Raw genomic sequence first — 55,997 nt, forward strand, 5'->3', positions numbered from 1 at the left:
TAATGCGAATTCATACATCTCATAGGCCTCATCCCAGCTACTCACATCCACCAGAATGTCTGGTTTTACCTCCTCTATAAGTTCGGTGGGTGAGAAATCAAACACCTCATAGTCCCCAACCGCGTCGATCCTCCCCGCATTCTCTTTAACTTCCTTCACTTCGAGTAAGTCAAAATCTCCCCAAACCGTCCCGCTTCTGTCAGTTACCGAAACAACGTTTATTCTAATTCCAAAGTTCCTCTCTTTCTCTGCAATTATCTCTGCTAGTGCTCTCCCTACCGTTCCAAACCCGAATATGGAAACTTTGACCTCCTTCATGCATGGGAGAACACCCTCAGAATTAATAAAAGTTAATTCTACCCGCATAGTCATACTGCCAAATGCTTAACCGTTTTAACCATAGAGCTCCATTTATAATTTGGTGAGACGGCATGGAGGCCCTGATAGTTGTTGACATGCAGAGGGATTTCATGCCGGGAGGAGCACTACCTGTTCCCGATGGGGATAAAATTATTCCGAAAGTAAACGAATACATAAAGAAATTCAAAGAGAAAGGGGCTCTGATAGTTGCTACAAGGGATTGGCATCCTGAAAATCATATAAGCTTCAAAGAAAGGGGAGGCCCGTGGCCAAGGCACTGTGTTCAAAATACACAGGGAGCTGAGTTCGTTGTAGACCTGCCGGAAGATGCCATAATAATATCTAAGGCAACAGATCCGGATAAAGAGGCATATTCTGGCTTTGAAGGTACTAATTTGGCGGAGATACTAAAAGAGAAGGGGGTAAAGAGGGTATACATCTGTGGTGTCGCAACGGAGTACTGCGTTAGAGCCACTGCACTCGATGCATTAAAGTACGGCTTTGAGGTTTACCTTCTCAAAGATGCTGTTAAGGGGATAACACCAGAAGGAGAAGAAAAGGCCCTCAAAGAAATGGAGGAAAAAGGAGTTAAGATTGTTGAGAACTTGTAATCTTTTTCCACTCTTTTAGCATTTCCAAGGCAACGTTCAGGACTATGGGACCAATTATTAGCCCTTTCAATCCAAGACCCCAGGTTCCCCCTATCATCCCTATTAACACGATGGTCTCATCGAAGTTTGCCTCCCTCGCAACAAGTTTTGGTCTTATCGTGAAGTCAGGTAAGGGCGAGACCAGCGTAAACCCGTAAACAGCCAACCCGAGGGCCAAAAGCAGGTGGCCTTCTCTGAGTAGATAGAAGCTCCCGACTACCCATATCATCCAGCCTTCGAAGAGGGGAACGAAAGAGAAAAGGATAGTCAATAGCCCGGCCAAAATTGCCGTTGGTACATTTGAAACCCTAAAGATAAGAAACCCTACTGTCATTAATACTCCCTTAGCAATATTCAGAAGAAGCCAAGCCCTAATCAAAGCTTGGAGTGTTAAATTTCCCCGAGCAATGATTTTCATTAGCCTTTCATCTTCAAAAGTTAGGAGGTCCACGATAGCATCCCTCTTTAATAAGAAGAAGTAGACAAACGCAAGATATACTATCGTCTGGAGAACGTACCTTGGTACAGAAAAAGTCAAATTAATCAGGTATTCTTTTCCCTTCTCAATTGCTTGGGTTATCATGGATTCAACGGATCCCTCAAGTAAACCTTGAGGAATTGGAAGGCCCTTTATCCAGCTTTCTATGTCAGAAAGATACATGTATGCCTGTTTAACAACAGGGGTCAATGTATAAATTAAAATCATCGAAAATACAGAGGCCGTAATTATCACGGCCAGCGTAAGAAACAGGGCTGAATTTTTGGTTCCAACTCTTTTACTCAGCTTTTTATGGACTGGCTCTAATGCATATGCTGTGACAAACGCAAAGAACAGGGAGGAGAAGAATGGTAGTACAGTTAGTATTGCCAGATACACGATTGTTATCACAATGACTCCGAGTACAATTTTATTCAGATCCAATCTCATCAGCTACCACCTTGAGCCTCTCAACTTCCTCTTTGCTGAGCCTGTTTTTGATCCACCTCTCCCTGTTGGACAGGTTTTCATCTTCAATATCAAGGACAGCCTTCCTAACTCCTCCCCTTGGAAAGTTGCTGTCCCCAAAGTAGCGAGGGATTACGTGGACGTGAAGATGTTTAACGGTTTGGCCTGCGGCTTCTCCTATGTTTATTCCAACATTAAAACCATCCGGATTGAAGGCCTTTTTCAATATTCTCATTGCAAGCTCAACACCTTTCATCAACTCAAGCTTCTCCTCATCACTCAGCTTCCAGGGGGAGGTAACGTGTCTCTTTGGAACAACGAGAAGATGTCCCCTGCTCGCGGGATAGTTGTCAATTAGTATCCTTACCAGCTCCCCTTCGTATACTATGCTGTCTTTCCTAGGCTCGCAAAAGGGGCATTTCATGATTTTGAGTTTAAATTATCTGTATTTAAAGCCACCGACACGAAAAGTTTATAAACCACCCTCTTTTGAAATCACATTGGGGCTCACAGTAGGGTCCCGCGGTAGCCTAGCCTGGTAGTGGCGGCGGACTGTAGATCCGCAGGTCCCCGGTTCAAATCCGGGCCGCGGGACCACCAGAATTCTATTAACATGCTATCACTTCCCTTCTCTATTATGGTCTTATTAGAATGTGCAAATGAATGAGAATATATTGAACATAAACATACCTTTCAATTCTCCTATAGTCTTATTTGGAACATGAGGGCCGTCGAGAAGGCCGAGAGGGCCCTGAGCGCTTTCAATTCTTTTTTAGTCTTATTGGAACAAAAACTCGGAGTGGACATAAACACGGACAAGCTCGCCTTTCAATTCTTTTTTTAGTCTTATTGGAACTTTACGTCTCGGACATTGACTCAGTTATGATGCAGTATTCTTTCAATTCTTTTTTAGTCTTATTGGAACTAGCCGCTGAGGAGAAGTGGGCAAAGAGGATCATGCCTTTCAATTCTTTTTAGTCTTATTGGAACTACAAGCCGATAGAAGGAGACAGAACCCCAGCAACCCTCTTTCAATTCTTTTTTAGTCTTATTGGAACTAAGCTTAAATCCCTCTGGAGTTATGTCGTAAATGTACTTTCAATTCTTTTTTAGTCTTATTGGAACGTTGGTGCGTTGGGCTTGGTTGTTCTCGATTAGTGTGCTTTCAATTCTCTTATAGTCTTATTGGAACTTGATGCTCCTTCTAAGCCTGTTGAGATACATAAGAACTTTCAATTCTCTTATAGTCTTATTGGAACTCGAATGGGTCTCTAAAAATCAGGGGGATGTTGAAATAACTTTCAATTCTCTTATAGTCTTATTGGAACGCCGAGGCCCCACCCGGGGGCCGGGGGAACCCCCAAGCTTTCAATTCTCTTATAGTCTTATTGGAACAAGATCTACCTCCACAATGTCCCCATCCTTAATTCCCATTTCAATTCTCTTATAGTCTTATTGGAACCAAAAACATCCTTATACGGGTCGAACACTCCACCGACATTTCAATTCTCTTATAGTCTTATTGGAACGCGAGATCCTAAGGGACAAGTACGGCTTTGACTTTTCGGATTTCAATTCTCTTATAGTCTTATTGGAACCTTATGTCAGGTACTATTCTCCTGATTATCATACTGAATATTTCAATTCTCTTATAGTCTTATTGGAACAGGAGGCTTTTTTGGTGTTTTTTGTTTTCATACTGTTCTTCTGCCTTAATTTTTATAAGATTTTTGGTGGAGGGATTATTTCCGAGGGATTTGGAGTCTTCGATAAGCGATAATAAAAAAGCTGTGGGAGGAGAATGAGCCCCTAAAGATGCTTAAAAACTGTTGAAATTGAGTTCATGTGATTTGGTTCCAATGCTCTCAGAAGCCTGTATTCTAATGGAAAAACTCGAAAACTATTAAACCAGGAAAAAGGACAAGTTTACTCTTCAACACACGATATTTCAGTCATGTATTCATTCTTTCTCAGATTTCGAAAAAATTTCGTAACAATAAAATGACTTAAAAGCCACATAAAGTTATATAATAACAACCAATTACTAAAAGCCTCCAAAATGTTGATTTAGGAGTATGCATCTGAATAGCATCGTTGGAGGGTTTGTTTCCGAAAATTAGGAATATTATCCTGTTTCGAATATTTTTTGGTGTTTGTATATGTACATAGTCGTTGTTTATGATGTTGGTGTTGAGAGGGTTAACAAAGTTAAGAAATTCCTGAGGCAACATCTTAACTGGGTTCAGAACAGCGTTTTTGAGGGGGAGGTAACTTTGGCAGAATATGAAAGGATAAAGGCTGGGCTAAGAAAGCTGATAGACGAGAATTATGATGCCGTTGTCATATACAAATTAAGATCCATGCCTCCCAGGGAAACTCTCGGGATAGAAAAGAATCCTATAGAAGATATAATTTAGTTAAAGGCGGAGATCCCGCCCTCTTATTCCACCCCCACCCCTGATTTGACCTGTAACTTCTGGCCTGATTATAACTTTGTCACTTATTATAACATACTCGAAATCTACAAGATACTAAGTGCTTATAAAGTTTTCTGTATATTAGGCCTACCTAATTATTTTCGGAAGCTGTGAGAAGAATGTTCTCGCTTTTCTTGAAATAAAAAGAAGTTATGTATGTTAGATGCGTTTAAAACCATGCGACAAGTGGTTTATATTCTTCTACTCCCACAAGATGCTTTATAAGTTTGTAGCACTCAAGCCTTATCAGCCTCTGCTTTGTTACATTAGTTTTAAGCCTTGGATGCTTTACGGAAGAGGAGATCTCCCTATTGTATTCTTTGATAACCTTTTTCATGCTGTCTTCAGTCAAGAGCACTCCGTTCAAGTCTTCTCTAAAGTCGCTCTTCTTGATAATTCCCTGTTTAACAATCCTGTTGGCGATCCTGTCTGCTATGATTGGTTTGAAGATCTCACTTAGATCCAATGCCAGGGAAAATCTTCTCTCACTGGGTTCGTGAAGGTAGCTTATCGTTGGGGCTAGTTGTGTGTTGTAGATTTCGCTTATAATGGTGGCATACAATCTTGAGTTCAAGAAGCTTATAAGAGCGTTCATTTCGTTTTGGGGAGGTCTTCTTGTTCTTTTTTTCTATTTTGAATTCATTGGGTAGAGTTTCATCCCACTTGGCATAGTAGAGCTGTCTTATCCTTGCCTCAACATTCATAACGTCTGTTATCTTTCTAGCGTCACTGAGCTCCTCTAAAATGTTTGAAATATCTTTCGAATCCTTTCCTCCCCACCTCTTTAGGTTCCGCATCATATTTTTTGCACCGCCCCACACAAACTTCTTTGCCAATGCCAGCCTCTTTTCTTTCTTCAAGTAATGTTCGGCCTGCCTTATTATTAAATCGCCGGAAAGAAGAGTTTCTCTAGGATAAAAGCTTCCATCATAAAAGCCATAGTGGTTGAAGAAGTGCACAACTATTCCTTTTTGAGCGAGATAGTGAAGGGCCTGGGATGTTATTGTTACATGCCCGTATATGTAGATGTCATATATCCCCTCAATGGCCAGTGGCTTTCTCCCCTTTTCGTTCTCAAAGTACAGCGTGTTTTCTCTTCTGAGGAGGATCCCATCGGAGAGTATTGTTAAGGGTTTCTTTCTCATCCCCAACACAGCTCCTTATATGCGCATTTTGAGCATATGCTCTTCCTAATTGGTTTGGGTGGCCTTGGAGAGGATTTGATAACTTCAACTTGAACAATAGCATTCTCAACATCTTTTTCTCTCCCTTCGAGGGTTATCTCTACGGTCTCGTTCAGCTTTGGATAGTGGAGGATTGCCTTTGCTTTTATACCAAATCTCTTAAGGTAGTATAGATAGTAAAGAGCCTGCATCTCATGGGCTTTTTCCATAGTTTTTCCGAGCTTAACTTCATGAACTTCCAATATATCTCCTTTCCTTATGAAGTCTATCTTTATTGGCCCTATACCTACTTCCTTCTCTTCGTTTCCATATCGTTGCTCATGGAAAAACCTCCCGAGATCGACCCATTCACTTTCTTGTTCCATTGTTATGCCTCTGGTAAAGTACCAGAGCTTTGTAGGGCAGACAAAGAGGTAGTTTATCTCAATCCCCCTAATGAGCAACTCCTCAGCGGGGTATTCCTCTTCCAATTTTCATCCCCTCTCAGTTGTTTCCTAGCAACTGTTCAGAGTCTTATGTTTAACTTATATGTATATGTTTACTTTTGATGGATATACTGGTGCACTTGATCTCGGCTATTTCCCGTCAGTAATAGGGAAAGAAGCTTTCCTCGCTTTGGGGTTTGTTTTGGGTAAAATCAGACTGGGTGTTTGATTTTATCTCATGATATATTTTTCATATATTTTTCTAAAGACGCGAGCTTATTGGAGAGGTTGACGAGAACAGGCAGATACTAAAGAGAAATTGTTTCAATGAGGTTCACTGGAAGGTTTATACTGAAAAATAAGCTTAGAGAAGTATTTTCTTATGACAGGAATATAGTGATAGCGAGCTTAAAATATAATTATGAGTTGGCCCCTCTTTGATGGAGTTGAAGAGAGTTAGATTCTTTAACATAATTCATCCCCAGGTGAGACTTTAGGAGAATACTAAAATAAGTAAGAGGGAAGTTAAGATAGTAAGAATTGAATTATATTGTAGAATTCTCATGGTGGTGGAGATGCCAAGGTCATGTGTTATTGTAGCTAAAACAAACGCAAAGTTCGATGAGGTTGTTGAGGTTATTAAGAAAATTGAGGAGGCATCGTCGATTCATACTGAATACTTTGAAAGAGCTGTCGTGTTTATAGGTGAGAAATACTTCTTTAGATCTAATTCGTGGGCCTCAGCAATAACGATAGTTAAAGATCTTGGAAAGGAGGTAATTATAAGGATAATCACAACCGGTAGTGGGAGAGGCTTGCTAAATATAGACTACGGCGCGAACAAGTCGTATGCGCGGGACATAATTGATCAGATTAAGAGAAAATTAGCCGTTGAGATAATTAAGGAGATAGATAATTATAATATAAGCATGTTGCAGAGTGCATTCTTGCCGGAGGAATAGATTCTTTGTATTTGGGGAGAATATAGGAAACAAAACCTTGAGGCTCAAGAGACTTCGCTTTCTTCTGATTCGCTTCTTCCATAGAGGGCCTGGTGGTAGGCCTTAGTTTTTGCCTCACCCTGCATCCGTTTGTTGCTCTCAACTTTGACCATTCCGAAGCCTAGGGAATTCTTTTCGCCAAATCCTGCAACGTAGCCCACTCGAATTAGCTCGTCATCTCCATAAGCCTTAAAGACTAAATGCCAAGCCATTTGATATACCCCTGGCTTTATCCTAAACCTTTTGGGTTTTGCAACCAGTATTTCCATCTCAAAGTCATCAGGAGGTTTTTCTCCGTTTATCATGACGTATTTATCTTTCAGGTTCTCTTTTATTGAGGTGTAGAACTCCTCCTCAAGTGGGGAGAGATCATGGACTTTGCCGTCTTTCCTCGTTGTTACTGCAACTGGAGAGAGGGTTATGAAAGTTGAGCCGTTGAATTTTTTTGGCTCTTTTAATGCCTTCACTTCATCGATGTAGAACCTCTCCCCCCATAGCTCGATTTCAGGATCCTTAAACAATCCAGAAATAAATGCTTCAGCTATGTCTGGAATGCACGTTGAAAAGTAGAAGAAACCTCTCTTATATCCAAAGAAGTATGGGAGGTCTTTTGGATGGCTTCTTCTCTCGCTCATGAATAAGGAATATGTGAACAGCTTTGGTCCCTTCGTTTCGTGTAGAAATGTACTAAGCCTTGGGTTCGCTAATTTTATCCTCCCATATATTAAACCTTGTAGATAATACTGATGGTTGTAGGGAATTTTGAATGGTTCATTTTCGGGTCTTAACTTTATTAAGAACCTCATCTCTATCACCCAATTGAAACTTACCACTACTATTTAGCGTCAGAACTTATAAGTTTTATTTTAGTTAATTATAATAACCCGGTTAAACGATTTTAATTATATGATTCCTTCACCTTTTTAGTTCTATCGTGATTAGATAGGCTAATATAAGAGCGCCCCTTATTACCTCCACTTGTTTGAAACTTAGAATGAGTTTAAAATCTATATAGATTAAGAGCTAGATGATTCCTTATTCAAAAGCAAAAGCGAACTTAACTGCTTTTCCGAATGGTGTTTCAAAGAGCCATTTTGCGATTTCTGGTTCTAGGTCTTCGAAGGCGGAAGGGTCTTCGTGGACAAAACCCTCACAAGGGAGCTTTTGGCTGAGGATCTCGCGAGGGAGTTCGTCAGGGGGATACAGGAGATACGCAAGAGGCTTGACCTCGACGTAAACGATAGGATAGTGGTTACCATAGAGACTACCGACGAGAACCGTGAGCTCCTCAGCGAGAACCTCGACTACGTGAAGAAGGAGACCAGAGCTGTGGAAGTTCGCTTCGGGGAAGCCAGGGGTTACGTCGTTGAGTGGCCTGAGGTTCAGGCGAAGATAGGGATTGAGAAGGTGGAGTGAGGTTTTTCCTTCCACTTGTCTTCTTTTCCACTTGCAATTTTCTTACCAGAAGGTATAAGAATTTTTGAATATAACTCATATACAGGGGATAACTACTGACATTATCCTCGAATTCAACAGGAAATTAAACGGGAATTTGGATTTACCCTTCACAGGTACCAAGAGGCCGTCGCCACAGAGCTGATAGAACACCTCAAGCCAACTGGAAGGGGAAAAACGATTCTTGAGATGCTAACCGCAGAATACCTACTCAGTCGGGGATACCACAGGGTGCTCGTCCTTGAGCCGACACGATTTCTCTGCGACCAGATGTACCCGAAGTGGAAACGCCTAATGCCCACAGGTAAGGAATACGAGGGTAACTGTCTGAGTTTTTTAAGGGAATACTCAGTTGTTATCTCAACACCCCAGACAGCCCTAAAGTGCGTTCCGAACTTAAAGGATACGTTCGACGCGGTGATAATTGACGAGGTTCATCATGCAATCACTGGAAAGTACTACAATGAGCTGATTTCTGCACTCAAGCCAAAGGTCGTTATCGGGTTTACTGCATTACTGCCGAGTAAGAAGGCGTACAAAGCGAGTGTTAGTAAAATTGGAGAAGTTGTAGGCGAGTTAAGGTTGCTCCACTACGATTTTTTGGACCTTAGCAGAATCGACCCTGAATTTAGCCCGCCAAAGGCCTTTGTCGATATCTTCGATTCAGAGCTCAACGAGAGTGAAACTGCGATATACGATATGCTGTACTTTGGAACCTTCCCCGGAGATGCGAAGACTATACACTTCCTTGAAAGAACCCTTTCCAGATACGGCAGAAAAGCGTTCTGCGAGAGCTTTCACAGGGCGTTAGAAAAAGGAAGGATACCAAAATCGTCCCAAGCGAGCAAAGTTTTAGAGTTCTGCAGAAACGTTGATTATTCCCACAAAGCTCGCACGTTGCTTGACGTTTTAAGGGTGTACAACGTAAAAGAGAACCCAAAGTTGAGGCCAGTAATAGTTTTTACTTCTAGGAAGGCAACGGCGTACGAGTTCAGAGATGCAGTGATTAATAGGCTCAACATCCCACACCAAAGAGTTGAAGTACTAACAAGTGACCTCTCAAAGGAGATGAGAAAAGAGCTAATATCACGGGCCAAAAATGGAGAAGTACACATAATAATTTCGACCTTGGTCGGTGAAGAGGGCGTGGACATCCCGGAGGCGGGAGTTCTGATAATGACCGACGTTCCAAAGAGCCCACTGAGGTTTTATCAGCGACTCGGAAGACTAATCCGGATTTCAAGTCCAATGAGGACAAAAATCTTCATTCTTACAATGACTCCAAAAACCGAGGAATATGGTGATCTGGAAGAAGCAGTCTTGAACCTATACTATGAAGGAGCTGACGTAAGTTACATCCTGCTCAACCTTGAAGAGAAACTAACCACCCAGAAGCTCCTTGACTACATCAGGGAAACAATAGACATGCTGAACTCAAAATGGACATCGTACCTGCTACTAACGCAGAGGGACGAACTGGAGGACCCTGTGGAATACTATTTGAATGCCCTCAAGTCTAGCGAGAAGTTTAGAAAAGTACTAAAAGAAAGGCTCGGTGAGTTATCCGAAGAGGAACTCGAAAAATGGGCTTTCATGATCTCCACTACGTTTTTCCTAAGGGCGTGGAGCGACGAATTCAAGAACGCCATAAAAGACGTCGAGAAAATGTTAAACAGAGGAAAGGTAGTCAAAGACTTTGACAAACTAATACGAGCAGACAAACTGTTCTACTTCTATGATCCGGAGAGACTTTCAGACATGGTGTTCATGGAGCTTGAGAGGCTCAGGAAGTACTGCATAGCGAATCATAAATCATTCTGTGAAAATGTCTTTTTCAGGTTCGATAGAAAAGGCTTTTTGAGGTTGTTCATGAACGTCTTCCCAATAGAAAATCTCGAAGACGTAATTGAAGAAATGAAAAGACGTGTCCAAGAGAAGGAGAGAGTATCCGGCAGTATTTACATTGAATCCCGCTACAATCCCAGCAGCAAGGCAATAATAGCCAAGGCTCACTTTTCTGTGTCCGGCAAAAATGGAATTTATCTAAGGCTGGAACCCCAGTTTAACTACTACAACTTTACCAGGGAAAGCGAACTCAGGGAGAAGAAGCTTGAGCTAATTAGACTCAACGTTAAGGACATCTGCTACAGGGCCATAGAACAGTACCTCGAACGCTACGTAGAGAGATAAAGGCTAAACCCGTTTTCTAAGCTCTCTTTCAGGAGTCCACTCCCCTTGTTCTTTCAACCTCCCCAAGCTCCAGCTTTAGCTCTTCAAGTTCTTCAGGGGTTCTCGTCCCGAAGGCGATCAGGAGCACGTCGAGGTTGCCCTTCTTTTTCTTGCCTATTAGCTCCCTCAAAAGCTCCGAGAAGTTCTTGTTCTCCTTCATCCTGACCAGCTCGTAGTAAACGTCATCCGCTATGGTTATCGTTTTTCCCAACGTTCCCCACCTATAAATGCATGCTGCCAGCGCTGTCAGCTTTCCAGCCTTTCTCGGCCCGTAGAGGCCGGTGATGCCGAACAGAAAGTTTAGGCCCGAAAGCTCAAAGAGAGCAATCACCAACTCCGCGTTCCTTCCAAATACCACCATCTTCTCAATAAAATCATCACTCGCTGGATAGTTTGAATGAAGCGCTATGAGCCTGACCGCGACGAGGACTGCCGTGCAGAGGAGGTTCTGCTTTATGGGAACCCCAATCAAAAGCCCCTGTCCAGTTCCCTCCCGATGAAGAGCCGGTAGAGGGAATGGGGAAAGATAATAACCCAGATGATAATTGAGACCAAGAGAACGAAGAAGGCAATGATTTCAGCAAACATTGCAACTCCGCTTAGAAGTCCCGCATTGGGTCTCCCGTCGCCAGAAGGGCCCACGTAAAGATACCCTAGAAGACAAGGGTGTCACTTACGATATTGAACACCTCTTTCAGAAAGTAGAGCCTCCCGTGGGTTTTAATCTTCAAGACAGATGCCTCCATGGAGTTTTAGGTAAAGAACTCCTGCCCTTGTAAGTGTGTAGCCTAGTGGTCTATTCTTACCAGAGATTTCCTCTACAAGCGAGTATCTTTGGATATCCTTTAGCTCCCTGCTTATTGTGGCAGGTGAGACTCCCAGGTCCTCTGCTATTTTTCTTACGCTCTTCCCTGTTTTTAGTCCACACAGGATATTGATCCATCTAATATTTCTTGGAGCAAGAAATGGACCAAGTTCGAGAGAGATGAAACCAGAGAGGTTTTCGAAATCACTCTCTACTTTTACCCTTGTGTTGTCCACAGTTATAGTTGCAAGGAGAATCACGACGTTTAATGGTCTCATGCCGCCAGAAAGGATTGCAATTATTCTCTTATCCTCGGTAAGGTTATCTTCAATTGCATTTTTTATTTCAAGAACCATGTTTTCTCCATTTGTTGTTAGAAGTTCAATTACCTTAAAGTTTTCTTCACCAACAATGGGGACTGTTATGTCTCTAATCGCACGAAGTGCGTTTACCGCCTTTTCTTCTTTCTCATAACCTTTTGGAACAACAGCAAGTAACTTATCTCCTTTTTTTGTTTGATTTCTCATAAGAGCACGGATTATGAATTTCTCATCAAATCCTACTGGGAATATCGCAAGCAAGCTTTCACCTCCTCATGGGTAGAAATTACTTCCATAATCTCTCTTCCTAACATAGTTGGTTCTCCTTCTCTGTTCCTTATTGCTGAGTAGTTATCGGCAAGTGAGATTGGGAGTAGAAGGGCATAAACTGCGCGGATATTCGAGGCAAAAATGTCTGCCATCCAGTCTTTAAACTCGTTGGGGGCAATCCAAGGTACGTTCATTGGCACTTGTATCTCGGCAAGTTCTTTAATTATTTCTGCGCAGTCTGGATGTATTTTTAAGTTTTCAGGCTTTCTTGGGGGCTTTTCCCTAATCCAATCATGATGGTGAAGGAAGATGGCAACTGTAGCTATACTTCCAGCTTTTCCAAATTGCCTTAGTACTTCCTTTGCAATAAGTGCTGAATAAAATTCGTGGAACTGAAAGCCCTTTTTTGTTTTCTGAAATTCTTCAAGACACTTTCCAACATCATGAATTGCATAAGCCTTGCGAAGAAGGTCTTCTGCATTCTCCTTTTTCAATCCGAGAACTTGTGAAAGGAACTTTCCATAATTCCTTTTGATATATATTTTTTCTATAAATTTGAGCCCTTCTTTTATATGCGCTTCCATGCTTTCAATGCATCTCCCATTTTTAAAATATGCGCAACATATCATACTATTCCACGCTCCTTATCGTACTCTCCTGTAAACTTAATTGTTATAGGGTTTCCAAGAGCTATCATCTTAGCAACGTCATATGCATCTTTAAAGGAGCATAGAGAGACTTCTCTTTCCCTTGCAACGACTTTGACAAGTCCTTTCTTGGATAGTTCTAACAGCTTTTTCGGTGAAATCAATACAATCTCCCCTTCGACTTCAAGAGGAATCAAAAAGCCCCTAAGTAAAGGACCCTCATCTTTTGTTATAAGCTTTATTTCGTTGAGAACATCTTTTGAGCGTTTTGTTGGATTTTTGAGAAGGGTATGGAGTTTTCTCATTAGACTCCTATTCACACCTCGCATAACTTCAGGCTTTCTTTCTCCATGTACCTCATTTACGATCTTTTGATATGTCCACGGAACTCGGGGATTGAATCCGGGGGCTTCTTTTATAAGGGTGACTGTCTTTTCAATTTTCTCTTTGCTATAAGGACCGGTGGGAGCATCTTCCAAGATTATTATCTCGCCTTTTCTCTCCCTGTACCGAGCTACCCTGCCGAAGCGTTGGAGCAGGGAGTTTATTGGGGCCGCATCAGTAATCATGATATCAACTGAGAAATCAACGCCGGCTTCTATGGCCTGTGTGCCGATTAATAAAAAGCTCTTTTCATTATTTAATTTTCTCAGCCTTTCTATTAGCTCTGCCTTGTGGCTTGGCTTCATTCTTCCATGAATCAGGATTATTTTGTCTTCCTCGAAGCCAAGTTCTGGAGCATTTTCTTTTGCTTGGTCAAAAATCTCTACAGCTCTCGATACGGAGTTAGCTACTATTGCGACCCTCTTAGTATTATCAACGAAATCTAACGGATTCCCAGTTTGGAATTTTATTTCAAATTCCTTCCTTAACTCACGTCGGATAAAGGGATCCTCTTCATTAGGGGACAAAATTTCAAGGTTGTTTTTCTTTGTGCACTCTTCAAAAAGTTTTATATAACCTCTCGATAGTGTTGCTGTCATGATTACTATCGGCACATTATTCTCAGCTAGGAACTTAAGAACCGAGAAGAAGACAGTTTTCATTCTCGGATCCTCAAGTATGAAGTGGGCTTCATCAAAGATTATGAGTGATGTGAGAATTGATGCCTGTGTGAGGTAGTCATAGCCAAATTCTCGTCCCCTGTCTATCTGAGGTATTTTCTTTGTATTGAGCTTGAGCACATCCCACGTGAACGTATCCACGGTGGTAATGTTAAGGGGAAAAAGGTGTAGAAATTCCTCATTTGAGCTCATCATCTTTGTCCTTGAAAAACCAAACGCTTCCTTGGCAGTTCGGTCTATGTCCTCTATAATTGACCGCATTGGAAGAACGTGAATGACTCTGTCAAAGAGTGAAGCATCTTGTAGTGAGTAAAGAGCAAGGGAAAAACTTATGGAAGTCTTGCCATAGCCTGTTGGCGCTTGAACAACCAAAAAGGGAGTATCCGAGGAGAGTATTCTATCTAGTGCTTCCTCTATTAGAGGTCGTTTTTCTGGCTTAAATCCTTTAATTTGTGAAAGTCTTTGTGCAACCTGCTCGTAGGGATTCACATAAGCACCTCCAGATGTCCTTCCTGCATAAAAGCTCTGAGTACTTTTCTCAGCTCTCCACTAGCTTTTCCTGTCCCTTCAAGTAACCCTCTACCTTGTCTAAACAGTCTGAATATAGAGTCTTCTATTAATTCCCTCCGTCCAGTATTCACAGCTCGGTAAATGTCCTTAACGAGGATGTAGGCTAGCATCTCTCCATCCCCATTTACACCACTTCTCAGCTCTTTTTCAGCTATATCTACAAGGGCCCAAAGAGGGTACTTTTCTACCTCGATATTATCCTCTTTGAGCTTGACCTTTAGGTCTACTCCCATTGTCATATAGTTCTCAATTTTTTTGATGTATGTAGCGAGATAGTTTGATAATTCCCCAATGTCAAGTTGAAGAGTCTTCAACTCCGTATAGACTTGGCCCTCAAGGCTAATTAGATGTAGTGTTACTGGATAAGTTTTTTCTGGCACGTTTCTTCCTTCTTCAGCAAGTTTCATGGCTATTTTAAGCTCATACAACTCTTCTGCATCAAGTCTGGCTTTACTCTCAATCCCTGCATCCGTTAGGGCAAGTATGCCATCTAGAATTTCTTCAACATCTGGAAAGTAGACTTCAATGCTAGGCTTCGTCATTAAATAGTACTTTCCGCCAATAAATCCTGCAAATGCTGTAAGGAAACCTAGAGAGAGCAGAGAAAGCCAAAGAGGGTCGAGGTATATTTGAGCCTTTTGTCCAGCCGTTGGTTTTAGAAAGTCGCTTTGAAACTCGTAGTACTCTGGTTGCTTTACAACCGCTGGACTTATAGCATAATGGCCATTATAGGGCTGACCAAGGTATGTGCCCTTGTTATCCCACTTAATAGTTCCTAAAGATTTGGTCGGATCAATCTTTTTGGAGCGCAGAAGCTTGACAGCTTCTTTTATCGCAAGCTCAAAAAGTTCTATGTATGTGTCTGGAGCCTTGACGCCATACCATGCCGAAAGGACTTTATCATATGAGTTTTTGTCGTTTCTACCCATGCGTGATGAGTTCATCTTTGCTCGCTTTTTTAGCGTGTTTTCTATGGAGTTTTCAAAGATATCCGCAAAATCTTCAGCACTTGGTGAAAGTCCTGCCTCCATAACAATCCACGAAAATCCCAATGTTATTAGTTCTTTTGAGAGACCTTCAAAGGGTAACTTGGCAATAGCCTCAAGTATCATAGTACCACCTCCTCGCCGTCTAAGGTAACGACTTTGAGCTTTCCCCTGACAATAACTTCCTCCTCCGGGTAAAACATAACAATAAGTGGTACATCTGAATAGCTTCCAATTCCTTTTCTCCAGTCAAAAACGGCCCGAAGTGCTCCCTTACCTTCGACTTCCTTACCGCTAAAGGGGAATGCATAGGATGTTTTTGCTTCTTCCATTTCGTGAACCTCCGCCCTTCCACTTTCAACGTTTTCAACACTAACCACGGACTCTCGCGAGCCAAGTCTACTTATTCCCCAAGCAGCTCTTTTAAAGTCCTTGAGAGTGTAGGGACTGTTTGAGATTGCCTCTTCTTTGAGTAGATAAACAATTGATAGTGAATAGTTTATGTTCCCGTACATTACTGCAAAGGGAAATGATGTTACTGCACTCTCAACGTTACCTCTGTGAAGCCGGTTTATCTTTAATATTGAACCATATATTTTTGGTTTCCCAGTCATTTTCGTTGTGACCCAAAGAAATAAGTTTCTCAGCTTATCAGCAGCACTTTTTTGATTCTTTCCTTCTATTAGGGTCTCTCTACGCTCACCCATTAGGTGGAAAAGGGGGTATGCAATGGCCCCTATTAAGGTGCTTGGTGGAATATAATCAAGGGCATTGCGCATTTTGCTCTGAGGAAGAGCTCTGAGGGCGATGACTCCTGCAGGTTTTACTTCAACTTTTAAAAAGAAAATCAAGAGAATCACCTCAGATATAGCCCTTCTCGCGGATGTAATCGATGGCCTCCTTTAGCACCTCCTCAGGGAGCTTCTCTTCATCACTCTTCGCGTAGAAATAACTCTCGCCAAAGGATTCAAGAACTTTTAACCTGTTCTCGGTTTTTTCTGCATATCCTTCATATATTGGTGACGTAACTACGAAGGGATGGTCAGTAATTGAGATAATGAGTTCCGTGATTCCCCCAACAGGGAAGAACCTTGAGAGCTTTGCGCCGAACTGAGCCGATGAAAGCATTCTGAAAAGGGCTTTGAGTGCAACTTCGCGTCTCTCCTTTATCTCGTTCTCATCAAGTACTGGCTTTGATGTTATTGCACTTACTCCTATTGCATCGAGGTCGAGGTTAAATGTGAAACCATAGATGGCAGTACCAGTTTCTACGTAATATATCATCTGCTCAGGGGCATTGCCTTTCTTGCTTGATAAGTCAATCTGAGCATGTCTGGCATGGAGTTGGGGTTCAGAAGTCGCAAAGAGAGCTACTGACTTTATAGGAAGCGCATAGCTAACTTGGAAGACGGAACTTCTTCTAACGGGTGGTTTTTCTGCATAGAGAAAGCCACCAATGTCTTCAACAATGCATGACTTTAAGATTCCTTCCTCAATTTTTTTAGGGTCGTTTGGAATCGGGTCAATTTTCTTCTTAAGATGTACTTTGTTCATCGATTTATAGAACTCACCGCGCTGACAATCGTCACAAACTGGAAGTCCCATACCAAGGGCCTCTCTGACGAGATGCTCTTGGTATGCATGGGCAAGACTTTCTCCGCTAATCGCTGGGACATAAACCGTCTTTAGCTTTCCATTTTCTTCGACAAGATATGGAACGCGTCTGTGTTTGCTATAGTTTCCGGCAGTTTCCACCATGTTCAGAGCCTCAACGTTGGCTTCAAACCTTACGCCAACACTCAGAAACATTACTCCTCACCTCCACTCTTTTCTTTCTTTGAAGGATACGCGAGAGATATTGTTGCAATTCTCTTGGCTACACGAACGTCCTTTCTAACTGCATTGAGAAATTTCTCAACCTCCTCATCTGAGGGAATCCTTGGGAGGTAAATTTTCTCCCCATCCTTCTCGATATATCTTCCTCTCTCGTCGGTTTTAGCACCTTCCCATATGGAGCGGAATGCCCTCATGGCTTCAAGAAGGGCAACCTCCACCGGCTCTGGAGTGAGGGCATTCCCAATCCGATCTACATATCCGAAGTTCCTTGTTCTTACGAAGAACCTTAACATATTTACTATTCCCCAATACTCCTCCATGTTGGACACCTCATGATAGTAACATAAAAACTGCTATAAAAAGTTTGTGTTTTGCAATGTTTAATATAGGAGAGCAACTTGTTTAAAATAAATGAAACAGAAGTCCAAGCAGCTACTTCTAACACCGCTCTTTGAGAAACCATGGAGGCTTAATAAAACACCTGCCCATAATGTTCACCTCAGAACGACGCCACCAGCGACTCATACTCCTCGCCTCCAACGGGGTGCCTTATCAGCTTGTAAGCCTCGAGTCTTTGCTTCATCCCCGTTCTTCTTCAGCTTTGAATATCTCATGCTCTTGGCTATTCCCTATTGCATTCCTTGTATAACTGTCTCCTTGCCCTCGTCGCTTAGAAGAACGCCATTAAGTTCCTCCTTAAAGTGCTTCCTCTTTATTATGCCCTGCTTAACCACAAGCGATTTGTTATTCTATCCGCGATTATCGGCTTAAAGATCTCGCCTATCAACTCACTCGCTTTCTTGCTTCATGGTGGTACCATTAACAAAGTATCAGGGCTTTGTGGGACAGACAAGGAGGCAGTCAATTTTGATGCCGCAGATTAGGAGTTCATTCTCGATGTATTCATTTACCGCTGGTCACCCTCCTTATCCACGGCTCAAAGAGTGGATTCTCGATTATATAACGCCCGTTTTCGCGGATAAGCAACTCCTTCTCCAGTAGCGCCTTCAGTGCAGCCTGAACTGTTGATGGCTTTTCAAAGCCATATCTCATGAGAAAGTCCCTTGAGTAGAATTCAGACTTCCCCTCAGCCACCGCCTTGATAAAACGTCTCTGATTCACTGTTAGCGACCCCTATATCTCCTCAAAGAACTCTGAGGTTTCCGAGAGCACTTCCTCAACGGCCATTTTTAGGTCATCGCTATCGAGTTCTACTTTTCCTGCAAGTTTTGCGTTCAGCCAGAGGCGATAGCATAGCATTTGGGTGTAGTGAGGATGCCCCTTGGTTATTCCGAGTATCTCATCGACTAAATCTTCGGGCACTTTAATTCCACTTTCCTCGAACTTTCTGAGAATAAAGGGCTTGAACTTCTCGGGAGGGATCCTTTTGAGAACCATGTGCATGCCGAAGTTGTAAAACGGACTCTCAATGGACTGAAAAATATCCCTCATCATGCCGGTCTTGCTCCCTATAAAAACATAAATTGCGTTTCTGTGGTTTTGAAATTCTGAGCGCATCTTCGCCAGAACTGCCTGTCCAAGATTTGCAACCTCTTGAAACTCGTCGAATACGACAACAACCCTTTTATTTCTTTCACCTCCGATTCTTTCTGGCAACTTGAGGGACTCCTCTTTTTGTAAGTTAGCTCTAACTGTAATTTTTGTTATATCAACAAGTATAATCACAGCACCTCTCCTTCGTTTAGTGGCTCCCTTAATAGGCCGAATTCCTCGCTGTATTTAAGTTCGGCAACTAGCAGTCGCCTGCCTAATCCCTTGTCAGAGAGCCTGTGAAAGGAATCCTGCTCGGCGAAGAAGAGCCAGTAAGGTACCGGTACGAGGTAGCGGTAGACTTCAATCGATTTACCGGCATCGAGTAGCTTGCTGACCTTTCCAGCATACTTTGCCGGAACGGCTTCAAGTCCCTGAAACATTTCGTAGAACTTTCTTTCATCCTCTCCCTTTTTCAGAGGCTTGAGATTGTTGAAGATTTTGAGGGCTGTTTCCATGTACTCAATAGCTTTCTCTCTTAGCTCGTTGGCAACTGGCTCATAGGCCTCGTTCACGAGATCTGGGACTATGGACTCTCTTAGGGGTTTTCCATCAAGTTCCTTTAGGATTCTCAAGCTCTTCTTAACAATTTTCGGGGGGGTATACCCTCTCATCGCCCTTGGAGCCTTCTGTAAGTACGTAGACATCCTTCAGCCTTCCAAAGCCCCGCCTGTTAACTCTGCCAAATCTCTGAATTAATGCGTCAAGAGGAGCTGGCTCCGTTAATATTGACTCGAAATTCAAATCAAGCGAAACCTCAACAACCTGAGTTGCAACCACGAAGTCATATTTCCTAAGGTTTTGGAGGAGTTTCCTTTCCTTTTCTTCCCTGTCCCCGTATGGGAAGCGGCTGTGAAGAAGCACGACCTTATAGCCCATGTCTTTAAGCTTGGAATAAACCTCGATGGCTCTGTCTACAGTATTGCAGGCCACGAGAGATGGTTTAGGAAGTTCTCCTACCAGACCCTCAATGTTGTCCATACTACCGTTTATGAGGTTCACCCTATGCCTAGTGAATTTGTCCGCTTCATCTGCGGACACTTTAAGCTCTCTTGGGTTGATAATCTTCTTTATTAGCTCCTCCATAAAGGTTGGAAGTGTCGCCGTCATGATTAGCGTCTTTGCCATATAGTCCTTTAGGAGCTTTAGTATGGCAAGGATGATTCCCAAGATATTGGGCTCGTAGGCATGTATCTCATCAAATATCAGAAGGGAGTTTGTTAGCTCACTTAGGCTCATCTCGAAGAATCCTACCCCAAAAAAGGCTTTCATTATTTGGAATAGAGTTGTGACTTTGAGGGGTGTGTATATCTTGCGATAGAGTGACGACAGGCGCTGGTATTCAAGATGAGATGAGTAAAGATAAAATGTTGAAGAGCTGTGAAGGACGCCAACAAGGGCGGGATCACCGAAAACATCGAGTAATCGCTGGTGCATCGCGTTTATGCTGACCTTGTATGGAAGAATGTAGAATATCCTACTCGTTATTCCCTTCTTTGTCCGTTGTGCGTTTCTATCTGCCCACAGAAGGGCTGCCTCTGTCTTTCCGTAGCCCGTGGGAGCTCTCAAAAGAAGGTTGCCATAAGTTTCGTAGGCCTGCCTTTGGAGAGGTCTCCACTTCTCTCTTGGAATTTTCTCATCTATGCTATCTGCTATGCTGGGAAGTAGCCTTATCTTTACTTCTCCAGCTGATGCTAGATGATCAGTAGCGTTTAGAAGACCCTTCAAGAATGTAAGCTCTTTCCAGTTGTCCTTAAAGTTAGTCTCATACCATTTTAGCAGGGCTTCAAAGTCGAAAGACGGAATTTGTTTAGTCCAATCTGCTGGTAATTTGAACCTGTTCAGGGGTTCTCCAAATACGTACTTTTCCCATAGGAGAACCTTGGGCATAAAGAACTTCTCTATGTACTCAGCGTTTTCCAGAAGCTCTTTGATTCTATCTTCGAACTCAAGTGGTATTCCACGAATCCTTCTCGGAATCATTTGATCAAGCTCATCAAGGGTTTTGTGATGGGTGAGGACGGCAGCAATGATGTTCCGGGCGTCCTCGAGGGAATCACTATGGAATAACTATGAGCATTTGAATTTTAAGGTTTATGGGAAGAACTTGAAATAGAGGCTGAGTAATTCTTTTTACTCTCCATAGACCGCAAATCCTTCAATCACGAGGATGTCCAAATTAGCCTCCTTGAAGGTTTTCAGGGCATCAGTTGGAGAGCAGACTATAGGTTCGCCATGCATGTTGAAGCTCGTGTTTAGTATAGCTCCAACCCCACTCCTTCTCTCAAAGGTCTTTATTAGATCATAATAAGTAGGATTTACTTCTTTCACAACGCTCTGGGGTCTGGTAGTGCCATCTACATGCACAACTGCTGGAGCAAGCTTCCTGAATTCTTCGCTTGCAATGTAGCTCATAGTCATAAACCTGTTTGGTGGTCCGTTGAGATCTGCTAGATATTCTCCGGCTCTCTCCTCAAGAATGGAAGGGGCAAAAGGCTGAAAGACATCCCTCTTTAAGGCAACGTTGAGCTTTTCCCTTACGATATCTTCCCTGGGATCGGCTAAGATCGATCTATTTCCTAGGGCCCTTGGCCCAAATTCCATCCTTCCCTGGAAGAAGCCAACAAGTTTTCCCTCAAGAAGGGCATCTGCGACGAAGGATGGAACGTCAGTGATTTCTTCGTATTCCACTTTTTTCTCCTTAAGAAGCTTTTCTACATGTTCTTTTTGATAGCTAGGCCCTAAATAGACGTGTTCTAACTTGAAGGGTTTCCATTTCCCGTCAAGTCTCTCAAACTGGGCCTTTACAAATGTAGCCGCCCCAAATGCAAGGCCTGCATCGTCCATAGCCGGGAACACCCAGAGGGTTGGGAAGATTCTCCTCAGGATAGCGTTGGCCTTTACGTTCTGGGCAACTCCTCCAGCATAGGCCAGGGGAAGAGCATATTTTTTTAATTGAAGGCCAATTTCTTCCACTAGCTTCTCAAGATGAGCTTGAGCACTTGCGGCTATTTCTATTGCCTTTTTCTGTAGCTCCCCATCCAACTTCCCCCGTTTCATTTCTTTCGCTATTTCCTTTGCCCTTTCGAGTGGGTAAGAGAAAAGCTCTGCTAATCTCTTTGTCGCTTCAGCTCCTATAACTTTTAGGTGGTTTTCAAATGTAAGACCATTCAGTTCAATGATGTTGCTCAAGTCGTAGCTTGGCCTCCCGTAGGCTGCTAGGCTCATAACTTTCCCCTCATGTCTCATGGGCTTAAATCCGAGAAGCTCTGTGATAGATGCATAGAAGTCTCCCAGACTGTCTATATATGTGCTCTGGGCAATTCTGATTATTTCACCATCCCTTCCTATGTTGATAGTGGAACTTAGGCCATCTCCGGCCGCGTCTATTGTTAAAACAATTGCATTTCTCCAACCAGACGTGTAGTATGCAGAAGCGGCATGGGCCAGGTGGTGTTCAACAAAGATAACTTTCCGCTTGAAATCAGGGCCGAAAACAGCCTTCAAATGAGCTTCAAGCTCGAGAAGTCTTTTTTGCCTTCTAAACACGCCGGCAACCGCTATTGCATCTACCTCTTCGGGATAAACTTTTGACATTTCGAGAACTTTTTCTAGGCTTAATTTGGGGAATCCTCTATATTTCTTTATTCTGTTAAGCCTTTCCTCATTGACGGCGAATATTTCATTGTCCTTTATTAAAACGGCTCCCGCGTCGTGTCCATCGTGGATGCCGACTATTATCATCGGAAGAAAGAGTAGGTGGGAAGTTAAAAGGATTGCGTCTAGCGTCTCATGCCCTAGACTGCTTGAGGAATCTAACTATCTTTGCCTCTTCCCTCATTATCATTTCCTTCTCCCTTTTTACAATTTGGATTATCTTTGTGTTCTTGAGCTTTCTCTGCTTCATCATCCTAGCTAACCTTGCTTCTTCCAACAGTATTGCCTCCTTCCTCCTTCTAACGACGTTGAGTCTCTTAATCAAGAGTTGCATCTCCATGTCCTTCACCTTAATTTAGTATAGATCATTTGAGAATATAAAAGTATTTCGCTGAACGCTGAAATTAATATCGTCAATAGTCGATATTAAACCATATATTTAAAAGCTGGCATTAGGCTTTATTATATGGTGAGGCCATGTTAATTGCCATAACTGGAACTCCAGGCGTGGGGAAGACTACTATAGCGAAGTTGTTGGCTGAAAGGCTTGGTTATGAGTACGTTAACCTCAGGGAGTTTGCAATGAGTTTGGGTATTGGAGAAGCTAAAGGGGATGAGTTAGAAGTTGAAGTCGATGAGCTTGCATACTTCGTTGAAAAGAAACTCAAAGGAAAAAACGTCGTTCTTGATGGCCACTTAAGCCATTTAATGCCTGTCGACCTTGTTGTAGTGTTGAGGGCTCATCCAAGGATTATAGGAGAGAGGCTGAAGGAGAGAGGGTACTCAAGGGAAAAAATTGGTGAGAACGTTGAGGCCGAGTTGGTAGATGTTATACTGATTGAAGCACTGGACAACAACGAGAACGTCATTGAGATCGACACAACTAACAAGACTCCGGAAGAGGTTGTTAATGAAATACTTGAGCTAATGAAGTCTGGTGTGAAGAAGAGGGTTGGAATAGTGGACTGGAGCGAAGTTTATGATGAGGTAATCCCCTACTTGAGATTGGGGGGTGAGGGTTATGGGTCTTGATATGTGGATAAGAACTGGAGTTTTAATGGCCTTCCTAACGGCGCTGTTTGTGGGCATAGGTTACTTAATCGGCGGAGAGGCGGGGATGATAATAGCGTTTACCTTTGCGCTCTTCATGAACCTGATAAGTTACTGGTTCAGCGACTCTATAGTGCTTGGTTGGTACAATGCAAGAATAGTTAGTGAGGAGGAGGCCCCAGAGTTGCACAGGATAGTTGAGGATCTTGCCAGGAGGGCAGGTATTCCAAAGCCTAGGGTAGCCATAGTTCCAACGATGACTCCAAATGCATTTGCAACTGGGAGAAGCCCTAAGAATGCTGTGGTTGCTGTTACTGAAGGGTTGTTGCAGATTCTAAATAGGGACGAGCTCGAGGGGGTTATAGCTCATGAGATAAGTCATATAAAGAATAGGGACACACTGATTCAAACCCTTGCAGCGGTTATGGCTGGTGCGATCATGGTTCTTGTTGATTTTGCAAGATGGTCCCTTTGGTTCGGTGCTTATGATGAAGACAGAGACGCTGGGAACATCATAGGGCTTATACTCGCAATAATACTCGCCCCAATAGCGGCCATGCTCATTCAGCTGGCCATAAGCAGGTCGAGGGAGTATCTTGCCGATGAAACTGGGGCAAGGATTAGTGGAAAGCCACACGCATTGGCGAGTGCCCTTCTTAAGATAGAGCAGGCAATTCGGTACAGACCAATGCGTGAAGGGAATCCTGCCACTGCTCACATGTTCATAGTTAACCCATTCAGGGGAGTTGACTTTGCGGAGTTGTTCTCAACTCACCCGCCTACTGAAAAGAGAATAGAAAGGCTCAGGAAGATAGCCTTAGAGATGGGAATAATATTCTGAGCCTCCTCAAAATATCTTTTAAAGAGGGTCGTTAAACCGCCCTCCAGAATGGGTCTTCTTTTGCCTTTATTTGTGCTATCATCTTAAGGGCCTTTATGTCAGTGTCTTCGAGCTCGTCTCTTAAGTACTTCAATAGGGTTATTGCGTCATCCCTACTTATGTCTACGTAAAGCATTTCTCCCGGATGTATGTGTCTCCCAACTATTGCCCCTTCTATTGCTATGGCAACTGCCTGTCCCTTTCTAGCCTCTTGGAGGAATTCATCCCTGCTCTTGATAGACCTTATTGTACCGACCTTTTGGCCGTTCTGCTTAATCAAAGTGACTCCTGGTTTTATTCTCCCCTCGACGACCTCAATCCCTACTATTGCCGGATTGCTTCTCCTAAATACGTATCTTTCATCGGGATACAGCCTTATTACTCCAGGGAACGTTACTTTTGCCAACAGTTCTCTCTTTCTCTTTTCTTCTTCTTGCTTAATCCAAGCTTCGTAGTCCTCTATGAGCTTATAGATTATATTTCCAACAAAGATAGGAACTCCCTTTGCCTTTGCAACTTCCTCAGCGTCTTCATTAACTTTCACATTGAATCCCAAAACAACGCCGTACTTTGGATTCTCTTCTCTTACGCTTAGGGCCTCCATAACGTCTGTTTTACTTATGTTGCCGACATCGGCCTTTCTAATTGGTATTTTCTTCTCCTGGAGCTCTTTGCTTAATGCTTCTAAGCTTCCCAGCGTGTCGGCTTTGACTATGACCCCCATCTTGTCGGTGCTTATAACTACACTTTCAATTTGTTTCAAAATTTCTTGTTTAGCCCTTTCAACATCCTCGGGGGTTGGAGCTGCTATAACTGGAGAGCCTGCTAGGGCTTCTTCGAGACCTGGGGCGGCTATCTTGACACCAGCGGCTGCAGTAACTTCCTCAACGTAGTCGAACCTGAATCTTGGATCTCTAATTTCGTCTAAGGGTTTTGGTTTTAGGAGGGCCCTTATCTTGGTTACTATCGCCTTATCCTTTCCTCCAACGACTATCGTATCGTCTTTATGCAATGTTCCATCGTATATTATAACGTCTATCGTGTGTCCGAGTCCGGGTTCTTCTCTAACTTCTAGTATCGTTCCCCTTGCAGGCCCTTCAACCTCTATCTTTAGCCTCTCTTCAAGGTACTTCTGGCTCAGACCGGCTATGAGAACTAGGAGCTCTGCAATGCCAATTCCGTACTTTGCTGAAATCGGAACTATGGCTAGCTCCCTTGTGAAGTTCTGAACCCTATCAAATCTGTTAGCTTGGAAGCCCATCTCATAGAACTTTCCTATAAGTTCCCAAATCTTTGTTTCAAGCTCCTGGACGGCCCTTTGATCCTGCCTCTTTATGTTCATCAGGAAGGGCTCATCCTCTTTTATGACCCATCCTTTTATTCTGTCTATCTTGTTTGCGGCGACTATGAAGGGGGTCTTGTATCTCCTTAGTATTTCGATGCTCTCTATTGTCTGAGGCTGGAAGCCCTCATTAACATCGACCACGAGAACTGCAAGATCTGCCAGGCTTCCTCCTCTAGCCCTCAGACTTGTAAATGCTTCATGGCCTGGAGTATCTATGAACAACAGCCCAGGTAACTTTATCTCGGCCTTCCAGAGCTTTATAAGTGGACCCGCTATCTTCTTGACAACGTCTATTGGAACCTCTGTAGCTCCTATGTGTTGGGTTATTCCTCCCGCTTCCTTTGCCGCAACGTTAGTTTTTCTTATCCTATCGAGAAGGGTGGTGTTGTGAACAAGTATTCCGTTAGCAACGAAGTTATGGGTTTCGGTTGTTATGTCATAAACATATCCATCGTACTCTACTTTCTCTACCCTCTCTACTGGTAAGAATACAAGATTATCCAGAATGTTCCTAAGGTATAATATATCTTTCGAGTCAAACTCTCTGTTTCTCCACACTTCTAACAATTCCCTTCCGAGCTTGGTTAGCCTTCCGTTTTCAATCAGTCCTTCTTTTTCTAGGACTTTTAGGAGTTCTTTATCTTCGGCTTTCCCCTCTAAGATTGCTAGTTTTCTTTCAAGTGTTGGAGATCCTCTTTCTATCCTCTCCAGGGCTCTCATGAGGGCTTCATAAGTGGGTGCATTCTTGCCAAATCCAGGAATTAGAGATTTCAGCTCATTTTCGGTAAACCCAAAAAGCAGCCCAATTCTTCTTATTTCTTCAAATATTGGATAGACCTCGCTTTCTCTACTTGCTTCTTTGGCTTTTTCTAATAGCTTAGCTTTTTCATAATTCTTAAAGCCTATCTGCATAGAAAATGCTGTTATGTTCCTTCTTCCCTTAATAATAAGCGTTCTTCCCTCTTTTATCTGGGAAACAATTCCGAACCTTAGGAGGGCTAGAGAAAGAGCTTCAAGAGTTTTTTCTGAATCAACTTGTAGGGATATCTCCCCAGCTTCTGTATTTATTTCGGCTTTTTCATCAAATAGCCCTCTGAAGAATTCAATCAGGTATTTTTTAGGCGCAAGAAAGAGAATGTTTAACTCTTTGTCTATTATAGGGGAGTGTTCTTTACCGAACCTTACCCCTGCCTGATAAAACTCTTCTTCGAGATTTTTTGGCAGATCTCTTACCTTTTCCTTAATGAACTTCATGAACACCTCGCAACTTTCATTACCGTGTATGTACCTCGGAACTGCGATATAATCTCCTGGTTTTATGCTGTCAGCCCTTTTCCATCCCAAGGGTGTGAGGAATGGGTGTTCTGGTGTGACACTTACGGAATGCCATCCTTTTAGCTTAACTCTAATTATCTCTCCCTTATGTTTGATCCTCCAAATATACATTCCCTTCCTTGCGGATATTCTGCCTTCTCCATCAGCGGAGGTTATTGGGAGTGAGAGCTCTCTTATCTCCAAACCCTCCCTGTGCTCGACGATCTTCCCTCCCATGTTAAACAGCTTCTCGAGGGTTATCCTACCAAGTGTGGGAACTATGACGCTTTCTGTGGGAAGTAGACACTTCCCATGGTCAACGTGACCAAGAACGGCAATTATTGGTTGTCTAATTCTTTTCATGCTGATCCCCCCAGGATTATCGTGATCAAAACTTCACGGCTTGAAAGAGAATATAAACCTTTGTATCTTTCTTGGACTCTTTATATATAGGTGTTTCTTCTGTTAGCTGGTTTTGGATAATTGTTAGTACTTTATTCCTAGAGTGCCAATATGTTTTTAATAACCACTAGGTATCTTTGAGTTAGGTGAGAATTTATGGCTGAGGACATTGAAGAGATAAGGAGAAGAAAGCTCCTGGAGCTTCAAAAGAAGTATTTGGAGCAGCAGAAAGCTCAAGAAGAGGAAGCTAAGCAACAAGCATTAATCGAGGCTCAAATTCAGGCTATCCTTAGGAGAATATTAACCCCAGAGGCAAGGGAGAGGCTTGCAAGGGTTAAGCTTGTGAGACCTGAACTGGCCAGACAAGTTGAGCTGATATTGGTTCAGCTCTACCAAGCTGGTCAGATAACGGACAAGATAGATGATGCCAAACTTAAGAAAATCCTCGCTCAGATAGAGGCAAGAACTAGGAAGGAGTTTAGGATTAAGTGGTAGTTTTTGTTTTTATATTTTCCCTTGAAAACCTATCCTTTAGGGCGGGAATGCAGTGAATTGCAACTCTTTGCTAAAAAGCAAGGATTGATTTTAGATAGAAACTTTTAATTATATTATCACATTTTTACTACTCTGGTGGTTTAGGGTGAAATATAAACTGGTAATAGTATTTTTAACCGGGATTCTAGTTGGAGTTGCTGTCTCCCAAATGATAGAATCTGCCTATAGGGGACAAGAAAATGAGAAAATTCTTGTAACACCAATTAAGAGCCTGATTTCCAAAGAAGAGGCTCTTCAATCTATATACGAAATGATGGAAGGATGTTTTGGGGTATCTAGAAACTACAAGGAAATTCCTTCTCTAGAAAAGCCGGATATGAGTTTAATAGTGAACACTACAGATGTCTATCTTTATGTTTATGAGAACGCGAGTGAAATTTTAAACGCCAAGGAGGAGATTGTCAAAAAGCTTTCCCTTGTTAGGTCAAGTGGGTTCATCTTTAGAAGCGGAGACAAATACTACCTGCTCCTTCCCTTGTACATCCATTACTACTACGTTCTAGTTTTAGCAAGTGGACCAAGGGAGGAGCTTCATAATTTAAGCACATGCTTGTTTATGGTGGGGCCATCGCCTGGAAAGGTTCTTACGATGTTTACCCCACTTGCCAAAGACCTCGAGGAAAGAAGATGGCTGGAGAAAGAAGGAGTGGTAGTGCAGGGTTACTTGGAAGGCATTGAGGGCCTGTATAGAGGTAGCAGAGTTGCCCTGTTTATCTACAGACCCGATGAAGGAATTGATGCTTATTGGAAGATATTCTTTGAATTAAGAAAAAGGCATAGACAGCTCTCCATATCAATTCTACGGGAGATCAGTAAAAATCCAGCCGGCAGAGTTGAGTATTATGCAGTGTTTGATAGGGGAAATGGGGAAGTGATCTATATAGAACTTGCAAGGTTCTTGGGGATGTGGAGGGTGAGTATAGTGGAAACAACTAAGGAGAAGCTCCCTTCCGTAGTGGATGATCTTTACTGAAAAGCTTTTATTTTCTCTTATAATCTTCCACATTGATGAAAGAAGTAATTAGGTGTAGGGGACATGAAAACGTTAGGGCAACTCATAGATCTACCCTTGAGATAACGAAGGAAGACTATTTAACCCCAAGAGGGGACTGTATAATATGCGTATCTGCTAATAAGGCATTGAAAGATTTCTCTGAGGAAGTTAAAAACGCTTTAAGGAAAGGTAAGAAGGTAAGGATAAGGATAACCGTTGGTGAATTGGTGGATGAAGTTGTTGCCTATGGGAGTCCCGAACTTAAGTTCGAGAGTGATATATCAATTGTGATTAGGAAGAGCACCTATATTGATGGCAGAACTCTAGCTATAAGGGCAAATAAAGCTGCTAGAGACATTAGGAGGGAGATTGTGGAGAGACTGAAAAACCCCGACATCGAAGCCGTGATAGAAGTTATAATAGTTGATGATGAGTAGTCGGAAGGCTGAGTCGGTGATGAAAGACGCCCACGCTGATTCATATGTTAACTTTCTCAAACTCTTCTTTTCTAGATAGTGGCTTCGTTGCATCTATTCCCCACTTCGCAGTTAACCCATCCTTTCCAGAGGGATCGAGTGAGCTGCCTCTCGCATTCGTTATTACAACTAGATCTCTATCGGGTTGGAACCTTGTCGCAACGGCCCATTCAACCTCTCTATCGTCATATATATTCACATCTTCATCGACGACTATTACCCTTTTAAGGCTTGGATGGCCGGCGAATGCAGCTAATATGGCATTTTTACCGTCTCCTTCATGTTGCTTGGTTATAGAAACAACGGCATGCAACCACATGCATCCACCCTCAGTGAGCCTAACTCCATGAACTTTTGGAACAACCCTCTTCACGCTGGCATATATCTGGGGCTCCTTTGGAAGGCCCATCAGCATATAATGTTCATATCCCCCCGGCAAGAGCACGTGGAATATGGGGTTGTCAACGTGATACATCTTCTCAAAAACGACCACGGGCTGTTTCCTAACTATGTCATATGTTCCAGTTATGTCAACGAAGGGGCCCTCATCTGTAAGTTCATCCGTTATCTTGGCTTCAAACACGAACTCGCTATCAACTGGAACTGGAATTCCTCCCATGTCAACTACTTCAACTGGCTTTCCAAAGGCTTTCATGCTTATTGACGATGCTATCTTCAACTCGCTTACCCCGTAGGCAACGCTCGTAGCTCCTGCTAGGAGAAGGTGCACCGGGTTGCCTACGACTATCCTGACATCGAGATCCTCCCCATGGTCAACAGAGTCTTTCCACATTGAGTATAGGTGTCTTGGAACCAGCCTTATTGCCGCTCTCTCTTCATCTAAAACCATCATCCTGTGGAAGGAAACGTTAACAAAGTCATCTTTCTTCGCTATGACCATCGCTGATGTGAAATACCTCCCACCGTCCCTAGGATAGAATTTTGGGATTGGTAGCTCTTTAAGATTGGGGATTTCTCTATTTTTCAGAAAGTTAGCGCTTTTTGAAGTTCTATAATCCTTTGGATTTTCTATTGCATAGGCTAGAAGCTCGAGTAGGCCTTTGTTATCAGTTCTTAAGAATCGAGCTATTCTCTCCCTTTTTGACCATATATTACCGACAACCTCCCACCCATCAACGTCTTTGAAGAGAACTGGCCTGTCTCTATATTTGAGTAAGTACTTTGTTATCTCTAGCTCTTTGCTTACGGGCTTCTCTACAACGACCGTTTCCTCAAACCCTTCAACTATTTCCCTTAGCATCCTCATCCTCCTCCAAAACATCCAGAACATCTAAAATTTCACACCATGCTTCTTTTCCTAGGATTTCAGATACAGATGGAGTTGTTCTTCCTTTATCTCCAGATATGAGCTCCTTTATATATAACCCCCCATCCGTTAGTAGTCTCAGTTTGAAGTGGTTATCGTCAATAAGCTCACCCTCAACCTTGTATACCCTTCTTATTCTGACTTTATCTGCCCTACTGTTTAGAACCCTTCTTGGTGTTCTCTGTCTAATTTCAGCGTTTGTGAGTGATTTTACAACTTTCTCAACATCTTCCCTGCTTACCCCCTCCTTAACATATACGAGTGCCTCGTAAATCTTCTTGTGCCGGGTAGTTAGTATTTTTTCAGCTTCTTCCCTGTCGATGAATCTTAGTTCAATGACCTCAACTTTTCCTGAGGAGTTTATTTCCCTTGCGACTTCGTTTAGATCTATATTCCTTCTTACTGGCCTCTTCACTTCAACCACGAACGGTCTTCCCCTTCCGAGGGTTCTTACATCAACGTCCTCTCTTCCAGCTCCTTTAAATATGCACTTCCCTCCAAAGTGCTTTTTGAAGGTTCTGCATACAATCGTTGCAACACTTTCCTTGAATCCTGGTGCGGGGGTTTGGGGAATTCCTCTCACGAGTTTCCTATATCTTCCGGCTATGAATATCGGGTTCACTTGAAGCTCGACTTTCTGTGAGAAAGGCTCTACTATAAACACTACATCAGCATTCTCTCTGCTTGGTAGCTTCCCGATTTTTTTGGCTAGAACTTTCCCCAGCTCCCTATTGAACTCTCTATTTATTGGTTCTCCAGTTGTTATGTTAAACTTCTCCCAGATCTCTCGCTCCCTCTCAAGTACATCCCCCGGGAACCTTGAGCCTACCCAGAATGTATCAAATTCAATTCCCTCAGAAACTTTTACACAGAGGTTCGCAAACTCTTCAAGCTTTTCAAAAATTCCTCCACAAATGTAGCACTCTCCTTCCTTTATTTCCTCTCCTTCCATTTGGAGAATTAACTTTATTGCTTTTCCTCTCTCTTCGTTTGTTGCTTTTCCGAGCTTTCCAAAAAGTCTTCCAAGGCAGTTGTTACAGAGGCTGTACTCCCTTAGAACATCTTTGGCCTTCTCTACTATCATCGCTTTTACAACCCCAATCCTAAATTTATATTTTTGCTCGGAGGAGAACTTTTAAATGGGCTTGATAAAACCACCATAGGAGGTGAAAACATGCCGAGGAGAGCAAGGGAGTTTCCCGAAGAGGGTGAGTTTGTAGTTGCAACGGTCAAAAGGGTTCACAATTACGGTGCATTCCTTGAGCTTGATGAGTATCCAGGAAAAGAGGGCTTTATGCACATAAGTGAGGTTGCTTCAACATGGGTAAAGAACATTAGGGACTACCTTAGAGAGGGGCAGAAGGTAGTTGCAAAGGTGATAAGGGTTGATCCCAAGAAGGGTCATATAGACCTGAGTCTGAGGAGGGTCACTCAGCAGCAGAGAAAAGCAAAGTTGCAGGAGTTTAAGAGGGCCCAGAAGGCCGAAAACTTGCTTAAAATGGCTGCTGAAAAGCTAGGAAAGGACTTTGAGACAGCATGGAGGGAGGTTTGGGTTCCACTCGAAGAGGAGTGGGGAGAGGTTTATGCTGCATTCGAGGATGCGGCTAAGGATGGCATAGAAGTTCTTAAAGGCTATGTTCCAGACGAGTGGTTGCCAGTTCTTAAGGAGATTATAGACAACTACGTTGAAGTTCCAACAGTAACCATAGATGCCGAGTTTGAAATAACAGTTCCAAAGCCTAATGGAATAGAGATTATCAAGGAAGCCTTGATAAGGGCAAGGGATAGGGCCAACAAGGAGAAGGATATAGAGGTCAAGTTCACATACCAAGGTGCCCCAAGGTATAGGATTGACATCACGGCTCCTGACTACTATAAAGCTGAAGAGGTTCTTGAGGATATAGCAGAGGAAATACTCAGGGTAATTAAGCAGGCTGGAGGAGAGGCCACTTTACTGAGGAAAGAGAAGAGGATAAGGAAGGTTAAGAAGAGGAAGAAGTGAGGAGTATGAGGTTCAGAATTAGAAAGTGTCCGAGGTGTGGTAGGTACACACTTAAGGAGATATGCCCGGTCTGTGGGGAAAAGACTAAAGTAGCTCATCCACCAAGATTCTCTCCTGAGGACCCGTATGGGGAATATAGAAGGAGGTTGAAGAGAGAGCTCTTGGGGATAGGGAGGAAGGAGAAATGAAGGAAACAATTATAGTTGTCCACGAGAGACCTGACATTTACGATCCAATATTCATAGAAGGCCTCCCTGGGATAGGGCTAGTAGGAAAACTTGCAGCTGAACACTTAATTCAAGAGCTGAAGGCAAAAAAGTTTGCTGAGCTATATTCGCCGCATTTTATGCATCAAGTTCTCATAAGGAAAGGCTCAATAGTTGAGTTAATGAAGAATGAATTCTATTACTGGAAGAGCCCAGACGATGAGCATCGGGATCTTATAATAATTACTGGAGACACCCAAGTCCCTCCAACAGACAGCTATGGACACTTTGAAGTCGTTGGAAAGATGCTGGACTTCGTCCAAGAGTTCGGTACCAGGGAAATAATAACCATGGGAGGTTATCAAGTCCCTGAGATTCAAGGTGAGCCCAAGGTTCTTGCCGCTGTAACTCATCCAGATCTCGTTCCATACTATCAGGAAAAGCTCAAGGACTGCAACGTTCAGGTAATCTGGAGGGAAGACGAGGGTGGGGCCATAGTAGGTGCCGCTGGGCTTTTGCTCGGAATAGGGAAGCTAAGAGGGATGTTTGGAATAAGCCTCCTCGGAGAAAGCCTTGGTTACATAGTGGATGCGAAAGCGGCAAAAGCTGTACTCTCGGCGGTTGCCAAGATATTGAACCTCGAGATAGATATGACAGCCCTTGAAGAGAGAGCAAAGGAAACCGAGGAAATTCTGAGGAAAGTTGAAGAAATGCAGAGGGCAATGATGGAACAACAAATTCCAAAGCCTCCCCAGGAGGAGGAAGACAGGGGATATCTCTGACTCTTCAGGAAAACGATGTAAATCCGACCTCGTACAGCTGTCTAAGCATGCGAAGAACTTTCTTAGCTGTATGTTTAAATCTGAACATCTCTTTCTTCTTTTCCCAATTTTTAAGGAGCTCTTTAACTTTACTAAAGTCTAGTTCATCAATTGTTGCCTTCTCCTTCAAGCATAAGTTCAGCAAGTCCTTCAGAGGTTCTTCCAGCCTTCTTCTATTCCCATGAAACTTTGGAAGAACCTTCATAAGAATGGCCAAATCAAGGATCTCATCCTCGCTAATGTTTATTATTCCCTTTTCCCTGCTTTCGATGGCATTTTTGAAGAACAAGGAAATCTCATCAACTACCCTATAGCCAAAGTGCAGGTCATAAGGTTCGAGGACTTTGTTAAGTTGAAGTAGAATTTTCCAGTAACCTTTTTCCTTCACCAACTTTAAAGCTTCTAATACTTCCTTCTTGTCTATGGCGGTAAACTTTCCTCCTCTTCTCAGATCCTCGAGGATCTTGGCTCTTAAGTTAGTGATGTGCCCTTTAGTAGTGCTGATGCTCTCTGGAGGATAATTTTCAAGTTTGACATCCCTCAACTCTATTGTAAATGCTCTGTCAAGCACCTTTGGGCTGAACATATACGTTGTTTCGTCTATGTTAACGGTTCCAATTATGTATAAGTTAGGGGGTAGCTTGATCTCTTTGGGTATTCCTTGCTTGTCCTCTACCTTATCTATGTTGTGAAGCTTTATACTCTCTCTAGTAAATCCTTTCTCGTCTCTCCCGCTCTCTAGAACGCTAAGGAAGTCTGCGAAATAGTATTCCACGTGGGCTAAGTTCATTTCGTCGAGAATTATAAAGTGAGGCATTGCATCTTTTCCATTTTCTTCGTAATCCTTAATTGCCCTTAGGATGAACTCAAGAAGTGGTGTTTTATGATATTCTTCTTTCATTGGATTGTAGAACCCGAGCAATGGTTTTGGATCTCTCCAGTCTGGACGAACTGAGAGAAATATGTGATATCTCTCCCCTTCTTCTGGATAAAGAAGATCAACGAACTTTAGAGCTAGCTTCGTTTTTCCAGTTCCTGTTAGTCCAGAAAGGATAACAAACCCCTTAGTCTTCAAGGCAACATAAAACTGTGCTATTAGATCTTTGGGGTATAGATAATTGAATTTCCTAAAGTAAAATTCTATAAGTGGCTGATTAATGATAGTATTGACAGTAATGTGGAAAGATTTGTTATCTTTATTGTTAATGTTGTTCGTAGATATCTTCTTTAGATAAAATGCTACTTCAAATGCTGTTTTTGCGTTGATATGATCTTTTACATAGTTAACAAGCTCTACAAACCTTAAATAATTGTGCACGTATTTTCTCCACTGATGTCCCCACAAGATTTCTATTCCTGTTAGTCTTTTAATCAAATCTTGAGAAACTGTTTTTTTATGAATGGGAATAAAATAATTAGGGTTTACGATAGACAGCCACGTGCTTATAATTGAAATTCCTACGTATATTTCAGGTATTGATACATTTTTGAGCTCTTGTAAGAGATCTTGATAGAGCTCATCTAGGCTTGTGAGTGACGCTCCAATTGTTAGTACCTTTCTGAAATTACTGTCTTCTAGGATCAATTTTATAGCTTTCATTTGTTCTGATTTTGAGTATTTTGGGTGTGTGTAGTATAGCATTTCCTTTATTTCTCTAGGAAGTCTATTTAGGATGTTTAGGATTTCCTCGGGGTTTACTCTGTTCTTGTCATAATTTTTCATTATAATGCTCGTTATTTCTTCGAATGTTGATAGAACTAGGTCTTCATACCTATGCCATTCTGGATAGTAATATTCCCTGGCATTCCTTAGTATTACTACAAAGTCTCTGATATCTCCTCCCATTCCAAATCCCCCCGAGGAATATACCTAATGTACCCAACCCCACTAATGGTAACATCCCCCAAAAGCTTGGATATTTCAAAATCCTCATATTTTACATCCTTTCCGACTTCAAAGAACATGTTCTTATTTCCCGGATACAAAACAACTGCAAACCTGCACTGGAGAGCATCTCTGTATGTGTGCATCTTGAGAATGTCCTCAAGTTTTGCCCATGTTTCCAAACTTTTGGGATTCTCACTTTCTTCGGCAAACTCTTCCATATTTATCTCTTCAACCTTGAACTTTGCATCAAATACTCCAATAATTTTGCTCTCCTTTTTTCCAGGATCTCCTGTAAACAGGGAAAAATCCGGTCTTAGGGAGACAGAATAGCTCCATTTTTTTGGCATTAACTTTTTGTTATAATAAAGCCTCCACCCATTCCCAAACTCTGCATATACATCTCCAGACTCTGAAATTTCTCCAGTTGGTTCAATTACGAGGTTAATCTCTTTCACATTTAATGCCTTTCCAATGTCATGTATCAACCGGAAAAATGCCCAGTACTCATAGAGTTTCGCAATGTCCTTGTTCTTGATAGCTCTATTTAGTTCCGAAAAGAAAGGAGAATATGCTGTGAATTCTTGCCAAAGCTCGAGTATTTCTCTGTATCCCTCCTTTTTTAGAATGACTTGTGATGAGTATGGAACAAGCGTTGTGTCCCCGACTTCTAGGAAGATATCATTAGAGAGATAAAAATCAAGAGTATCAAGGGCATTTGTAAGCTTCTCCTTTGCACTCTCATCCCTTATAACTTTTAGTGTCCTCTCCCCCCAATATATTAATTCTTTCAGAAAGTGCTTTATGAACCTGTTTTCGGGCGTATCTAGTGTTTCGTAGTTTTCTCGACTTTGAACCTTGTCGAGCCCGATTCTTGTAAGAGGGTTGAGAGAGATCGTGAGAAGAACATCCTCATCAACCTCGCTGATTTCCCAGGGATAGACTCCCACTACCTCTTCAGTAAGCTTTTTATGTGGCCTTTTCACGATTTCTTCAATTGCCTGGGAGATTCTTTCTAAGTTGTTGGTCAAAAAGTGGTAAGCGAATAGTTCATTAATTTCTTCACCCTCACTTCTCGCAGGAAATGTTGTGGGTGAACTTATCGAGAATGGCAGGGAAAGAGAGTAATTTGTTATTTCCTCGACGAGATTTCTGTAAAACTCTTCATTGGCTCTTATTAGGTTTTCAATATCATTTTCTTTTATTCCGTAAATTTTTCCAATTTTCTTTGAGATTACCTCAACTTCAATTTTCTTCTCTTTTTCGTTCTTCACTATCTCTATTGTCGCTTTTCCCACGTAATTTTTGAATTTTAATGTCACTATAAAATCTTTATTAAGTTTTTCCGCTTTTATCTCTTCTCCATTGACAATTATTGAAAACCGTTCATCGCTAATGAATTTATATTCGACGAATTCAAGTAGATACATCTTTTCATCGTGCCTTAGGGGTTCTGGCTTAATTATGACTTTCTCTGTGATCATCCTTTACCTATTCCAGAATCAAAAATTAAAAATATTATCGCTGACATCTTAAATAGCAGGTCTCAGAAGTCTTTTAGGAGAAAATCGTGAGAACAAAAGGAGGTGAAAGCATGATAATCTTGGATAATCACTTCCACGTTGATCCAAAGAATGGTATCTTCCTGGAAGCTGTTAAGCAGTTTTACAGAGCTGGTGGGACTCATCTCGTCGTTGTTTATAAGAGTGCCCATGACTACGGCTTTTCAAGTGCTAAAGCTGAGGACTTCATGAAAGCTATGGATTTCCACATTAAACTCGTTGAAAAGATAAACGAAGAAACTAAGGTGAGGGCTTTTGCAGTAGTTGGTGTTCATCCTGCAGAGTTTGACTACTTGGCTAGAAGAAGGGGTCTTGAATATGCGAGAGATGAAGTTATGCAGGCACTCGAGTACGCTCAGAAGCTCTGCTTAGAGGGTAAAGCCATTGGAATAGGCGAGGTTGGCAGGCCCCACTATGATGTTCCAAAGGAAATTTGGGATGCGAGTATAGAGCTTATGAAGTATGCAATGGCTCTCGCCAAGGATGCCGATTGTGCTGTTCAGCTTCATACCGAGAGTTTTACGGAGGAAAAATTCCGAGAGTTGGGTGAATACATAGAAGAAGTTGGGATAAAGCCATACAGGGTTGTTAAGCACTTTTCGCCTCCTCTTGTGAAGGTTGCAGAGGAAGTGGGTGTATTTCCGAGCATAATAGCAAGTAGGAAGAACATTGAGGAGGCAATAAGACAGGGAAACAGATTCCTTATGGAGACAGACTACATAGATGATAAAAAGAGGCCCGGAGCCGTTCTTGGGCCAAAGACAGTTCCCAGAAGAACAAAGGAGTTCCTTCAGAAGGGCTTGTTTACCGAAGAAGACGTTTACAGGATTCATGTAGAAAACCCAAGAAAAGTTTATGGTGTGGATCTTGAGGAGATCTAACTCTCTCAATGTCCTTTGCGGGCTAATCACTTGTTCTTGTTGTTAATTCCGGCTTAATTCGTTTAATTTTTGGGCTTGTTGGTAGTTTTAGTGTTTTTGAATCTCTGCTGTTAGGTGCGAGGTATCCAAAAGAAAACAAAGTAATTCATTTAACTCTCCACCAAAAACCTTATTTTTATGAACATATATTATCATCAACGTATGGTTATGGGGATAGTTAGATCCCTTAGAAAAATGCTCAGGGCTAAAAAGAGAAGGGTTATTGGAGTTGTGAAAATTGAGAAAGTAATAAGGATGAAGGATAGGGAGGCAATTCTTGGGAGAGTTGAAAAGGGAGTTGTTAGGGTTGGTGCTATCCTTGGAAGGGGGAGGGTTATTTTAATAAAGAAATACCGAGAAGAGATAGAATTTGCAATGGCTGGAGAAGATGTTTTTCTCGTGGTTGAGGGAACTGTGGGGAAGCTTAAGGGAGATAAGGTAGAAGTAATAAGGCCGAGAAGCCCGATTTTATGAGAGAATCACAAGTGGAAGTTGCAGAGAAGAGATCCATTCGTCGCTTTAATGAATTCAACGTTTAGGTCAAAAGTTGATTTGAATATTTCTTCATTTAGCTCGCCCTTTGGAAGCACACCCACAACCTTTCCATCCCTAATGAAAACGAATCTTTCAGCAAATCTTAAAGCAAGGTTTATATCATGCATTACAGCTACAACTGTTCTGTTCTCTCTTGCTAGCTCTTTTAGAAGTTCCATTACTTGAATTTGGCTTTTTGGATCCAAGTTGTTAGTAGGCTCATCGAGCAAAATTATTGGCGTGTCTTGGGCTAAAGCCCTTGCTATCGCGACCTTTTGAAGTTCACCACCACTAAGGCTTTTGGTTGGTCTTGTTGATAAATGTTTTATTCCCATTATTCTTAGGACATTGTTTACAATCTCAAGATCTCTTTTTGAAGGCGTTAGGCCCATGTAGGGTCGTCTTCCAAGGAGAACCATGTCAAATACTCTAAGAAAAGTTGGCATTACCTTCTGGGGAACGTAAGAGATTATTTTGGCGAGTTCGTTTCTAGTGTAGCTTGAAATTTCTTTTCCCATGACCTCAATATCCCCCTCACACTTTAGTATTCCGGCCATGCATTTAAGTAGTGTAGACTTTCCGGCACCATTTGGACCGAGGATCGCAAGAAATTCTCCTTCTTCAACTTTTAGGTTTATGTTATCTAAGATTTTCTTCCCATTGTAGGAGAACGAGACTTCTCTAAGCTCGATCATGTAGATCCCTCCATCTTCACCAGTAAGTATAGGAACATTGGAGCTCCAAGGAATGACGTTATGACACCTACGGGTAGTATTAGTGGAGAGAGAAGGAGTCTAGCGACGGTGTCGGCGGCTAAGAGAATTAATGCCCCCAGTAGGGATGACAAGGGAATTAAAAATCTGTAATCTCCTCCAAATATTAGCCTGATCATGTGTGGGGCTATTAAACCTATGAATCCTATAACTCCCACGAATGCTACTGTAACAGCAGTTAGAAAGGCGGATAAAATTGCAGATACAAGTCTCGTTTTCTCAACTTCAACTCCAACTGAAAGTGCAATTTCATCCCCAACGGATGTTGCATTCAAATCCCATCTCTTGAAAAGGAAGTACACGAAGATGGGAGTGAATGATAGTATCATGATAATGTTTTCTTTCCAGTACGGTCTACCAAGATCTCCAAAGCTCCAATAAACCATGGCGGCTAGCTGAAGTTCATTCGCGAAATATTGTATCAGGGTTGTTAGGGCCGTAAAGAGTGAACTCATGGCAACTCCAGCCAGTATCATAGCCTGTGGGCTTAGCCCCTTCATCTTTGCTAAAACAACTATGACTAAGGTAGATGCCATTGCACCTGCAAACGCTAGGAGGATTATTGAGTAGGGATTTACTATACTTACTCTGCCCGTGCTCTCAGCGTATCCTGCCCCCAAAATTATAGCAAGAGAAGCCCCAAACATGGCCCCATGGGAAACTCCCATCGTGAATGGAGTAGCGAGAGGGTTTCTAAGTATCCCCTGTAGAACGGCCCCACTTAATGCTAATGAAGCTCCAACTATAATTCCAGCAATTATCCTGGGGAGCCTTATATTCCAGATCGTGTAAGTAATAGGTCTCGGCTCCTTACCGGCTATGGCAAGCACAACCTGTTTTGGTGTTAGGGGATAGGAGCCTTTCATAAGGGACAGTACTGAAACTAAGAAAATTAGAAGTAGGAGAATGAAAATAGCCATGACTCTTTTTCTTTCGTAGTCTCTGTACATTTTCCATCACGGATTTTTCGGTAATGAGTACTTGACACTTCCATTTTCTAGGTTTATCTTTCCAAATCCTCCAAACTGTTTTGCCAGCTCTTCATAAACGGGTTTTCCAACGAGGAATTGATAAATCTCATTGGCTTTTTCTTTTGGATCGATGTCTCTGAATTTGTCCGGGTACAGTACCTTTCCTATGAAGTATGCATCGGCTATTGCTGTCCCTATGTTCGTTGCATAGAAATTATAGGGCAACAGTCCATAGACTTTTCCTTCCCTAACAGCCTTGAGAGAATTGTAGAATTCTGGATTTTTCTTATAATCTTCGAGTACTATACTAAGCCCGCCCTCGTCAATGAAGATGTATTCGGGTTGCCACTCAAGTAGCTTCTCCTTGTCTATGAATTTGTGTCCTTCTCCAAGAGCGCTTGCAACATTGTAGGCATTTACGGCCTTGAAAGGAGGATAGCTTGCATCCGTACTTTCTATTCCATGGGCACCTTTATATCCGATTCCACCCACATAGGCCGTTTTTGGTGTTACGTCTTTGGTTCTTTCCTCGAGATCCTTCTGAACAGATTTTATGAACTCTATAATCTCTTTGGCCCGCTTCTCTTTGTGAAGTATTTTTCCTGCAATTTCTAAGGACTTAAAAAGCTCTTCATCTGTGAACGTCCCAAGTTTTCCATAGCTAAGCACAACGACTGGGATTCCAGTCTTTGCTTGGATATCATCAGCTGTTTTTGCATCTACATATGTCATAAATATAACATCTGGCTTAAGCTTCATTATCTCTTCAAGGTCTGGCAATTTTCCTGGTCCTCCTGGGCCTATGGTGGGTAGGTTCCTGAGTTCTGGATGTGCCAAGATGTAAGGCCTTCCAAAGTTGAATCTCTTCTCGAAGTCCTCTACCCCAACGACAAAGTTAGTTGCGTTTAGGTAAACTATAAGTCTTAAGCAACCAGGTCCTGCGGCGACGATTCTGCTAACTTTGGTTGGGACATCTACTTCTCTCCCCAGCATATCTTTTATTTTTACAGTATTGGCTTGGGTTTGGGTTTCAGTAGATACACACCCAAGTGATAGGAAGAGGATGAGAATGATAGGAAAAGCCATAACAATGACCTTACGCTTCATTCAAAAACCCTCCTAACTTTTGTTATTCCTCTTCCGACGACTGCTAATATCTCTTCTCCTGCACAGATTTTGCAGTAAGGCTTTTCATTAATGTAAATCACCTTAGAACTCATAACAAGCTCGTTGCATTTGGAGCAACGGATACTTTCAAAGATAGGTGCTTGTTCTATTGGCACGACTTTTATTCTCTTAATCTCAAATACGTCTTCTGGAAGGTAAAGGAACTTCCTACCGATTTCCTCCCAAAGTTTCCATAGCTCCTTTCTCTCCTCATATGTTCCTTTTCTTTCCTTGACGACTTTGTTGAAAAGTTCAGTTGCTCTATCGGGAAGGAACTTCTTGAGTCTATCTGCATCGACATATACTCTTATCCCTTCCCAGTTTCCTCTCTTCACTAGTGTTAGAGCTGTTTTTCCGGTGTCTATGTAAATAAGGGAATTATTCCCGAGAGTGCATCCCGTTGTCACTTGAACGCCATCAGCAAAGCAACTGTTTGTTTCAACTATTGCCAATATGCTCTCATCAACGCTTCCAGAATAGTCGAGCCTTTCAACATTGAGTTCTTCCATTGCTATGATCGAAGCCTTTATCCCAAGGGCAAGGTAGGGACATATGTGGCCGTGAAATTCCCTGGCGTATTCTAATATACCTTCTAAATCCTTTTTTGCCACGAGCTCATTTATCTTCAGCACTCTTCACACCAATTTTAGATTTGGTGCTACTCTTTTAACGCTTTTTTAAATTTGGTGTTACCAACTGGAGGTTTGAAACTATCTGAGAACCCATACTCCTATTCCTATTAGCAAGATTCCAGCTATAATTGAGAGTTCTCTTGAATGCTTTACCATGGCTCGTGAAAATTTCTTGCTTTCACTTAAACTGCCCATTGCGAATAGGATTATGAAAAGTGGGAGAACAAATATTAGGTTGTAGAGGGCTAGTAGTAAGTATGCAAGGGCTCTCATCTTAGATACTATCGTTGCATATACGACATAAGGTCCCATTGAGCATGGTAAGAGAGTTGTTGAAACTGCAAAGCCCAGGATTAATCCCCCAACTATTGTGGCCTCGGTAGAGAATGCCAGCTTCCTTAGCTTTCCTTTGCCAACTGTTCTGGGCTTTTCTAGGGCACCAGTTACTATTTCATATATCCCAAAAGTTATTGCTAGATAACCCGCCCAACTTACTGGAATTTTTCCCGTTATTATCATCAACCCGACTCCGAGAGTGTAATAAGAAACGTAAACAGCTAAGATAAACGCCAGACCTACTACGTAAAGAGCCCTTTTTGGTAGCCCTTTTACAGAGAGGGCTATCAAGAATATCGTGTAAACAACAAATGTGCACGGATTTACGGAGTCTACTATTGCTAGTGTGAAGAATTGGGGTATGAAGTTTGTTAGATTGATAAGGCTCAAGGTTATTGAGCTAAGCCCGAAGGATATTATGATTATTAAGAGAAGGTATTTTAGCTCACTTTTCATTCTTGACACAGGATTTTGAAGCGTTTCAAAGTTTTTAGGGCTTTCTAAAATTATTGGTTGAAAACTAAAAGTTCTAGTGTTCAAACGTTCAGTCTTCTCTCTTTGGGCACATAGTTCTTTATAACTCCGTTGATTAGCTTTCCCCCTCCTAGCCAGAAGCTTCTCCACTTCACAATAACCCATCTATTCCCTTCCTCATTGACCTCTATGTCCTCTCCCCTCATCCATCTCCTAGCTCTCTCATCATCGACCTCTACGACGTTCTTAGTGGCCTTTGGTCCAACTATAAATGCTCCCTCTATTGTTAGCCTTATTCCATCTGCTTCGATTTTTCCAAAGTAAATGCCTTCATGCCCCTTTTCTGGAAAGTTGCAGGACTTGTAGGCGTAGATCTTTTTTCCCCTAACTTCTAAAATCAAGTCTCTGGGAGCGTACCCATACTGTTCTTCGAGCTTTTTTAAGATCTCTTCCATTTTTATCCCTCACCTCCTTTGCGGGCTGGAAGCCTTCGCCCTTTAGGGCGGGGAGGATGTTAGACATACTTCATTAGAGTATTTAAAGCCCACTCGAATGCTTCTCTGTCTTCAACGTCTATAACATTGTCTAAATATTGCAAAGCCCTCAGGTTTATGACTATGTAAGCTTCACCTCTTTTCAGTCCAAGGTCATAGGCATCATAGTAAACTCTTTCCTCTCCGAGTGCCTCGTTCATTAGATCCACAAAGTACTTTATGTCCTCAACGCTCAGTTCATCCCACTTGTTTTCCATTTCATCAAAGAATCTCTCTAGTGTGAATATCTTCTCAACTGGCAGGTTCAAGGTTCCTTTAATAAACTGGAACTCTCCAACCCTGAATATTTTCACATCATCGTTATCCTTAATTCCTATGGTGTCCCACAGTATTACCCCTTCTATGACATTTCCTCCGCCATATCTATTCGCTAACTCGCTGAACACGTCAAATACTGCTTGCATCTCCTCTATAAATTCCTCCTCATCCTCAAATCTCACGACCTTACTCACACTTCCTCTCATCTCGCGACCTCCGTGGGTTTATAAAGAGTCTTTCCCGATTTTTAAATATGAGGGTGGCCCTTAAAATAGCCTATGATGGCACTAGATTTCACGGCTTTCAGAGACAACCCGATGTGAGAACTGTCGAAGGAGAAATAATTAGAGCGCTGAATGATGCTGGCATTGAGTTTAGCGACTTTAAAGGAGCCTCTAGGACAGATAGGGGCGTAAGCGCGAGAGGGAACGTCATTGCAATAACAACGGATGATGAGAGAATTTTAAATCCCATGGTTCTCAATTCTAGGATGGAGGACGTTTGGATATGGGGTGTAGCAGTCGTTTCGGATGATTTTCATCCGAGATTCAGGGCAACCTCTAAGGTTTATCGATACTACTTACCTTGCATTGGGTGCAATGTTGAGAAAATAGAGAGGTGTGCAGAAGTATTTATCGGAACTCATGACTTTTCAGCGTTTTCTAGGGTTGATGGGAGGGATACAATCAGGAGCATTGAAAATGTAAGAGTTGAGAGGAGAGGCAGGATAGTGGTTATAGAGGTGGAGGGAAGAAGCTTCCTTTGGGAGATGGTTAGAAGAATAGTCTCGGCCATTAAATTGTGCTCATTGGGGATGTTAGATAGGGAGGAGATAAAGGAAATGCTCGCTGGTAAATTTAGGAGGCATAGAAAAGTTCCTCCAGCCCCTCCAGAGGGACTAATTCTATGGGACATTAAGTATGAGAGTGTGAAGTTCAAAGTGGATAGGAAGTCTTTAGAGTACTTCCAAAAGAAAATTGTTGAAAGATTTGAGCTCTTTGCATCTTTGGGGGAGCTTTATTATGACCTCTTAAGCTTTCCCAAAAGCATTTAAATGTTTCTGATTAGTCGGGTGGGGTGAGTAAAATGAAGGTTGAGGGCTTACTTTCAAGTCTCAGGAATGCGGAAACAATCGAGGATTTGTTCTCGATACTAAAAAAGAAGGGTGCTCCCATTATAGAGCTTGAGGAGATTAAAAAGCTTGTAATAGTTGAAGGGGATTTTGAAGGGAAGCAGTTCTGGTCTGAGGTTAATGGAATTAAGGCCAATATGGCCCTTGGAGATGCTATGCTCAACGCTGCGAGCGTTCCATTTAAGTGCAAAAGGCCCTTTACAGGTGGGAACTTAATTCTCGTTGACCTTGATTCTATTGAATCAAGTGAGTTCGTCATTGGATACATAACGGAGGGATCGGGGGTTTACTTCCACGTTAAGGGCGAGGAGGTTAGAGAAATTACAAGGGAAGAATATGATGAACTCAAGAATAAAATGCCCGAGTTCAAGGTTAGGAGTTATAGTGACGAGGAAATAGAGGGGATAGGCGCGTTCTTTGGATAGCCTCAGAAGTGGTAGCTTTCATCACTCTTCAGGGCCGGGCTCGCTCTTCATCGGCTTTTCTTTTCGAAAAATTATTATCCCTTGAAAGTTTAAACCGTTATTGTGAAGTGGGAAGAGTGGAAACCATTTTATGAAAGGATCGTACAGGTTATGGGGTATTCCGTTGAGGAGGATAGGAAGGCTGCTGAGTTGTTAAGGGATATTCTTATTGAAAACGATAATTACATAATTAAAGAGGAGCTTGCATCGATCATCATGAAGAGGGTTTATGTGTTTGGGGCTGGGCCAAATTTAGAAGAAGCTTTGGAGCGTTATGAGTTTTCAGATGGGACAAAAATAGCTGCTGATGGTGCAACTACAGCCCTTTTGGAGAGGGGCATTATCCCGGATATCGTGGTTACTGACCTAGATGGAAGGATAAGAGATTTAATCAGGGCGTCAGGAAGGTCTGTAATGGTTGTTCATGCTCATGGAGATAATATGGACAAATTGCCATTAGTCACGAACTTTCCGGTGGTTCTTGGAACATGCCAAACTGAGCCTCTGGACATTGTATACAACTTTGGGGGCTTTACCGATGGAGATAGAGCAGCTTTTTTGGCTGAAGAGCTTGGGGCAAGGGAGATAATCCTAGTTGGATTTGACTTTTCAGATATGGTTGGAAAATGGAGCAAACCATGGTTGAGGGATCATACTACTGCGTGGGAAGAAAAAAGAAAAAAGTTGGAGTTTGCAAAGGAACTTTTACAATGGCTTAAAAGTCACGGAAAAGCAAAACTTACCTTTTTATAATGATAAAAAGTTCAAGTTTTTGTCCAAAAATGCTTTATACATGATAGGTGCTTTCTAAAGCTGAGGTGATCCAATGAACTCCGCGGTAGTGATATTTCTAGCCGGTCTTATATATGTAGTTCTCTATCAGACCTATGGAAAAGCTCTCCAAAACAAAGTCGTTAAGGCCGATCCGAACAGGCCAACTCCAGCACACAGGCTTTATGACGGTGTTGATTATGTTCCTGCACATCCACTAGTTCTCTATGGCCACCACTTTGCATCGATAGCAGGGGCTGGGCCAATCGTAGGTCCGGCAGTAGCAATGGCCTGGGGATGGTTGCCAGGATTGATATGGGTGTGGTTTGGGAACGTGTTCATCGGTGCCGTTCATGACTACCTTGCACTGATGTCATCTGTAAGATATGATGGTAAATCAATACAATGGATCGCCGGAAAGTTGATGAGTAGAAGAACAAGCATGGCATTTGAGCTTTATGTATGGTTTGCATTGATACTCGTTATAGCTGCATTTGCCGCCGTTATAGCAGGAATCTTCGTTAAGACGCCAGGGGCAGCAACTGCATCAATACTGTTCTTGCTAATAGCTGTTCTCCTGGGATGGCTACTGTACAAGGTCAAGATAGACTTCAAGCTTGGAACGATAATAGGGATAATTCTCTTGATCCTAGCAATATATATAGGCTTCAAATTCCCACTCGTTGCAAGTAAGGAAGCATGGTATGTATTCCTGGGTATCTACATTATAGTAGCTTCATCACTTCCAGTCTGGATCCTCTTACAGCCAAGAGATTATTTGAACGCATACATTCTGTGGTTTGGACTGGCTCTAGGTGGTATAGCGTTCTTGGTGGTAGGACTTAAGGGTCTGGGAACATTCACCGCACCAGCATACACAACGTGGAGTGCAAATGTTGTTGGTGGGAAGCCTTCGCCCTTCTGGCCAACAATACCCCTTGTGATAGCATGTGGTGCCCTAAGTGGATTCCACTCCCTAGTAGGTTCTGGAACAACAAGTAAACAGCTTGACAATGAGCTTCACGGTCTGCTAGTTGGATATGGTGGAATGTTCACTGAGGGGTTCCTCTCAACTATTGTTATCTCGTCGATAGCGATTTATGGTGTTAAGGTCTTCCAGGATTCCGGTATTGCAATAACCGCCGCAAACTGGGCAAAGATCTATGCCCCAAAGGTGGCAGGAGAGATCGGTAAGGTAACAATATTCGCAAAAAGTTACGCATATGGACTTCAAGATGCCTTTGGAGTGGATGTTAAGCTAGGAACACTGTTTGCAAGCTTGTGGGTTTCTGCCTTTGCTCTAACAACACTTGACACGGCAACGAGGCTTGGAAGGTTTGCATGGCAGGAGATCATTGAGATGGTCAACGGACCCAAGCTCCTAAAGAACAAGTGGGTGGCCTCATTCATTATAGTCGTGCTTGGAATAGCCTTAGCATGGAAAGGGAAGTGGCTGGTTATATGGCCGGCGTTTAGTGGTATGAACCAGATGTTGGCTAGTATAGCAATGATGACTGCTTCCCTATGGGTTGCGAAGATACAAAGGCCTGCTGGGGCTTGGAAATGGGCAGTTCTCATACCAGCTCTCTTCCTTTGGGTTACTGTAACCTCGGCACTTATATGGTTCCTAGTGTACGTAGGAAAGAGCAATGCTTGGGTTAGCCTAATAACAATAGTCGGTCTAGCACTCAACTTCCTCCTAGTGATTGACTGGTACAACGCTTGGAAGAAACCAGTAGAAGAGTACGAAGCCGCTAAGGCCTGATTCTCTTTCTCATTTTCTTTTTGGAGGTGTTGAAATGGAACCAATAAAGCAGTTCCTGAAGGGATTCTTTGGGTATTTTAAGCAAAGTTCAACTGAGTACATAGAGTTCGAGCTTAGAGAGCTTGAAAACATGTTCGCCCTTGTTTTAATGGGCTCTTTCATTGGAATACCTTCTCCTCCAACGACACTTGTGATGAGGATAATGCCCTATATGGTTAGGGAAATCAAGGTAATGCAACAGAGGGCAGTTGAGCTTGACGACATCTTTGGGGAAATAGCTGGAATGTTTGATATAGACTGAGGTGATTGTATGAGAGACTATTTAATACCTCAGGATGGGTTTAGGGTCATATTTGTCATTGGGAAAGGGGGAGTTGGAAAAACTACAATAAGTGGTGCCCTCGGTATAAAGCTTGCCGAGGAAGGATACAAAACTCTCCTGATATCTCTTGATCCAGCTCACAACCTTGGAGACGTTCTCATGGAAAAGCTCAATGATAAACCAAGGAAAATAATTGAGAACTTATATGCGAGTGAGCTTGACATGGAGAAACTGATAAGGGCATATCTGAAGCACCTTGAAGAAAACCTAAAGAACATGTACAAGTATCTAACAGTTATAAATCTGGAGAAGTACTTTGAGGTCTTAAGCTATTCTCCGGGAATTGAAGAGTATGCAACTTTGGAGGCAATTAGGGAGATACTCCTTGAGGGGGATAAATGGGATGTTATTCTTTTTGATACCCCACCAACGGGATTGACACTCAGAGTTTTAGCATTGCCAAAGATATCGTTGATTTGGGCTGATAAGCTGATTGATATAAGAAGAAAAATCCTCGAGAGGAGGCAGGTAATAGAGAAGATACATGGGGAGCAAAAGTTCGTTGTAGATGGGGAGGAAATTAAGCTCCCAACAAAAGAGGAAGAAGACGCGGTAATGAAGGAGTTAAAATCCTATAGAGAAGAGATAAAATTCGTCGAGAGCGTTATAACAAACCCAAGAAAGGCAACTGTCGTTGGCGTCATTAATCCTGAAATGCTTCCTTTATATGAGATGGAAAGGGCCTACAATAGTCTAAAGAAGTTCAAAATTCCAATGAGAATGGTTGTCGTAAATAAGGTGATAGAGCTTGAAAGAGAGGTTCCTGAAATTAGGGTTAAAATAGAAGCTCAAAGGAGGGTTCTTGAGGAAGCAGAGAAAATTTTCAGGGGATTAGATTTTGTTAAAATCCCAATGTTCCAAGAGGAGCCAAGAGGACTTGAATGGCTGAGAAAGGTGGGAGAAATAGTTGTTGGGGGTTAAAGAGGTCATTGATAAACTTAGGAATGTCGTAAATCCTTTTACTGGAATTGACATAGTAAGTGAGGGCTTGGTAACGAAAGTTATAGTGGAGGATAGGAAGGTTGTAATTTACGTTGCGTTTGCCAGGTATACTCCCCCAGGACCATTTGCAATGGCGATAACTTGGCCGGTTCAAGCAAAGATAGCAAGAGAAATTGGAAGGATACTTGAGGAGGAGTTTGAAGAAGTTGAGGTTATAGATGATACAACGCTTCAAAGATACTACCCTCTGGAGGAGGTATAGATGGAGTTTTCGAGCGTGATATTGATCCTTATGTTGCTTGCAGGTATTACATCACTCCAGTTCTATAAGGGAAGAAGGTTGAACCTAATGCTAATGCAACACTATCTTAGGGCAATAGAAGATGTTGTGAAGCCAAAAGACAAGGACTACGTTTGGCTTGGAGGATATGTTGGATTCAGAGGGCTTTATAAACTTGATGACAAGGATATACTAAAGTTTGAGTACACCTTAACCTTACTACCGAGGCACAGTATCCTATACTTCCCAATCTCTCTCCTAATAAGCAGGCATGACAAGCTTTACATAGTCGTGAGGCCAACCTTTGAAATACTCAGAGAGGTTCATCTGTTGCAAAAGGGGTACTTTAGGATGAAACCGAAGATAGAGAGAGAAATTGAGCTGATTAGGGAAACATTTGAAGTTAATGGAATAAAATATGAAGCACTCTATGAGAATAGAGAAGATGTGGAAGAAGTTATGAAGTTCCTTCAGAGCTTTTCGAACACTAAGAATGTGAAGCATGTCGCAATAGTTCCAAAAACAAACGTGATTTATGTTTTCATGAAACCTGAACCTGAAACAATAGAAGAAGATGTGAAAAATGTGCTTAGATTTGTCAGGAACTTTCCAAGGAATATGAAGAGATAGTTAACACTCCGCTCTTTTCTTCTCCTTATAAAACCAATCTGCAGCTTTGCAGTACTCGAAGAGCTCTTCTGGCTTAAAGTACAGGTTTATTTCTCTCTCAGCACTTTCTTTTGAATCGCTCGCATGAACTACATTGTATATTGCATCACCAATGTCAAGGCCGTAGTCTCCTCGAATGGTTCCAGGGGCGGCATCTTTTGGATCAGTGGCTCCTGCCATCTTCCTAACAACGTCAATTGCATATCTTCCTTCAACGACCATAACAACAACTGGAGCCTTGGTTATGTACTCTATTAAGGCATTAAAGAATGGTTTTCCCTTGTGCTCTTCGTAGTGCTTCTCTGCAAGTTCCCTATCTATCCATATCATCTTCATTCCGACTATTTTGAGCCCTCTTTTTTCGAATCTGCTTATTATCTCCCCTATGAGTCCCCTTACAACGGCATCAGGCTTGATTATCACTAGTGTCCTCTCTACTTCCTCCATCAGCAACACCAATCTTATTTTCTCTGCTTGCTTTAATTAAATTATCCATCCTGTAAAGGAAGAATGCTAGCCCTCCTGATATTCCAACTACAAGGAAAGGGAACTTTGAGGGAAGGGGTAGGCCTCTGTGCCATTTGTAAAGCAGGTAATTTTGATACAAGAAGGCAGTCGTGAACCACATTATAAATAGTGTTTCCAAAATTATAATCACTATCTCAACGGCCTTATTTTTATCATTTAATACTTTCCATGCCTCCTTAATGCTCATTTCCAAGCCTCCAAAATCTTTTAAGCTTTATCTTCATTAGGGGTAACGTTACTGGTTGCATCGTTTCAACAATCCAATCGGGAAGGTCTTTTTTAACATTATTCCATAGAGCTCTGTAATCGAGGATTACTATGCTTCCTCTCTCCTCGGCGGATCTATGAACTCTTCCAGCGGCTTGAGCAAGCTTTCTATGAGCTGGGAGTATATATCCGTAATATCTTCCTTTCCCCGGGAATTTCTTTTCAAAGTATCTAATTTGGGCCTGGACCCTTGGAGTTGGCCTAGCATAGGGTATGCCAACTAAGACAACCCCGTTCATTTCATCTCCCGAGTAATCCTGTCCTTCGCTGTTCCTTCCACCCATGACTCCAAAAAGAACTGCTCCTTCTTTTTTAGCCTCTTTTTTAAACTCTGCAATCATTGCATCATTTTCTCTTGATGTTGCATCTTTCTTTTCAATGAACACCTTCTTTCCAATATCTTCCTCGATTTTAATGTGAACGTTGGTGCTCAAAATCCCCTCAAGGACTTCATATGATGCCGTAAATACCCCAACGTTCTTTGGAATTATGCTTACGGCTTCGAGGATATACTCGGCAATTTTCTTATATAATGAGGGGCTTCTTTCCTCTCCTCTCGTTGAAACGTCTCTGGCAACTAGAACTATTGCATTTTCTGACTTTACCATTCTCGGGAACTTCTTGGTCTTTGCCTCCACACCGATTATATCCCTAAAAGCCTCTAGGGGTGTTAGTGTCCCCGACATAAATATTGCAGAATGAACCTCTTTAAGGAAATCTAGGGCAACTGAAGGATCTAAAGCCACTAGTTCCAAAGCAAGGTTTCTTTCCCTGCTGAATAAGTGGAGATAATCCTCCCTTCCTGCCAGAGAAAGCCAGTTCCATAAGAACTCCCCTACCCTTCCCACATAACTTCTAGGGGGAAGGTTTCTTTCAATTTTATCCTCCCTTATTGCGTCTCCAATTTCGACCATATAGTTTATAATCTCCACGAGGTCTTTGCTTGAATATCCTAAAATAAAGAGTGGATGCTCAAAGATTTCTTCTGGCTTTAGGGGGACTTCTGGGGTTTCGTAATTTTCAAGTCTTTTGTTGTATATTATCTCTAGGCCTTTGAGGAATACTAAGAGAAACTGCTCTATATCATCTTCTCCATACTCATGGGCCTCTTTAATAGCCCTTTCGATACTTCTTACACTTAACCTGTCACTTAGGGCGGAGATAGCCTGATCGGGAACGTTATGTGCTTCATCGAATATTATTATTAAATCAGAGTAATCAACTCCCAGACTGTCCATAAAGGCCTGTCTTATCCATGGGTTTATCATGTAGAGGTAGCTGGCCACTATTACGTTAGCTTTTTCTCCAACTTTCCTTGTTATCTCGTATGGACAAAGTTCCAGCAGTTGAGAATACTCAAGGACTTCGCTTGGAAATGAAGGTCTTTCGAGGAAAAATTCTATGATCTCCTTGACTTGTTCTTTTTTGCTCTTTATATTTTCAAAAAACTGGCATTTTCCGAGCTTTCTCAGACTTTTGCATACGATCATACTTGTGTATGCATCTTGAGCAAAGGTTTGGATATAGCTGTGGAGACAGAGGTCTTTTCTGCTTCTAAACTCAACTCCGCTAACTCGTGCAACGCTTCTTATTGCTTTAAGCTCTTCTATGACTCTATCCATCTGTTTGTGAGTTCTGGCAAGATATATAACCTTATACCCGAAGGAAATTGCATAGGGTAAAACTCCAGCAAGAACGCTGATTGTTTTGCCAAAGCCTGTTGGGGCCTCGACTATTAGGCTTTCTCCTTTTTTCACGCTTTCCCTAACTAATTCAATGAATTCTTTCTGATTTGGTCTGAGTGATTTATAGGGAAAGTACTCGAGCATCTCTATCAGGAGGAGTTTCTCCAAATTCTCTCAAAAACCTACCGAGACTATATAGTCTACATACGTCAATGTATAAGATAGAGCACACATGTGGACATGTGGCTATAAATGAACAGAAGCGAAAGATTTAAATATTAGGAGTGTTTTTCTATTCTCTCGATGAGGAATATGACGATGACTAAAGACAGATTTAATTTAATGACAGCTAAATATTTTGAAATCATTAAGTTACTTGTCATAATTCTAGTCCTTCTTATCTTGTGAAGTGACAAATTACCATCACTCGAACCCCTCATCTTTTGGGGTTCGGTTTGTCTCCATGATAAAAACTTTGGGGGTGGGGTCGTATGGAGTTCGAGGCCATGAAAAAGGTGGTGGTTGAAGCGATGGAGAATGGAGCCCAGTGGGTGGCAGTGACAGTGAAGACTAGAGAATCTCCAACGAGAATAATGGAGGATTTCGAAGAATTCCTGAAAAAGCAGGGTTGGAAAGTAAACTTTAAGGCCAACTGGTGGAGCCCTGCAAGCTATGGGGTAGCCGTTTTAGAGGCTCAGAAGAGTGGTAGAAGCAAGGTTCTGATGGTGAAATGGGCAGCCTCTAGAGAAGACAAGGTACTTAGAGTTGAGGAAAAAAAGGAGAGTGAGGGCAAGAAGGAGTTCTATACGATCGTGGATATGGTTAGTGATGACTTCCTCTATGACACAATCTTGAGAAATATGATGGACAGATATTGAAGAATTTGTCAAATTGTTGTAGATTTTTGTTCTCACTTTTAAAATTTCTATCAAATGTGTTTTCTCCAGTTTGTTATAATTTATATAAAATGTCAAATATTCAACAAAATTATGGAAAATTTTTTATACATGTATGTAGCTCCAAGACCTTTGATGAATATGATGAAATACAGTAATGATGCTGGAAAATATGAGGCGAAGGTTGATTTCACATTGACAAGTAGTGTGGAATACACTGTTGCTCTCTTAGTACTGCTTTCCATTATTATTGGACTTATTATTCTTCTCTGAGGCATTATCAAATGCCGTTTCCTCTCCTCTCTTCCTCTCTGGGTCTTTTCCTGGAACCAAACTCTATGGGGGTGGTCTCTATGAAAATGTCGGGTGCGAAAGCGTTGGTAAAGGCCCTGGAAAAGCAGGGCGTGAGACACACGTTTGGTATAATAGGTGGAAGCATAATGCCTGTATTTGACGAGTTGCTGGACAGCGATATAAGGCACATAACCACTAGGCACGAGCAGGGAGCAGCACATGCAGCTGATGGATATGCGAGAGTTTCAGGGAGACCAGGGGTTGCAATAACGACATCAGGACCAGGGGCAACAAATCTTGTAACGGGAATAGCAACCGCATACATGGATTCTTCTCCAATAGTGGCAATAACTGGTCAAGTTCCGACCTACATGGTAGGGAAGATGGCTTTCCAGGAGACGGATATAATAAACATAACCAAACCAATAACGAAGTGGAACTATCAGATACAGAGGCCTGAGGAAGTTCCAAAGGCCGTAAAAATGGCCTTTACAATAGCTACTTTGGGAAGGCCGGGCCCAACATTGCTCGACTTTCCAAAAGATGCCCAAACTGGGGAAGCTGAAATGAACTTCGACGTCGATGTTTCTCAGTATGTAACACCATGGAGACCTCCAAAGCTGGATGCATGCCCAGAGGAAGTCAAAAAGGCCGTTGATATGATACTTTCCGCAGAAAGGCCTGTATTTATAGTTGGTGGGGGAGTGGTCTGGTCAGGTGCAACAGACGAAGTCCTTGCAATAGCAGAGTACCTGTTGATACCGATAATGGCCACCTTTATGGGAAAGGGTGCGGTTCCCGAGAACCACCCGCTATACGTTGGGAACCTAGGGATGCATGGTAAGATAGCAGCAAACAAACTGTTGCCAGAGACAGATCTAATAATTGCCGTTGGAATGAGGTGGAGCGACAGAACTGTGAGTGAATTCGAAAACTTTGCTCCAAACGCTAAGATAATCCACATAGATATAGACCCCAAGGAAGTTGGAAAGAATGTTAAAGTTGATTTGGGAATAATTGGAGATGCTAAGAGGGTTCTCAGAGCAATATACAGCGAAATAATCAGGAGAGTTAAAAAGAGAGAGAGCTGGCCATGGCTAGAAAAAGTTAAGGAGTTCAAGGAGAAATACAAGGAGGAGCTTGTTCCGATTGATGGAAACTATCTGAGGCCCCCGGAGATATTGAAAGAGCTCAGGAAGATACTACCAGAGGATGCAATAGTGGCAACGGAAGTTGGTCAAAATCAGATGTGGGTAGCACTATTCTTCCCGATTCTAAAGCCAAGAACTTTCATAACCTCCGGCGGCCTTGGAACAATGGGCTTTGGATTCCCGGCCTCTATAGGTGCAAAGGTCGCAAAGCCCGATAAAGTAGTCGTTGATATAGCGGGAGACGGAAGCTTCATGATGTCAGAAAGAGAGCTAGCTACAGCTGTAAACGAGAATATTCCAGTAATTGTGATAATACTGAACAATTCATCTCTAGGAATGGTTGCACAATGGCAGAGAATGTTCTACAACAGGAGGTACGTTGCAACTTACTTTAAGAATCCTGATTTTGCAAAGCTTGCAGAAGTTTACGGAGCGAATGGGTTTAGGGCAGAAACTATGGATGAGCTGATAAGGGCTGTTAAGGAAGGAATGAATTCTGATGTTCCTACCGTTATAGATGTCCCAATACACCCGGAGGATGACGTTCTGCCAATGGTTCCTCCGGGAGAGCACATTTCAAACGTTGTAACGCGCTATTGAGGTGTTGAAAGATGGTGAAGGTATACTACGACGATGAAGTTAGTATGGACATACTGAAAGACAAGACAGTGGCCGTAATAGGGTATGGAAGCCAAGGAGAAGCACAGGCCAAAAACATGAGGGATTCAGGAGTTCACGTGATACTCGGGCTGAGACCAAATGGAAATTCCTGGAAGAGAGCTAAGGAGGATGGATTTGAAGTTTACACCATTGAGGAGGCGGTTCAAAAGGCTGACATCGTGCACATACTCATTCCAGATCTCGTTCAGCCAAAGGTCTACAAGGAAAAAATTGAGCCCT

The 55,997-nt window shown here is 42.3% G+C and carries 60 protein-coding genes, 1 tRNA gene, 3 pseudogenes and 1 CRISPR repeat array (2 of these 65 only partly in view); of the genes and pseudogenes, 28 read left to right on the forward strand and 36 right to left on the reverse strand.

Annotated elements, in window-relative coordinates; all coding sequences use genetic code 11:
* Window positions 1-318 carry the beginning of a homoserine dehydrogenase gene (locus PY04_RS04125; protein ID WP_014733912.1) on the reverse strand. It extends 645 nt beyond the left edge of the window, so 318 of the gene's 963 nt are visible here — the first part of the coding sequence; the start codon lies at window positions 316-318; its stop codon lies off the left edge, out of view.
* A 113-nt stretch (window positions 319-431) separates the two neighbouring features.
* On the opposite strand from PY04_RS04125, the gene PY04_RS04130 reads away from it, so the two are divergent.
* On the forward strand, window positions 432-971 hold the full coding sequence (locus PY04_RS04130) for a nicotinamidase (protein WP_014733913.1): 540 nt from the start codon (window positions 432-434) through the stop codon (window positions 969-971).
* Here PY04_RS04130 and PY04_RS04135 read toward each other — a convergent pair.
* Complete coding sequence (locus tag PY04_RS04135) at window positions 949-1,938, reverse strand: AI-2E family transporter (protein ID WP_014733914.1); 990 nt, start codon at window positions 1,936-1,938, stop codon at window positions 949-951. The genes PY04_RS04130 and PY04_RS04135 overlap by 23 nt on opposite strands.
* The gene (locus PY04_RS04140) at window positions 1,919-2,380 is read right to left on the reverse strand and encodes an HIT family protein (protein WP_014733915.1); all 462 of its coding nucleotides are present in this window, start codon (window positions 2,378-2,380) and stop codon (window positions 1,919-1,921) included. The genes PY04_RS04135 and PY04_RS04140 overlap by 20 nt, the downstream gene beginning before the upstream one ends.
* A 95-nt stretch (window positions 2,381-2,475) precedes the next feature.
* Between PY04_RS04140 and PY04_RS04145 the strand changes: the two genes are divergently transcribed.
* Together PY04_RS04145 and cas2 are read left to right on the forward strand one after the other, a co-directional pair.
* A tRNA-Tyr gene (locus tag PY04_RS04145) sits at window positions 2,476-2,553 on the forward strand.
* Window positions 2,554-2,589: 36 nt separating this feature from the next.
* Window positions 2,590-3,623: direct repeats of the CRISPR family, unit length 29 nt; unit sequence TTTCAATTCTCTTATAGTCTTATTGGAAC.
* 492 nt (window positions 3,624-4,115) lie between these two features.
* Window positions 4,116-4,373, forward strand: coding sequence for a CRISPR-associated endonuclease Cas2 (cas2, locus tag PY04_RS04150; protein WP_014733916.1), 258 nt, complete (start codon window positions 4,116-4,118; stop codon window positions 4,371-4,373).
* A gap of 229 nt (window positions 4,374-4,602) precedes the next feature.
* On the opposite strand, the pseudogene cas1b reads toward cas2, so the two are convergent.
* Both cas1b and cas4 read right to left on the reverse strand, forming a co-directional pair.
* Window positions 4,603-5,578, reverse strand: a pseudogene (gene cas1b / locus PY04_RS04155) (type I-B CRISPR-associated endonuclease Cas1b).
* On the reverse strand, window positions 5,575-6,087 hold the full coding sequence (gene cas4 / locus PY04_RS04160) for a CRISPR-associated protein Cas4 (RefSeq protein WP_014733917.1): 513 nt from the start codon (window positions 6,085-6,087) through the stop codon (window positions 5,575-5,577). Before cas4 ends, cas1b begins: the two are co-directional and overlap by 4 nt.
* 530 nt (window positions 6,088-6,617) lie before the next feature.
* Between cas4 and PY04_RS04165 the strand changes: the two genes are divergently transcribed.
* On the forward strand, window positions 6,618-7,004 hold the full coding sequence (locus PY04_RS04165) for a DUF6054 family protein (protein ID WP_014733918.1): 387 nt from the start codon (window positions 6,618-6,620) through the stop codon (window positions 7,002-7,004).
* A 44-nt stretch (window positions 7,005-7,048) separates the two neighbouring features.
* On the opposite strand, the gene cas6 is transcribed toward PY04_RS04165, so the two are convergent.
* A complete protein-coding gene (gene cas6 / locus PY04_RS04170; protein WP_014733919.1) occupies window positions 7,049-7,849 on the reverse strand; it encodes a CRISPR-associated endoribonuclease Cas6 in 801 nt (266 codons plus the stop codon).
* 310 nt (window positions 7,850-8,159) lie between these two features.
* Here cas6 and PY04_RS04175 point away from each other — a divergent pair.
* Both PY04_RS04175 and PY04_RS04180 read left to right on the forward strand, forming a co-directional pair.
* Window positions 8,160-8,459 (forward strand): annotated as a pseudogene (locus PY04_RS04175) (DUF5915 domain-containing protein); the annotation flags it as partial.
* A 228-nt stretch (window positions 8,460-8,687) separates the two neighbouring features.
* Window positions 8,688-10,688 (forward strand): DEAD/DEAH box helicase, encoded by a 2,001-nt coding sequence (locus PY04_RS04180; protein ID WP_014733921.1) that lies wholly within the window; start codon window positions 8,688-8,690, stop codon window positions 10,686-10,688.
* Between the two features lie 28 nt (window positions 10,689-10,716).
* Here the strand turns inward: PY04_RS04180 and PY04_RS04185 are convergent, their stop codons facing one another.
* The 15 genes and pseudogenes from PY04_RS04185 to PY04_RS04245 form a co-directional block, all read right to left on the reverse strand.
* Entirely contained in the window at window positions 10,717-10,938 is a 222-nt protein-coding gene (locus PY04_RS04185; protein ID WP_048056209.1) for an antitoxin VapB family protein, read from the reverse strand.
* Between the two features lie 509 nt (window positions 10,939-11,447).
* Complete coding sequence (csa3, locus tag PY04_RS04195; protein ID WP_014733922.1) at window positions 11,448-12,113, reverse strand: CRISPR-associated CARF protein Csa3; 666 nt, start codon at window positions 12,111-12,113, stop codon at window positions 11,448-11,450.
* Window positions 12,092-12,706 carry a CRISPR-associated endonuclease Cas3'' gene (locus PY04_RS04200; protein ID WP_014733923.1) on the reverse strand — a complete coding sequence of 205 codons (615 nt, stop codon included), beginning with the start codon at window positions 12,704-12,706 and terminating at the stop codon, window positions 12,092-12,094. The genes csa3 and PY04_RS04200 overlap by 22 nt, the downstream gene beginning before the upstream one ends.
* A 41-nt stretch (window positions 12,707-12,747) precedes the next feature.
* Window positions 12,748-14,322 carry a CRISPR-associated helicase Cas3' gene (cas3, locus tag PY04_RS04205; RefSeq protein ID WP_014733924.1) on the reverse strand — a complete coding sequence of 525 codons (1,575 nt, stop codon included), beginning with the start codon at window positions 14,320-14,322 and terminating at the stop codon, window positions 12,748-12,750.
* A complete protein-coding gene (gene cas8a2 / locus PY04_RS04210; RefSeq protein ID WP_014733925.1) occupies window positions 14,319-15,515 on the reverse strand; it encodes a type I-A CRISPR-associated protein Cas8a2/Csx9 in 1,197 nt (398 codons plus the stop codon). The genes cas3 (PY04_RS04205) and cas8a2 overlap by 4 nt, the downstream gene beginning before the upstream one ends.
* The gene (gene cas5a / locus PY04_RS04215) at window positions 15,512-16,249 is read right to left on the reverse strand and encodes a type I-A CRISPR-associated protein Cas5a (protein WP_237710144.1); all 738 of its coding nucleotides are present in this window, start codon (window positions 16,247-16,249) and stop codon (window positions 15,512-15,514) included. Before cas5a ends, cas8a2 begins: the two co-directional genes overlap by 4 nt.
* A gap of 1 nt (window position 16,250) precedes the next feature.
* The gene (gene cas7a, locus PY04_RS04220) at window positions 16,251-17,198 is read right to left on the reverse strand and encodes a type I-A CRISPR-associated protein Cas7/Csa2 (RefSeq protein ID WP_014733927.1); all 948 of its coding nucleotides are present in this window, start codon (window positions 17,196-17,198) and stop codon (window positions 16,251-16,253) included.
* Window positions 17,198-17,545: a type I-A CRISPR-associated protein Csa5 gene (csa5, locus tag PY04_RS04225; RefSeq protein WP_014733928.1), complete on the reverse strand. Its 348-nt coding sequence runs from the start codon at window positions 17,543-17,545 to the stop codon at window positions 17,198-17,200. Before csa5 ends, cas7a begins: the two co-directional genes overlap by 1 nt.
* 179 nt (window positions 17,546-17,724) lie before the next feature.
* Window positions 17,725-18,009 (reverse strand): annotated as a pseudogene (locus PY04_RS09775) (CRISPR-associated endonuclease Cas1); the annotation flags it as partial.
* A 119-nt stretch (window positions 18,010-18,128) separates the two neighbouring features.
* Entirely contained in the window at window positions 18,129-18,347 is a 219-nt protein-coding gene (locus PY04_RS09375) for a hypothetical protein (protein ID WP_052306415.1), read from the reverse strand.
* 12 nt (window positions 18,348-18,359) lie between these two features.
* Complete coding sequence (locus PY04_RS04230) at window positions 18,360-18,911, reverse strand: ATP-binding protein (protein WP_052306416.1); 552 nt, start codon at window positions 18,909-18,911, stop codon at window positions 18,360-18,362.
* Window positions 18,908-19,423 carry a hypothetical protein gene (locus PY04_RS09780; RefSeq protein WP_371136990.1) on the reverse strand — a complete coding sequence of 172 codons (516 nt, stop codon included), beginning with the start codon at window positions 19,421-19,423 and terminating at the stop codon, window positions 18,908-18,910. Before PY04_RS09780 ends, PY04_RS04230 begins: the two co-directional genes overlap by 4 nt.
* Window positions 19,359-20,759, reverse strand: coding sequence for a CRISPR-associated helicase Cas3' (gene cas3 / locus PY04_RS04235; protein ID WP_052306418.1), 1,401 nt, complete (start codon window positions 20,757-20,759; stop codon window positions 19,359-19,361). Before cas3 (PY04_RS04235) ends, PY04_RS09780 begins: the two co-directional genes overlap by 65 nt.
* Before the next feature lie 150 nt (window positions 20,760-20,909).
* Complete coding sequence (locus PY04_RS04240; protein WP_014733929.1) at window positions 20,910-22,520, reverse strand: carbamoyltransferase; 1,611 nt, start codon at window positions 22,518-22,520, stop codon at window positions 20,910-20,912.
* 46 nt (window positions 22,521-22,566) lie between these two features.
* Window positions 22,567-22,773 (reverse strand): hypothetical protein, encoded by a 207-nt coding sequence (locus PY04_RS04245; protein WP_014733930.1) that lies wholly within the window; start codon window positions 22,771-22,773, stop codon window positions 22,567-22,569.
* 137 nt (window positions 22,774-22,910) lie between these two features.
* Between PY04_RS04245 and PY04_RS04250 the strand changes: the two genes are divergently transcribed.
* Both PY04_RS04250 and htpX read left to right on the forward strand, forming a co-directional pair.
* Window positions 22,911-23,465: an adenylate kinase family protein gene (locus PY04_RS04250; RefSeq protein WP_048055981.1), complete on the forward strand. Its 555-nt coding sequence runs from the start codon at window positions 22,911-22,913 to the stop codon at window positions 23,463-23,465.
* Window positions 23,455-24,324, forward strand: a complete 870-nt coding sequence (gene htpX / locus PY04_RS04255; RefSeq protein WP_014733932.1) for a zinc metalloprotease HtpX — start codon at window positions 23,455-23,457, stop codon at window positions 24,322-24,324. The genes PY04_RS04250 and htpX overlap by 11 nt, the downstream gene beginning before the upstream one ends.
* Window positions 24,325-24,355: 31 nt before the next feature.
* On the opposite strand, the gene infB is transcribed toward htpX, so the two are convergent.
* Window positions 24,356-27,385, reverse strand: a complete 3,030-nt coding sequence (infB, locus tag PY04_RS09505) for an intein-containing translation initiation factor aIF-2 (protein WP_014733933.1) — start codon at window positions 27,383-27,385, stop codon at window positions 24,356-24,358.
* A 195-nt stretch (window positions 27,386-27,580) separates the two neighbouring features.
* Here infB and PY04_RS04265 point away from each other — a divergent pair, with 195 nt between their 5' ends.
* From PY04_RS04265 to PY04_RS04275, 3 genes are all read left to right on the forward strand, one after another.
* Window positions 27,581-27,919 carry a DNA-binding protein gene (locus tag PY04_RS04265; protein ID WP_014733934.1) on the forward strand — a complete coding sequence of 113 codons (339 nt, stop codon included), beginning with the start codon at window positions 27,581-27,583 and terminating at the stop codon, window positions 27,917-27,919.
* 145 nt (window positions 27,920-28,064) lie between these two features.
* Entirely contained in the window at window positions 28,065-28,952 is an 888-nt protein-coding gene (locus tag PY04_RS04270; protein WP_048055982.1) for a hypothetical protein, read from the forward strand.
* Between the two features lie 35 nt (window positions 28,953-28,987).
* A complete protein-coding gene (locus tag PY04_RS04275) occupies window positions 28,988-29,410 on the forward strand; it encodes a DUF371 domain-containing protein (protein WP_014733936.1) in 423 nt (140 codons plus the stop codon).
* 40 nt (window positions 29,411-29,450) lie between these two features.
* On the opposite strand, the gene PY04_RS04280 is transcribed toward PY04_RS04275, so the two are convergent.
* Together PY04_RS04280 and PY04_RS04285 are read right to left on the reverse strand one after the other, a co-directional pair.
* Window positions 29,451-30,710: a UbiD family decarboxylase gene (locus PY04_RS04280; protein WP_014733937.1), complete on the reverse strand. Its 1,260-nt coding sequence runs from the start codon at window positions 30,708-30,710 to the stop codon at window positions 29,451-29,453.
* On the reverse strand, window positions 30,691-31,860 hold the full coding sequence (locus PY04_RS04285; protein ID WP_014733938.1) for a tRNA pseudouridine(54/55) synthase Pus10: 1,170 nt from the start codon (window positions 31,858-31,860) through the stop codon (window positions 30,691-30,693). Before PY04_RS04285 ends, PY04_RS04280 begins: the two co-directional genes overlap by 20 nt.
* A 90-nt stretch (window positions 31,861-31,950) precedes the next feature.
* Between PY04_RS04285 and PY04_RS04290 the strand changes: the two genes are divergently transcribed.
* The 3 genes from PY04_RS04290 to PY04_RS04300 are packed head-to-tail and all read left to right on the forward strand — an operon-like array spanning window position 31,951 to window position 33,766.
* Window positions 31,951-32,778 carry a translation initiation factor IF-2 subunit alpha gene (locus tag PY04_RS04290; RefSeq protein WP_014733939.1) on the forward strand — a complete coding sequence of 276 codons (828 nt, stop codon included), beginning with the start codon at window positions 31,951-31,953 and terminating at the stop codon, window positions 32,776-32,778.
* 5 nt (window positions 32,779-32,783) lie between these two features.
* Window positions 32,784-32,966, forward strand: coding sequence for an RNA-protein complex protein Nop10 (locus PY04_RS04295; protein ID WP_010885051.1), 183 nt, complete (start codon window positions 32,784-32,786; stop codon window positions 32,964-32,966).
* Window positions 32,963-33,766: a proteasome assembly chaperone family protein gene (locus PY04_RS04300; protein ID WP_014733940.1), complete on the forward strand. Its 804-nt coding sequence runs from the start codon at window positions 32,963-32,965 to the stop codon at window positions 33,764-33,766. Before PY04_RS04295 ends, PY04_RS04300 begins: the two co-directional genes overlap by 4 nt.
* 4 nt (window positions 33,767-33,770) lie before the next feature.
* On the opposite strand, the gene PY04_RS09710 is transcribed toward PY04_RS04300, so the two are convergent.
* Together PY04_RS09710 and PY04_RS04310 are read right to left on the reverse strand one after the other, a co-directional pair.
* Complete coding sequence (locus PY04_RS09710) at window positions 33,771-35,651, reverse strand: McrB family protein (RefSeq protein ID WP_014733941.1); 1,881 nt, start codon at window positions 35,649-35,651, stop codon at window positions 33,771-33,773.
* Window positions 35,624-37,174 carry a DUF2357 domain-containing protein gene (locus tag PY04_RS04310; protein ID WP_014733942.1) on the reverse strand — a complete coding sequence of 517 codons (1,551 nt, stop codon included), beginning with the start codon at window positions 37,172-37,174 and terminating at the stop codon, window positions 35,624-35,626. Before PY04_RS04310 ends, PY04_RS09710 begins: the two co-directional genes overlap by 28 nt.
* 110 nt (window positions 37,175-37,284) lie before the next feature.
* Here PY04_RS04310 and PY04_RS04315 point away from each other — a divergent pair, with 110 nt between their 5' ends.
* Window positions 37,285-38,133 (forward strand): TatD family hydrolase, encoded by an 849-nt coding sequence (locus PY04_RS04315; protein ID WP_014733943.1) that lies wholly within the window; start codon window positions 37,285-37,287, stop codon window positions 38,131-38,133.
* A gap of 201 nt (window positions 38,134-38,334) precedes the next feature.
* Window positions 38,335-38,646: a hypothetical protein gene (locus tag PY04_RS04320; protein ID WP_014733944.1), complete on the forward strand. Its 312-nt coding sequence runs from the start codon at window positions 38,335-38,337 to the stop codon at window positions 38,644-38,646.
* Window positions 38,647-38,651: 5 nt separating this feature from the next.
* On the opposite strand, the gene PY04_RS04325 is transcribed toward PY04_RS04320, so the two are convergent.
* The 7 genes from PY04_RS04325 to PY04_RS04355 form a co-directional block, all read right to left on the reverse strand.
* Complete coding sequence (locus PY04_RS04325) at window positions 38,652-39,401, reverse strand: ABC transporter ATP-binding protein (RefSeq protein WP_014733945.1); 750 nt, start codon at window positions 39,399-39,401, stop codon at window positions 38,652-38,654.
* On the reverse strand, window positions 39,398-40,429 hold the full coding sequence (locus PY04_RS04330) for an iron ABC transporter permease (RefSeq protein WP_048055984.1): 1,032 nt from the start codon (window positions 40,427-40,429) through the stop codon (window positions 39,398-39,400). The genes PY04_RS04325 and PY04_RS04330 overlap by 4 nt, the downstream gene beginning before the upstream one ends.
* A gap of 6 nt (window positions 40,430-40,435) precedes the next feature.
* Window positions 40,436-41,557 carry an iron ABC transporter substrate-binding protein gene (locus PY04_RS04335; RefSeq protein WP_014733947.1) on the reverse strand — a complete coding sequence of 374 codons (1,122 nt, stop codon included), beginning with the start codon at window positions 41,555-41,557 and terminating at the stop codon, window positions 40,436-40,438.
* Complete coding sequence (locus tag PY04_RS04340; RefSeq protein WP_014733948.1) at window positions 41,554-42,249, reverse strand: FmdE family protein; 696 nt, start codon at window positions 42,247-42,249, stop codon at window positions 41,554-41,556. Before PY04_RS04340 ends, PY04_RS04335 begins: the two co-directional genes overlap by 4 nt.
* A gap of 78 nt (window positions 42,250-42,327) precedes the next feature.
* Window positions 42,328-43,041: a cytochrome c biogenesis CcdA family protein gene (locus tag PY04_RS04345; RefSeq protein ID WP_014733949.1), complete on the reverse strand. Its 714-nt coding sequence runs from the start codon at window positions 43,039-43,041 to the stop codon at window positions 42,328-42,330.
* Between the two features lie 80 nt (window positions 43,042-43,121).
* Window positions 43,122-43,514 carry a hypothetical protein gene (locus PY04_RS04350; RefSeq protein ID WP_014733950.1) on the reverse strand — a complete coding sequence of 131 codons (393 nt, stop codon included), beginning with the start codon at window positions 43,512-43,514 and terminating at the stop codon, window positions 43,122-43,124.
* Window positions 43,515-43,573: 59 nt separating this feature from the next.
* Window positions 43,574-44,077: a hypothetical protein gene (locus PY04_RS04355; protein ID WP_048055985.1), complete on the reverse strand. Its 504-nt coding sequence runs from the start codon at window positions 44,075-44,077 to the stop codon at window positions 43,574-43,576.
* Window positions 44,078-44,124: 47 nt separating this feature from the next.
* On the opposite strand from PY04_RS04355, the gene truA reads away from it, so the two are divergent.
* The 8 genes from truA (at window position 44,125) to PY04_RS04395 (ending at window position 50,237) form a co-directional block, all read left to right on the forward strand.
* Window positions 44,125-44,925 (forward strand): tRNA pseudouridine(38-40) synthase TruA, encoded by an 801-nt coding sequence (gene truA, locus PY04_RS04360; RefSeq protein WP_014733952.1) that lies wholly within the window; start codon window positions 44,125-44,127, stop codon window positions 44,923-44,925.
* A 32-nt stretch (window positions 44,926-44,957) separates the two neighbouring features.
* Window positions 44,958-45,428 carry a hypothetical protein gene (locus tag PY04_RS04365; RefSeq protein WP_014733953.1) on the forward strand — a complete coding sequence of 157 codons (471 nt, stop codon included), beginning with the start codon at window positions 44,958-44,960 and terminating at the stop codon, window positions 45,426-45,428.
* 102 nt (window positions 45,429-45,530) lie between these two features.
* Complete coding sequence (locus PY04_RS04370; protein ID WP_048055986.1) at window positions 45,531-46,220, forward strand: 6-hydroxymethylpterin diphosphokinase MptE-like protein; 690 nt, start codon at window positions 45,531-45,533, stop codon at window positions 46,218-46,220.
* Between the two features lie 73 nt (window positions 46,221-46,293).
* Window positions 46,294-48,003, forward strand: coding sequence for a carbon starvation protein A (locus tag PY04_RS04375; RefSeq protein WP_014733955.1), 1,710 nt, complete (start codon window positions 46,294-46,296; stop codon window positions 48,001-48,003).
* Between the two features lie 34 nt (window positions 48,004-48,037).
* Window positions 48,038-48,304: a hypothetical protein gene (locus PY04_RS04380; RefSeq protein WP_014733956.1), complete on the forward strand. Its 267-nt coding sequence runs from the start codon at window positions 48,038-48,040 to the stop codon at window positions 48,302-48,304.
* Window positions 48,305-48,313: 9 nt separating this feature from the next.
* Window positions 48,314-49,306: an ArsA family ATPase gene (locus PY04_RS04385; RefSeq protein ID WP_048055987.1), complete on the forward strand. Its 993-nt coding sequence runs from the start codon at window positions 48,314-48,316 to the stop codon at window positions 49,304-49,306.
* Window positions 49,296-49,589, forward strand: coding sequence for an iron-sulfur cluster assembly protein (locus PY04_RS04390; protein ID WP_048056211.1), 294 nt, complete (start codon window positions 49,296-49,298; stop codon window positions 49,587-49,589). Before PY04_RS04385 ends, PY04_RS04390 begins: the two co-directional genes overlap by 11 nt.
* On the forward strand, window positions 49,590-50,237 hold the full coding sequence (locus PY04_RS04395) for a hypothetical protein (protein ID WP_014733959.1): 648 nt from the start codon (window positions 49,590-49,592) through the stop codon (window positions 50,235-50,237).
* On the opposite strand, the gene ndk is transcribed toward PY04_RS04395, so the two are convergent.
* The 3 genes from ndk to PY04_RS04410 are packed head-to-tail and all read right to left on the reverse strand — an operon-like array spanning window position 50,238 to window position 52,900.
* Window positions 50,238-50,723, reverse strand: coding sequence for a nucleoside-diphosphate kinase (ndk, locus tag PY04_RS04400; RefSeq protein ID WP_014733960.1), 486 nt, complete (start codon window positions 50,721-50,723; stop codon window positions 50,238-50,240).
* Window positions 50,683-50,991, reverse strand: a complete 309-nt coding sequence (locus PY04_RS04405) for a hypothetical protein (protein WP_014733961.1) — start codon at window positions 50,989-50,991, stop codon at window positions 50,683-50,685. Before PY04_RS04405 ends, ndk begins: the two co-directional genes overlap by 41 nt.
* Complete coding sequence (locus PY04_RS04410; protein ID WP_014733962.1) at window positions 50,981-52,900, reverse strand: helicase C-terminal domain-containing protein; 1,920 nt, start codon at window positions 52,898-52,900, stop codon at window positions 50,981-50,983. The genes PY04_RS04405 and PY04_RS04410 overlap by 11 nt, the downstream gene beginning before the upstream one ends.
* A 347-nt stretch (window positions 52,901-53,247) precedes the next feature.
* On the opposite strand from PY04_RS04410, the gene PY04_RS04415 reads away from it, so the two are divergent.
* The 4 genes from PY04_RS04415 to ilvC form a co-directional block, all read left to right on the forward strand.
* Window positions 53,248-53,634: a hypothetical protein gene (locus PY04_RS04415; protein ID WP_014733963.1), complete on the forward strand. Its 387-nt coding sequence runs from the start codon at window positions 53,248-53,250 to the stop codon at window positions 53,632-53,634.
* A gap of 153 nt (window positions 53,635-53,787) precedes the next feature.
* Window positions 53,788-53,925, forward strand: coding sequence for a hypothetical protein (locus PY04_RS09650; protein WP_167884980.1), 138 nt, complete (start codon window positions 53,788-53,790; stop codon window positions 53,923-53,925).
* 80 nt (window positions 53,926-54,005) lie between these two features.
* Complete coding sequence (ilvB, locus tag PY04_RS04420; protein WP_048055988.1) at window positions 54,006-55,697, forward strand: biosynthetic-type acetolactate synthase large subunit; 1,692 nt, start codon at window positions 54,006-54,008, stop codon at window positions 55,695-55,697.
* 11 nt (window positions 55,698-55,708) lie between these two features.
* Window positions 55,709-55,997, forward strand: partial view of a ketol-acid reductoisomerase gene (gene ilvC, locus PY04_RS04425; RefSeq protein WP_014733965.1) — the 5' portion only. 701 nt of this gene lie beyond the right edge of the window; the window shows 289 of its 990 coding nt (coding positions 1-289); its start codon is at window positions 55,709-55,711; its stop codon lies off the right edge, out of view.

The organism is Pyrococcus sp. ST04, from assembly GCF_000263735.1.
In the GTDB taxonomy this organism is placed as follows: Archaea; Methanobacteriota_B; Thermococci; order Thermococcales; family Thermococcaceae; genus Pyrococcus.

Bases quoted from the DNA above. Each gene is read 5' to 3' on its own strand.
- PY04_RS09780 (WP_371136990.1), bottom strand. From the start codon at position 19,423: ATGTCTACGTACTTACAGAAGGCTCCAAGGGCGATGAGAGGGTATACC.
- truA (WP_014733952.1), top strand. From the start codon at position 44,125: ATGAGGGTGGCCCTTAAAATAGCCTATGATGGCACTAGATTTCACGGC.
- PY04_RS04285 (WP_014733938.1), bottom strand. From the start codon at position 31,860: ATGATAGTAGAGAAGGCCAAAGATGTTCTAAGGGAGTACAGCCTCTGT.
- PY04_RS04350 (WP_014733950.1), bottom strand. From the start codon at position 43,514: ATGGAAGAGATCTTAAAAAAGCTCGAAGAACAGTATGGGTACGCTCCC.
- PY04_RS04140 (WP_014733915.1), bottom strand. From the start codon at position 2,380: ATGAAATGCCCCTTTTGCGAGCCTAGGAAAGACAGCATAGTATACGAA.
- ilvB (WP_048055988.1), top strand. From the start codon at position 54,006: ATGAAAATGTCGGGTGCGAAAGCGTTGGTAAAGGCCCTGGAAAAGCAG.
- cas6 (WP_014733919.1), bottom strand. From the start codon at position 7,849: ATGAGGTTCTTAATAAAGTTAAGACCCGAAAATGAACCATTCAAAATT.
- PY04_RS04165 (WP_014733918.1), top strand. From the start codon at position 6,618: ATGCCAAGGTCATGTGTTATTGTAGCTAAAACAAACGCAAAGTTCGAT.
- PY04_RS04385 (WP_048055987.1), top strand. From the start codon at position 48,314: ATGAGAGACTATTTAATACCTCAGGATGGGTTTAGGGTCATATTTGTC.
- PY04_RS04375 (WP_014733955.1), top strand. From the start codon at position 46,294: ATGAACTCCGCGGTAGTGATATTTCTAGCCGGTCTTATATATGTAGTT.
- cas3 (WP_052306418.1), bottom strand. From the start codon at position 20,759: ATGATTCCGAGAAGGATTCGTGGAATACCACTTGAGTTCGAAGATAGA.
- PY04_RS04405 (WP_014733961.1), bottom strand. From the start codon at position 50,991: ATGAGCATTAAGGAGGCATGGAAAGTATTAAATGATAAAAATAAGGCC.
- PY04_RS04200 (WP_014733923.1), bottom strand. From the start codon at position 12,706: ATGGAAGCGCATATAAAAGAAGGGCTCAAATTTATAGAAAAAATATAT.
- PY04_RS09650 (WP_167884980.1), top strand. From the start codon at position 53,788: ATGAATATGATGAAATACAGTAATGATGCTGGAAAATATGAGGCGAAG.
- PY04_RS04245 (WP_014733930.1), bottom strand. From the start codon at position 22,773: ATGGAGATGCAACTCTTGATTAAGAGACTCAACGTCGTTAGAAGGAGG.
- PY04_RS04380 (WP_014733956.1), top strand. From the start codon at position 48,038: ATGGAACCAATAAAGCAGTTCCTGAAGGGATTCTTTGGGTATTTTAAG.
- PY04_RS04315 (WP_014733943.1), top strand. From the start codon at position 37,285: ATGATAATCTTGGATAATCACTTCCACGTTGATCCAAAGAATGGTATC.
- cas7a (WP_014733927.1), bottom strand. From the start codon at position 17,198: ATGTTTCTGAGTGTTGGCGTAAGGTTTGAAGCCAACGTTGAGGCTCTG.
- PY04_RS04300 (WP_014733940.1), top strand. From the start codon at position 32,963: ATGAAGGAAACAATTATAGTTGTCCACGAGAGACCTGACATTTACGAT.
- cas2 (WP_014733916.1), top strand. From the start codon at position 4,116: ATGTACATAGTCGTTGTTTATGATGTTGGTGTTGAGAGGGTTAACAAA.
- PY04_RS04280 (WP_014733937.1), bottom strand. From the start codon at position 30,710: ATGCTAAGGGAAATAGTTGAAGGGTTTGAGGAAACGGTCGTTGTAGAG.
- PY04_RS04330 (WP_048055984.1), bottom strand. From the start codon at position 40,429: ATGTACAGAGACTACGAAAGAAAAAGAGTCATGGCTATTTTCATTCTC.
- PY04_RS04180 (WP_014733921.1), top strand. From the start codon at position 8,688: ATGCTAACCGCAGAATACCTACTCAGTCGGGGATACCACAGGGTGCTC.
- PY04_RS04295 (WP_010885051.1), top strand. From the start codon at position 32,784: ATGAGGTTCAGAATTAGAAAGTGTCCGAGGTGTGGTAGGTACACACTT.
- PY04_RS04345 (WP_014733949.1), bottom strand. From the start codon at position 43,041: ATGAAAAGTGAGCTAAAATACCTTCTCTTAATAATCATAATATCCTTC.
- htpX (WP_014733932.1), top strand. From the start codon at position 23,455: ATGGGTCTTGATATGTGGATAAGAACTGGAGTTTTAATGGCCTTCCTA.
- PY04_RS04395 (WP_014733959.1), top strand. From the start codon at position 49,590: ATGGAGTTTTCGAGCGTGATATTGATCCTTATGTTGCTTGCAGGTATT.
- PY04_RS04310 (WP_014733942.1), bottom strand. From the start codon at position 37,174: ATGATCACAGAGAAAGTCATAATTAAGCCAGAACCCCTAAGGCACGAT.
- PY04_RS04355 (WP_048055985.1), bottom strand. From the start codon at position 44,077: ATGAGAGGAAGTGTGAGTAAGGTCGTGAGATTTGAGGATGAGGAGGAA.
- PY04_RS04320 (WP_014733944.1), top strand. From the start codon at position 38,335: ATGGTTATGGGGATAGTTAGATCCCTTAGAAAAATGCTCAGGGCTAAA.
- cas8a2 (WP_014733925.1), bottom strand. From the start codon at position 15,515: ATGATACTTGAGGCTATTGCCAAGTTACCCTTTGAAGGTCTCTCAAAA.
- PY04_RS09710 (WP_014733941.1), bottom strand. From the start codon at position 35,651: ATGGGAGGAGATATCAGAGACTTTGTAGTAATACTAAGGAATGCCAGG.
- PY04_RS04135 (WP_014733914.1), bottom strand. From the start codon at position 1,938: ATGAGATTGGATCTGAATAAAATTGTACTCGGAGTCATTGTGATAACA.
- PY04_RS04275 (WP_014733936.1), top strand. From the start codon at position 28,988: ATGAAAGAAGTAATTAGGTGTAGGGGACATGAAAACGTTAGGGCAACT.
- PY04_RS04265 (WP_014733934.1), top strand. From the start codon at position 27,581: ATGGCTGAGGACATTGAAGAGATAAGGAGAAGAAAGCTCCTGGAGCTT.
- PY04_RS04290 (WP_014733939.1), top strand. From the start codon at position 31,951: ATGCCGAGGAGAGCAAGGGAGTTTCCCGAAGAGGGTGAGTTTGTAGTT.
- ndk (WP_014733960.1), bottom strand. From the start codon at position 50,723: ATGGAGGAAGTAGAGAGGACACTAGTGATAATCAAGCCTGATGCCGTT.
- PY04_RS04325 (WP_014733945.1), bottom strand. From the start codon at position 39,401: ATGATCGAGCTTAGAGAAGTCTCGTTCTCCTACAATGGGAAGAAAATC.
- PY04_RS04130 (WP_014733913.1), top strand. From the start codon at position 432: ATGGAGGCCCTGATAGTTGTTGACATGCAGAGGGATTTCATGCCGGGA.
- PY04_RS04365 (WP_014733953.1), top strand. From the start codon at position 44,958: ATGAAGGTTGAGGGCTTACTTTCAAGTCTCAGGAATGCGGAAACAATC.
- PY04_RS04240 (WP_014733929.1), bottom strand. From the start codon at position 22,520: ATGATAATAGTCGGCATCCACGATGGACACGACGCGGGAGCCGTTTTA.
- csa5 (WP_014733928.1), bottom strand. From the start codon at position 17,545: ATGGAGGAGTATTGGGGAATAGTAAATATGTTAAGGTTCTTCGTAAGA.
- PY04_RS04410 (WP_014733962.1), bottom strand. From the start codon at position 52,900: ATGCTCGAGTACTTTCCCTATAAATCACTCAGACCAAATCAGAAAGAA.
- PY04_RS04250 (WP_048055981.1), top strand. From the start codon at position 22,911: ATGTTAATTGCCATAACTGGAACTCCAGGCGTGGGGAAGACTACTATA.
- PY04_RS04415 (WP_014733963.1), top strand. From the start codon at position 53,248: ATGGAGTTCGAGGCCATGAAAAAGGTGGTGGTTGAAGCGATGGAGAAT.
- PY04_RS04335 (WP_014733947.1), bottom strand. From the start codon at position 41,557: ATGAAGCGTAAGGTCATTGTTATGGCTTTTCCTATCATTCTCATCCTC.
- infB (WP_014733933.1), bottom strand. From the start codon at position 27,385: ATGAAAAGAATTAGACAACCAATAATTGCCGTTCTTGGTCACGTTGAC.